49 protein-coding genes and 1 pseudogene (2 of these 50 cut by a window edge) are annotated in these 57479 nt (G+C 71.2%); 26 read left to right on the top strand and 24 right to left on the bottom strand.

Annotated elements, in window-relative coordinates; all coding sequences use genetic code 11:
* Positions 1-1260, bottom strand: the 5' portion of a protein-coding gene (locus tag E9934_RS06980; protein ID WP_136562166.1) for a glycosyltransferase family 2 protein. The gene continues 162 nt to the left of window position 1, outside the view; only the first 1260 of its 1422 coding nucleotides appear in the window; its start codon is at positions 1258-1260; its stop codon lies off the left edge, out of view.
* A 202-nt stretch (positions 1261-1462) separates the two neighbouring features.
* Between E9934_RS06980 and E9934_RS06975 the strand changes: the two genes are divergently transcribed.
* Positions 1463-3556 carry a putative bifunctional diguanylate cyclase/phosphodiesterase gene (locus E9934_RS06975; RefSeq protein WP_158294952.1) on the top strand — a complete coding sequence of 698 codons (2094 nt, stop codon included), beginning with the start codon at positions 1463-1465 and terminating at the stop codon, positions 3554-3556.
* A 6-nt stretch (positions 3557-3562) separates the two neighbouring features.
* On the opposite strand, the gene E9934_RS06970 is transcribed toward E9934_RS06975, so the two are convergent.
* Complete coding sequence (locus tag E9934_RS06970; protein ID WP_136562164.1) at positions 3563-4762, bottom strand: acyl-CoA dehydrogenase family protein; 1200 nt, start codon at positions 4760-4762, stop codon at positions 3563-3565.
* 41 nt (positions 4763-4803) lie between these two features.
* Positions 4804-5667: an oxygenase MpaB family protein gene (locus tag E9934_RS06965; protein ID WP_202977223.1), complete on the bottom strand. Its 864-nt coding sequence runs from the start codon at positions 5665-5667 to the stop codon at positions 4804-4806.
* 51 nt (positions 5668-5718) lie between these two features.
* On the opposite strand from E9934_RS06965, the gene E9934_RS06960 reads away from it, so the two are divergent.
* Genes E9934_RS06960 through E9934_RS06950 form a run of 3 tightly spaced genes read left to right on the top strand, consistent with a single transcriptional unit; the run spans position 5719 to position 9208 of the window.
* On the top strand, positions 5719-6339 hold the full coding sequence (locus E9934_RS06960; protein WP_136562163.1) for a TetR/AcrR family transcriptional regulator: 621 nt from the start codon (positions 5719-5721) through the stop codon (positions 6337-6339).
* Between the two features lie 55 nt (positions 6340-6394).
* The gene (locus tag E9934_RS06955) at positions 6395-8716 is read left to right on the top strand and encodes a molybdopterin cofactor-binding domain-containing protein (RefSeq protein WP_136562162.1); all 2322 of its coding nucleotides are present in this window, start codon (positions 6395-6397) and stop codon (positions 8714-8716) included.
* A 9-nt stretch (positions 8717-8725) separates the two neighbouring features.
* Positions 8726-9208 (top strand): (2Fe-2S)-binding protein, encoded by a 483-nt coding sequence (locus E9934_RS06950; RefSeq protein ID WP_136562161.1) that lies wholly within the window; start codon positions 8726-8728, stop codon positions 9206-9208.
* Between the two features lie 26 nt (positions 9209-9234).
* On the opposite strand, the gene E9934_RS06945 is transcribed toward E9934_RS06950, so the two are convergent.
* Positions 9235-10644, bottom strand: a complete 1410-nt coding sequence (locus E9934_RS06945; RefSeq protein ID WP_136562160.1) for a diguanylate cyclase — start codon at positions 10642-10644, stop codon at positions 9235-9237.
* A gap of 125 nt (positions 10645-10769) precedes the next feature.
* Between E9934_RS06945 and E9934_RS06940 the strand changes: the two genes are divergently transcribed.
* Positions 10770-12320 (top strand): SDR family NAD(P)-dependent oxidoreductase, encoded by a 1551-nt coding sequence (locus E9934_RS06940; protein ID WP_202977222.1) that lies wholly within the window; start codon positions 10770-10772, stop codon positions 12318-12320.
* Here the strand turns inward: E9934_RS06940 and E9934_RS06935 are convergent.
* From E9934_RS06935 to E9934_RS06925, 3 genes are all read right to left on the bottom strand, one after another.
* On the bottom strand, positions 12299-13207 hold the full coding sequence (locus E9934_RS06935) for a S1C family serine protease (RefSeq protein WP_136562159.1): 909 nt from the start codon (positions 13205-13207) through the stop codon (positions 12299-12301). The two genes, E9934_RS06940 and E9934_RS06935, sit on opposite strands and share 22 nt — an antisense overlap.
* Positions 13208-13287: 80 nt before the next feature.
* Positions 13288-14292, bottom strand: coding sequence for a 5'-3' exonuclease (locus E9934_RS06930; protein ID WP_136562158.1), 1005 nt, complete (start codon positions 14290-14292; stop codon positions 13288-13290).
* Entirely contained in the window at positions 14292-15218 is a 927-nt protein-coding gene (locus E9934_RS06925; protein ID WP_136562157.1) for a metallophosphoesterase, read from the bottom strand. The genes E9934_RS06930 and E9934_RS06925 overlap by 1 nt, the downstream gene beginning before the upstream one ends.
* Before the next feature lie 31 nt (positions 15219-15249).
* Between E9934_RS06925 and E9934_RS06920 the strand changes: the two genes are divergently transcribed.
* Positions 15250-15648 carry a hypothetical protein gene (locus tag E9934_RS06920; RefSeq protein ID WP_136562156.1) on the top strand — a complete coding sequence of 133 codons (399 nt, stop codon included), beginning with the start codon at positions 15250-15252 and terminating at the stop codon, positions 15646-15648.
* On the opposite strand, the gene E9934_RS06915 is transcribed toward E9934_RS06920, so the two are convergent.
* Positions 15632-16993, bottom strand: coding sequence for a hydroxysqualene dehydroxylase (locus E9934_RS06915; RefSeq protein WP_136562155.1), 1362 nt, complete (start codon positions 16991-16993; stop codon positions 15632-15634). The two genes, E9934_RS06920 and E9934_RS06915, sit on opposite strands and share 17 nt — an antisense overlap.
* Before the next feature lie 82 nt (positions 16994-17075).
* Between E9934_RS06915 and E9934_RS06910 the strand changes: the two genes are divergently transcribed.
* Both E9934_RS06910 and E9934_RS06905 read left to right on the top strand, forming a co-directional pair.
* Positions 17076-18878: an acyl-CoA dehydrogenase gene (locus tag E9934_RS06910; RefSeq protein ID WP_136562154.1), complete on the top strand. Its 1803-nt coding sequence runs from the start codon at positions 17076-17078 to the stop codon at positions 18876-18878.
* Positions 18879-18896: 18 nt separating this feature from the next.
* Positions 18897-19919, top strand: coding sequence for a beta-ketoacyl-ACP synthase III (locus E9934_RS06905; RefSeq protein ID WP_136562153.1), 1023 nt, complete (start codon positions 18897-18899; stop codon positions 19917-19919).
* Here E9934_RS06905 and E9934_RS06900 read toward each other — a convergent pair.
* The gene (locus tag E9934_RS06900; RefSeq protein ID WP_136562152.1) at positions 19912-20337 is read right to left on the bottom strand and encodes a hypothetical protein; all 426 of its coding nucleotides are present in this window, start codon (positions 20335-20337) and stop codon (positions 19912-19914) included. The two genes, E9934_RS06905 and E9934_RS06900, sit on opposite strands and share 8 nt — an antisense overlap.
* An 814-nt stretch (positions 20338-21151) precedes the next feature.
* Between E9934_RS06900 and E9934_RS06895 the strand changes: the two genes are divergently transcribed.
* Positions 21152-21442, top strand: coding sequence for a hypothetical protein (locus tag E9934_RS06895; RefSeq protein WP_136562151.1), 291 nt, complete (start codon positions 21152-21154; stop codon positions 21440-21442).
* 349 nt (positions 21443-21791) lie between these two features.
* The gene (locus E9934_RS06890) at positions 21792-21983 is read left to right on the top strand and encodes a hypothetical protein (protein ID WP_136562150.1); all 192 of its coding nucleotides are present in this window, start codon (positions 21792-21794) and stop codon (positions 21981-21983) included.
* A 111-nt stretch (positions 21984-22094) separates the two neighbouring features.
* Here the strand turns inward: E9934_RS06890 and E9934_RS06885 are convergent, their stop codons facing one another.
* A complete protein-coding gene (locus E9934_RS06885) occupies positions 22095-22682 on the bottom strand; it encodes a TetR/AcrR family transcriptional regulator (RefSeq protein ID WP_136562149.1) in 588 nt (195 codons plus the stop codon).
* A 64-nt stretch (positions 22683-22746) separates the two neighbouring features.
* Between E9934_RS06885 and E9934_RS06880 the strand changes: the two genes are divergently transcribed.
* Together E9934_RS06880 and E9934_RS06875 are read left to right on the top strand one after the other, a co-directional pair.
* Positions 22747-23388 carry an NAD(P)H-dependent oxidoreductase gene (locus E9934_RS06880; protein WP_136562148.1) on the top strand — a complete coding sequence of 214 codons (642 nt, stop codon included), beginning with the start codon at positions 22747-22749 and terminating at the stop codon, positions 23386-23388.
* Between the two features lie 60 nt (positions 23389-23448).
* Positions 23449-25179 (top strand): DEAD/DEAH box helicase, encoded by a 1731-nt coding sequence (locus tag E9934_RS06875; protein WP_136562147.1) that lies wholly within the window; start codon positions 23449-23451, stop codon positions 25177-25179.
* 10 nt (positions 25180-25189) lie between these two features.
* On the opposite strand, the gene E9934_RS06870 is transcribed toward E9934_RS06875, so the two are convergent.
* Both E9934_RS06870 and E9934_RS06865 read right to left on the bottom strand, forming a co-directional pair.
* Positions 25190-26173, bottom strand: coding sequence for a glutathione S-transferase family protein (locus E9934_RS06870; protein WP_136562146.1), 984 nt, complete (start codon positions 26171-26173; stop codon positions 25190-25192).
* Positions 26174-26212: 39 nt separating this feature from the next.
* Positions 26213-26914 carry an NUDIX hydrolase gene (locus tag E9934_RS06865; RefSeq protein WP_136562145.1) on the bottom strand — a complete coding sequence of 234 codons (702 nt, stop codon included), beginning with the start codon at positions 26912-26914 and terminating at the stop codon, positions 26213-26215.
* Positions 26915-26961: 47 nt separating this feature from the next.
* Between E9934_RS06865 and E9934_RS06860 the strand changes: the two genes are divergently transcribed.
* From E9934_RS06860 to E9934_RS06820, 9 genes and pseudogenes are all read left to right on the top strand, one after another.
* Entirely contained in the window at positions 26962-27987 is a 1026-nt protein-coding gene (locus E9934_RS06860; protein WP_158294951.1) for an ADP-ribosylglycohydrolase family protein, read from the top strand.
* A 9-nt stretch (positions 27988-27996) separates the two neighbouring features.
* Positions 27997-28209: a type II toxin-antitoxin system VapB family antitoxin gene (locus E9934_RS06855; protein WP_136562143.1), complete on the top strand. Its 213-nt coding sequence runs from the start codon at positions 27997-27999 to the stop codon at positions 28207-28209.
* On the top strand, positions 28206-28613 hold the full coding sequence (gene vapC / locus E9934_RS06850) for a type II toxin-antitoxin system VapC family toxin (RefSeq protein WP_136562142.1): 408 nt from the start codon (positions 28206-28208) through the stop codon (positions 28611-28613). Before E9934_RS06855 ends, vapC begins: the two co-directional genes overlap by 4 nt.
* 46 nt (positions 28614-28659) lie before the next feature.
* A pseudogene (locus E9934_RS06845) lies at positions 28660-30219 on the top strand (DUF3375 domain-containing protein).
* Complete coding sequence (locus E9934_RS06840; RefSeq protein WP_136562141.1) at positions 30216-30947, top strand: DUF4194 domain-containing protein; 732 nt, start codon at positions 30216-30218, stop codon at positions 30945-30947. The pseudogene E9934_RS06845 and the gene E9934_RS06840 overlap by 4 nt, the downstream one beginning before the upstream one ends.
* Positions 30944-34435, top strand: coding sequence for an ATP-binding protein (locus E9934_RS06835; RefSeq protein WP_238694810.1), 3492 nt, complete (start codon positions 30944-30946; stop codon positions 34433-34435). The genes E9934_RS06840 and E9934_RS06835 overlap by 4 nt, the downstream gene beginning before the upstream one ends.
* Positions 34432-35580: a DUF3322 and DUF2220 domain-containing protein gene (locus E9934_RS06830; protein ID WP_158294950.1), complete on the top strand. Its 1149-nt coding sequence runs from the start codon at positions 34432-34434 to the stop codon at positions 35578-35580. Before E9934_RS06835 ends, E9934_RS06830 begins: the two co-directional genes overlap by 4 nt.
* Before the next feature lie 31 nt (positions 35581-35611).
* Entirely contained in the window at positions 35612-35860 is a 249-nt protein-coding gene (locus E9934_RS06825) for a type II toxin-antitoxin system Phd/YefM family antitoxin (RefSeq protein WP_136562139.1), read from the top strand.
* A complete protein-coding gene (locus tag E9934_RS06820) occupies positions 35857-36246 on the top strand; it encodes a type II toxin-antitoxin system VapC family toxin (protein ID WP_136562138.1) in 390 nt (129 codons plus the stop codon). The genes E9934_RS06825 and E9934_RS06820 overlap by 4 nt, the downstream gene beginning before the upstream one ends.
* Here the strand turns inward: E9934_RS06820 and E9934_RS06815 are convergent.
* Complete coding sequence (locus tag E9934_RS06815; protein ID WP_136562137.1) at positions 36228-37742, bottom strand: acyl-CoA carboxylase subunit beta; 1515 nt, start codon at positions 37740-37742, stop codon at positions 36228-36230. The two genes, E9934_RS06820 and E9934_RS06815, sit on opposite strands and share 19 nt — an antisense overlap.
* 40 nt (positions 37743-37782) lie before the next feature.
* On the opposite strand from E9934_RS06815, the gene E9934_RS06810 reads away from it, so the two are divergent.
* Positions 37783-39525, top strand: coding sequence for a DUF429 domain-containing protein (locus tag E9934_RS06810; RefSeq protein WP_136562136.1), 1743 nt, complete (start codon positions 37783-37785; stop codon positions 39523-39525).
* Positions 39526-39614: 89 nt separating this feature from the next.
* Positions 39615-40037: an SRPBCC family protein gene (locus tag E9934_RS06805; protein ID WP_136562135.1), complete on the top strand. Its 423-nt coding sequence runs from the start codon at positions 39615-39617 to the stop codon at positions 40035-40037.
* A gap of 18 nt (positions 40038-40055) precedes the next feature.
* On the opposite strand, the gene E9934_RS06800 is transcribed toward E9934_RS06805, so the two are convergent.
* The 4 genes from E9934_RS06800 to E9934_RS06785 all read right to left on the bottom strand — a co-directional run bounded on the left by E9934_RS06800 (position 40056) and on the right by E9934_RS06785 (position 45983).
* Positions 40056-41852, bottom strand: a complete 1797-nt coding sequence (locus E9934_RS06800; RefSeq protein WP_158294949.1) for a fibronectin type III domain-containing protein — start codon at positions 41850-41852, stop codon at positions 40056-40058.
* A 121-nt stretch (positions 41853-41973) separates the two neighbouring features.
* Positions 41974-43308, bottom strand: coding sequence for an NAD(P)/FAD-dependent oxidoreductase (locus E9934_RS06795; RefSeq protein ID WP_136562133.1), 1335 nt, complete (start codon positions 43306-43308; stop codon positions 41974-41976).
* A gap of 10 nt (positions 43309-43318) precedes the next feature.
* Positions 43319-44539 carry a saccharopine dehydrogenase family protein gene (locus E9934_RS06790; protein ID WP_136562132.1) on the bottom strand — a complete coding sequence of 407 codons (1221 nt, stop codon included), beginning with the start codon at positions 44537-44539 and terminating at the stop codon, positions 43319-43321.
* Positions 44540-44543: 4 nt separating this feature from the next.
* A complete protein-coding gene (locus tag E9934_RS06785) occupies positions 44544-45983 on the bottom strand; it encodes a gamma-aminobutyraldehyde dehydrogenase (protein ID WP_136562131.1) in 1440 nt (479 codons plus the stop codon).
* Positions 45984-46105: 122 nt separating this feature from the next.
* On the opposite strand from E9934_RS06785, the gene E9934_RS06780 reads away from it, so the two are divergent.
* Positions 46106-47500 carry an aspartate aminotransferase family protein gene (locus E9934_RS06780; RefSeq protein ID WP_136562130.1) on the top strand — a complete coding sequence of 465 codons (1395 nt, stop codon included), beginning with the start codon at positions 46106-46108 and terminating at the stop codon, positions 47498-47500.
* 89 nt (positions 47501-47589) lie between these two features.
* Here the strand turns inward: E9934_RS06780 and E9934_RS06775 are convergent, their stop codons facing one another.
* From E9934_RS06775 to E9934_RS06760, 4 genes are read right to left on the bottom strand one after another with little or no spacing between them, the layout of a single operon-like run.
* Positions 47590-48402 carry an ABC transporter permease gene (locus E9934_RS06775; RefSeq protein ID WP_136562129.1) on the bottom strand — a complete coding sequence of 271 codons (813 nt, stop codon included), beginning with the start codon at positions 48400-48402 and terminating at the stop codon, positions 47590-47592.
* Positions 48399-49244 carry an ABC transporter permease gene (locus tag E9934_RS06770; RefSeq protein WP_136562128.1) on the bottom strand — a complete coding sequence of 282 codons (846 nt, stop codon included), beginning with the start codon at positions 49242-49244 and terminating at the stop codon, positions 48399-48401. The genes E9934_RS06775 and E9934_RS06770 overlap by 4 nt, the downstream gene beginning before the upstream one ends.
* 4 nt (positions 49245-49248) lie before the next feature.
* The gene (locus tag E9934_RS06765) at positions 49249-50382 is read right to left on the bottom strand and encodes an ABC transporter ATP-binding protein (RefSeq protein WP_136562127.1); all 1134 of its coding nucleotides are present in this window, start codon (positions 50380-50382) and stop codon (positions 49249-49251) included.
* Positions 50366-51529 carry a polyamine ABC transporter substrate-binding protein gene (locus E9934_RS06760; RefSeq protein ID WP_136562126.1) on the bottom strand — a complete coding sequence of 388 codons (1164 nt, stop codon included), beginning with the start codon at positions 51527-51529 and terminating at the stop codon, positions 50366-50368. The genes E9934_RS06765 and E9934_RS06760 overlap by 17 nt, the downstream gene beginning before the upstream one ends.
* Before the next feature lie 121 nt (positions 51530-51650).
* On the opposite strand from E9934_RS06760, the gene E9934_RS06755 reads away from it, so the two are divergent.
* Positions 51651-52115, top strand: coding sequence for an Lrp/AsnC family transcriptional regulator (locus E9934_RS06755; protein ID WP_193556877.1), 465 nt, complete (start codon positions 51651-51653; stop codon positions 52113-52115).
* Positions 52116-52121: 6 nt separating this feature from the next.
* Here the strand turns inward: E9934_RS06755 and E9934_RS06750 are convergent, their stop codons facing one another.
* Entirely contained in the window at positions 52122-54359 is a 2238-nt protein-coding gene (locus E9934_RS06750) for an outer membrane protein assembly factor BamB family protein (protein ID WP_158294948.1), read from the bottom strand.
* Between the two features lie 118 nt (positions 54360-54477).
* Here E9934_RS06750 and E9934_RS06745 point away from each other — a divergent pair, with 118 nt between their 5' ends.
* Positions 54478-55263 (top strand): enoyl-CoA hydratase, encoded by a 786-nt coding sequence (locus E9934_RS06745; RefSeq protein ID WP_202977219.1) that lies wholly within the window; start codon positions 54478-54480, stop codon positions 55261-55263.
* Positions 55264-55588: 325 nt separating this feature from the next.
* Here E9934_RS06745 and E9934_RS06740 read toward each other — a convergent pair whose 3' ends face one another.
* The gene (locus tag E9934_RS06740) at positions 55589-56797 is read right to left on the bottom strand and encodes a fatty acid desaturase family protein (RefSeq protein ID WP_136562122.1); all 1209 of its coding nucleotides are present in this window, start codon (positions 56795-56797) and stop codon (positions 55589-55591) included.
* A 44-nt stretch (positions 56798-56841) separates the two neighbouring features.
* On the bottom strand, positions 56842-57479 hold the 3' portion of the coding sequence (locus E9934_RS06735) for a ferredoxin reductase (protein WP_136562121.1). It continues 439 nt past the right edge of the window; 638 of the gene's 1077 nt are visible here — the last part of the coding sequence; its start codon lies beyond the right edge, outside the window; it ends in the stop codon at positions 56842-56844.

The following is a 57479-nucleotide window of genomic DNA, read 5'->3' as shown; positions in this document are numbered from 1 at the left end:
CCACCCACCTCGCCACACCGTGATGATCCGCTCGACCGTGAAGACGAGCCCGGTCCCGAGCCAGAACGGGAACCAGATCCAGGTGTCGAACGACACCATCATCAGCACCATCATCGTCAGGTAGCTGCCGAGCGCGATGACGCCGTAGCCGATGCCGAGCTGCTGGGCCCAGTAGCGGAAGGTGGCGGGTCGCATGCCGTACTCGCCGAGATTCTCCAGCGCGCCCCGCTGCCAGCGCAGCCGTTGGGCCCACAGCGCCCGCCACGTCGGCATCACCTCGGTGACGACTGTGCATTCCGAGGGCGAGACGATGAGGCCGCCCAGCACCTTCAGGGCGAGGGTGATCTCGTTGTCCTCGGTCAGGACCAGGGTGTCGTAGACATCGCCGGGGACGCCCGGGAGGCTGTGGCCCCGCTCGTCGGCCACCGTGCGCAGCGCTCGCGGCCGGAAGATGGTCGCGGTGCCCGTCAGGACGAAGACCCGGCCGCGCCGGCGTTGGAGGTCGCGGGCATAGCGGGTGTACTCGTTGCGCTGGAATTGGCCGATCAGGCCCTTGCCGTCCTCGCCGTAGAAGAGGCCGCCGATGGCCATCAGCGCGCGGTCGTCGCTCATCCGGCGTACGCCGGCCGCGAGGAAGCCGTCGTCGAGGACGGTGTCGGCGTCCATGACCATCACCAGGTCGTTCTCGCCCTGCGCCGGCAGGATCAGGCGCAGGGCCTGGTTGAGCGCCCCGGCCTTCTTGTGCACGTTGTCGACGCTCTCGATGACCTCCGCGCCGTGGTGGCGGGCGATGGCGACGGTGTCATCCGTGCAGTTGTCGGCCACCACGACGATCCGGTCGGGGGCCGCCGACTGTGCGCGCAGGGAGGTCAGGGTCGCGCCGATCGCCGCCGCCTCGTTGTGGGCGGGCACCAGCACGGTGACGGTCACGGCGCCGTGGAAGACGCCGCGGGTCTCGGCCATGATCCGCTTCGGTGACAGCGGCAGGCGGTCGCCGTCCTCGCTGCGGCGCGCGCGGTTGGCGATGCGCCGCTCCAGCAGCGCCACCCCGGCGGCGAACAGGAGGGCGAGCCCGACGGCCGCGGCCAGCGTCGCGGTGGTCGGCGCCTCGGTGTCGTAGAGGAGGTGCCACGCGCCGACGACGAGGCCGTCGGGGTCGTCGGAGCCGGCAGCGGTGTCGGACACCGACCACCACAGCAGTGCTGCGCCAGCCAGGGCGGTCCCGAAGATCAGGGCTCCGACGCCACGGTGCAGTCGCATGATGTTCCTCTCCAGGGACGTCGACGCGCCCCGCCCCGACGGTAGGGGTGTCGGAGCGGTCCGCGGGCCGGCATGGCGGCGGTCGGGACCGTTCGCCGCGAAACTCGGGACCAAGGTCCCGAACTGCTCCGAACGGTCGTCCGGGGGCCGAAGGAGCGTCAGGATGGGGCGACGGGGTGGCGCGCCCCGAGATGGAGGGGTCATGGAGTCCCGTGTCGAGGGGGCCGTGCTGGCCGAGGTGGTGGATCCCGACGATCGGCTGCGGTTGGTCATCGAGGCAGCACCCAGCGCGATGCTCCTCGTCGACGCCGCAGGACAGATCGTCCTGGCCAACGGGGAGGCCGAGCGGTCCTTCGGCTACGAGCGCGACGAGCTCCTCACCCTGCGGGTGGAGGACCTGATCCCGGCGCGCTTCCGCCATCACCACGACGTCGAGCGAGCCTCCTACGTCGCCCAGCCGGAGCGCCGCAGCATGGGCGTCGGTCGGGAGCTCTTCGGACTGCGCCGCGATGGCAGCGAGATGCCGGTCGAGATCGGCCTGAACCCGATCGTCATCGGGGGGCAGCGACACGTCCTGGCGTCGGTCATCGACATCACCGAACGGGTCCGCGGCCAGGAGGCGCTCACCCTCGCCCGCGAGGACCGCCTGCGCCGCTCGATCCTCGACGCGATGCCCTTCTCCGTCCTCGTCACCGACCACCATGGCCGCATCCTCACCGCGAATCCTGCCGCGGAGGAGCTCCTCGGCCACCGCCAGGCCGACCTGATCGGGCGCTGGCTCACCGACATCGACGGCGTCGAGCGACCGCGGTACGCCGACGGCGCCCCCGTGCTCGTCCGGGACTCGCCGGAGGAGGAGTGGGTCTATCGCCACCGCAGCGGCGCGATGATCCCGGTCAACGAGGCGATCGTGCCACTGGCCGGCGCGCACGAGGGCGAGGCCGGGCACGTCGTGGTCGCCTACGACATCGCGCACCGCATCGAGTCGCGCAACCGCGTCGAGCACCTCGCGACCCACGACGCCCTGACCAACCTGCCGAACCGGACCCTCCTGCTGCGCTACCTCGACCAGGCGGTCGAGACGTGCGACCGCACCGGCGGTCAGCTGGCGCTGCTGCTGCTCGACCTGGACCACTTCAAGCGGATCAACGACTCGCTGGGCCATCACATCGGCGACGAGCTGCTGGTGGTCGTCGCCGAGCGGCTGCTGGCGATGGTCCGCAGCACCGACGTCGTCGCCCGTCTGGGTGGGGACGAGTTCGTGCTGGTCCTGGACGACCTCGAGCCCGGCACCGACCTCGAGGGTCGGCTCGAGCGCCTGATGGCCGAGGTGCTGGCACCGGTGGTGGTCCACGGCTACGAGCTGGCCGTCACCGGCAGCATCGGCGGCACGCTCTATCCCACCGATGGCGGCGATCCTGTCACCCTCCTCAAGCACGGCGACATCGCGATGTACCAGGCCAAGGCGGCCGGCCGCAACACCGTGCGCTGGTTCGCGCCGGCGATGCTCGAGGACAACAACGACAAGCTCTCGCTGTCGGCTGCCCTGCGCCAGGCGATCGAGGCCGACGAGCTCTCGCTGGTCTATCAGCCGCAGGTCGATCTGGGCTCCGGTGAGGTCGTGGGTGTGGAGGCGCTGGCCCGCTGGACGAGCCCGAGCCTGGGCTCCGTGCCACCCGACCGGTTCATCCCGGTCGCCGAGGACGGCGGCATGATCGCCCAGCTGGGGGAGTGGGTGCTGCGCAACGCCTGCTCGGCGGTGGTGCGGATGCAGGAGGAGCTCGGCCGCCCCCTGCGGCTGGCCGTCAACGTCTCACCCCGCCAGCTGCGCGGCACGGCCTGGATCGCCGAGATCGCGGAGGCGATCGCGGTGACCGGCCTCGACCCCGGTCAGCTCGAGGTCGAGATCACCGAGGGCATCCTCATCGAGGACAGCGGCGACGTGGTCGCGACCCTCAACGCGTTGCGAGAGCTCGGGGTGTCGGTCGTCGTCGACGACTTCGGCCGTGGCTACAGCTCCCTGGCCTACCTGACCCGCTTCCCGATCGACAAGATCAAGATCGACCGGTCGTTCATCAGCGAGATCGCCGACATCGACTCCCAGGCGGCCATCGTCGACGCCATCATCGTGATGGCGCACGCGCTGGGCATGACGGTCGTCGCCGAGGGGGTGGAGACCGAGCTGCAGGAGCGCTACCTGCGCGAGCGCGGCTGCGACGAGGTGCAGGGCTATCACTACAGCCCCGGCATCCCGGCCGGTTCCGTGGTGATGGTCGCCCGCGCGCTCGGCGCCTGACGCGGCTCAGTAGGACTTGGGGAGCCCCAGCATCGCCGTGCCGATGTGGGCCAGCACGAGCTCCTCGGCGACGGGGATGTTCTTGGCGATCCGGGCGTCGCGGAAGATCCGCTCGACGGGGTACTCCTTGGAGTAGGCCATGCCTGCGAGCGTCTGGAACGCCTGGTTCGCCGCCTCCCAGCCGACCTGGGCGCCGGTCAGCTTCGCGACGTTGGCCTCGTTGCCGCACGGGCGGCCCTGGTCGAACAGCCACGCGGCCTGATAGGTCATCAGTCGCCCCAGCTCGGTCTTGGCCTTGAGCTGGGCCAGCGGGAACTGCAGTCCTTGGTTGGCGCCGATGGGACGGCCGAAGACCTCCCGCTCGCGGGCGTAGTCACAGGCGATCTTCAATGCGGCGTCCGCAGTGCCGATGCCGCCGGAGGCGGCGAGGATGCGCTCGGGGTTGAGCACGTCCCACAGCACGCCGAAACCGGCGTCGACCTCGCCGATGACGTTCTCGGCGGGGACGCGGACATCGTCGAAGAAGACCTGCGAGGAGTGCAGGATGTTGCTGCCCATCTTGGGGATGGGGTTGTAGGAGAGCGTTCCGTCGGCGAGCGCCTGCTTGACGTCGACCAGGAAGAGGGTGAAGCCCGCGGTGCGGGGCAGGCCCTGCGCCTTGGTCTCGGCCGCGGGGATGGTGCGGGTGACGGCGACCATCCAGTCGGCGTTCTCCACGTTGGAGATCCAGATCTTCTGGCCCTTGATCAGGAAGTCGTCGGTGTTGTCGGGGTCGCGTCGCGCCGACGTCTTGATCTCGATGGCGTTGGAGCCGGCATCGGGCTCGGTCAGCGCCAGGCAGAACTGCACCGTGCCGTCGGCCAGACCGGGGAGGATCCGCTGCTTCTGCTCCTCCGAGCCGTGCCGGGTCAGCGTCATCGCGCCGAACCCGGGGGTCGTCACGTAGAAGAACGTGCCCGCCACGCCTCCGGAGGCGCACAGCGTCATGTTGGCGACGGCGAGCTCGAGCAGCCCCTGGCCGCCACCGCCGTACTCCTCGGGAACGCAGAGACCGAACCAGCCGCCACGGCCGAGATCGTCGAAGATCTCCTGCGGGAACCGGTGCTCCTCCTCGCACTGCGACCAGTAGGCGTGGTCGTACTTCGCGGCGACGGCGGCGACGCCCTCGCGGACGGCGAGGGCGGATTCGGGCAGGTCGAAGTCCATCGGGGTGTCCTTGCTGGTGACGGGAGGGGAGGGACGTCCGGTCAGACGAGCGGCCTGCGGAAACGGCGACGCATCCGCATGTCCCACAGGTAGAGGTTGAACGGGAAGTTCTTGAGGAAGCGCGGGAGGGCCCGCTCGATCCGACCGGCGATGCGCAGGATCCGGTCGAAGCGCTTCTGCATGCGCCGGTTCCACGGCAGGCTCATCGCCTCGCGGATCTCGGGCGGGAGGAAGCCGGTGGTGATGAAGACCATCCCGCGGCCGAGGGTGTGGAAGGGCTTCGGGAAGTTCTTGAACTCGGTGAGCGTGAGCAGGAACTGGGCGATCGCCGGATCGATGCTGGCCTGCGCCAGACCGTCCTCCCAGTAGGCGTCGAAGGCGGCGCGGTCGGCGGGCCAGGCGTCGGCCGGCATCTGCAGCGTCGTGCCGAAGCGGGCGCAGTGCGCATAGAGCGCGTCGGCCTCGGCCTCGTCGGTGATCGGGCCGTGCATCTTCTCGATCATGTCGACGGTGCCGTAGTAGAGGCAGGCCGCGACCCAGGTCTGCAGGCCGGGATCCATGCCGCGGTACTGCACGGGCTCGCCCTCGCGGGAGACGACCTGCGCGTGCTGCCGGTTGACCTCCTTGCGGAAGGCGGCGCGCTCCTCGTCGGTGCCGAGCATCGCGACGGCGATGTAGGTGAACGTCGTGCGACCACGCTTGAAGGGCCGCTTCATCGCGGCGCCGTCGTGGACCCGGCTGTTCATCACGCCGTAGCCGACGGCCGGCCAGCTCAGCTGCAGGATGACGTTGGCGGGGCCGGCCAGGTGGGCGCCGATGCCCGACAGGTGGTCGCGCATGTCGAAGCCGGCGGGGACGGGGACGTCCCGGACCCGGGTCGGCGTGCGCTCGACGGAAGTGGTCACCCGATCAGCGTAGACTGTTGTTGGCAACCTGCCAATAGTAGGGTGCGGGACGTGACCACCTCCGACGTACGCCGCCGCCGGCTCTCGCCGGACGCCCGCCGCGAGCAGATCCTGCTCGCGGCCGAGCGGCTGTTCGCCGATCGTCCGTTTGCGGACGTGTCCACCACCGAGCTGGCCCGCGAGGCCGGCATCGCCCGTGGGTTGCTCAACCACTACTTCGGCGACAAGCGCGCCCTCTACCTCGAGGTCGTACGGCGAGCAGCGCTCCTGCCGACCATCGAGGACGTGCCGCTGCCGACCGGTCCGCTGACCGATCGCGTCGACGTGGCCGTGCGGTGGTTCCTGTCGTCCTGGACACCCGAACGGGCCTCCTACATCACCGTGCGTGCAGCCGAAGGGGTCGGGGAGGACCCCGAGGTGCTCGCGATCCTCGACGCGGGCGCCGATGTGGCGGCGGGCAGGGTGCTCGAGATGGTCGGCGGTGACCCGGAGGACGCCGCGTCCCGCGCCGTCATCCGGTCGTTCGGCGAGCTGGCTCGGGGGGCGATCAAGGAGTGGGTGCGGGAGGAGGCGCTGACCCGCGAGCAGGCGCACCTGCTGCTGAGGGAGGCGCTGCTCGCCCTCGTCGAGCGAGTCCTCCCGGAGCTGGACGGGGCGCGAGCCAACCGTTGACCAACGGCGGACCGGGATGGTGGAGTGACCACGATCACATCTCGGGGGGTCATTCATGGGGAATCACGACGGGCAGCCTCCTGCCCGGCTCAGCCGCCGGACGTTCGTCGGCTATGTCGTCGGCGGAGCGGGCGTGGCGGTGGCCGCGGACCTGACGCTCGGTGCGGCGCCGGCCAGCGCGCTGCCGATCCCGTCGCTGCCCCAGGTCGCCGAGCTCTACGACCTCAACGACTTCCTGACACACTGCGCGCTGCCGACCTCGAACCTCATCGGGATCCGCATCGACGACCAGGGTGACGCGCACTTCGCGCTGCCGCGGATGGAGGTCGGGCAGGGGATCACCACCGCCGTCGCGATGCTGATCGCCGACGAGCTGGACCTCCCGATCGAGCGGGTGCACGTCACCCTCGCGCCGGCGCGACCTGAGCTGCTCTTCAACCAGCTGACCGGCGGGTCCAACACGATCATCTCGATGTACACACCGGTCCGCGTGGCGGCAGCCGTCGCGCGCAAGGCGCTGCTCGAGGCGGCGGCGATCCAGCTGGGCGCGATCGTCTCGAGCCTCGTCGCCAAGGCCGGCGTGATCCAGGCGCCCGGTGGCGAGAGCCTGACCTATGGCGAGGCCGCTGCCTCGGCGGTGATCCCCGAGACGAAGCAGGTGCGGGTCCGGCTCAAGGACGACGCGTCCCTCGCGCTGGTCGGCAAGGGACACCGGCGCATCGACGCCGTCGACGCGGTGACCGGCCGCAAGGAATTCGCGATGGACCTCGACGTCCCCCACGCGCTGCCCACGATGGTGTGCCGGGCCCCCGACCTCAACGGGACGGCGCGGTCGGTGCGCAACCAGGGCGACGTGGAGGAGATGCCCGGCGTCACCCACGTCGCGATCATCCCGACCGGCGTCGCGGTTCGTGCGCGCACCTTCGGCCAGTGCATCGACGCCGTCCGGGCGCTCGACGTCGAGTGGAACCCCGGCACGGTGCCCGGCAAGGACGCCGCCGACGTGCTCACCGAGCTGCGCCGCGCGCAGCTGCCACTGGCGGTACCGAAGCTCGGCGCGGCCTCGGTCGAAGGTGAGTTCGTCTTCCACTTCCGCAGCGGCTCGGCACTCGAGCCCAACTGTGCCGTTGCCGACGTACGAGACGGGTCGGCGACGATCTGGGGCGGGCTGAAGTCGCCCATCGACGCGCAGTCCAAGGTCGCCAAGGCGCTCGGACTGTCGCAGGCGAAGGTCACGGTCAACGTGGTCCAGGGCGGCGGCTCGTTCGGGCGCAAGCTGTTCAGTGACGCCGCCATCGAGGCAGCCCACGCGTCGAAGGCCTTCGGTGCACCGGTCAAGCTGATGTGGCACCGCGCCGACGAGCCCCGGCAGGGTCGGGTCCACCCGATGGCGGTGTCGCGGATCCGGGCCACCGTCCTGGCCGGCAGCGTGCTGACCTTCGAGCAGCGTCACACCAGTGTCCCCGTCGACTGGAGGCACGGCCTGGGCGAGCGCCTCACGGCCGAGGTGGCGGCCCTCCCGACGGGGCTGGGCAACCTCGGGTTCTCCGAGACGGTGTTCCTGCTGACCCAGGAGCTGCCCTACAACTTCGGCGTCATCACCCAGCTGCTCAACGAGCCGCAGCCGGCGCCGACCCGCTTCAACACCGGCTCGGTGCGCAACATCTACTCGCCCGACGTCGCCACCGCCAACGAGCTGATGGTCGACCGGCTCGCCGCCCGGCTGGGCAAGGACCCGGTCGCCTTCCGGCGCAGCCACCTCAAGAGCAAGGTCGTCCGGCGGGTGCTCGATCGTGTCGCCGAGCTGGGGGAGTGGGGGCGCGCGATGCCCGCCGGGACGGCCCAGGGAATCGCGATCCACAAGGAATACAAGGGCGCGACCGCCGTCCTCGTCGAGATCGACTGCCGCCCGGAGACCGTCAACCGCAAGGTCCGCGACGCCGTCACCGGACCACGGGTCACCCGCGCCACCGTCGTCGTGGACGCCGGGCTCGTCATCAATCCCGACGGCGTGAAGGCGCAGATGATGGGCGGCTTCGCCGACGGCCTGGCGCAGGCCCTGACCTACTCCAACCACCTCGTCGACGGCCACTTCCTCGAGGCCAGCTGGGACAACTCGGCCTACACGCGGCAGTGGAACACGCCACTGGACTTCCGGTGCGAGGTGCTCGACTCGGACAGCACCGAACCGGGCGGGGTCGGGGAGGCCGGGGTCGCCGCGTCCATGGCGGCAGTCGCCTGCGCCTGGGCCCGGGCGACGGGTCGGATGCCGACGGAGTTCCCGATCAACTTCCACGATCCGCTGCACTTCGAGCCCAAGTCCTTCGTCCCGCCCGTCCCGCCGTCGCCGACCGACGGCCTGTCCTACACGTTCTGAGGAGGAGCGATGCCCCAGCACACCTTCCGCCTCAACGGGGAGACCGTGACGGTCGACGTCGAGGACGGTGTCCGCGTCCTGTGGGTCCTGCGCGACGTCCTGGGCGTCACCGGCCCCAAGTACGGCTGCGGGATCAACGTCTGCAAGGCCTGCACGTCGCACGTCAACGGCAAGGCGTTCAACCCCTGTGCGGTGCCGATCGACCAGATCGGCGAGGACGACGAGATCACCACGATCGAGGGTCTCGCCGACACGGTGGAGGGTGACGGCCTGCATCCGATGCAGGAGGCGTGGCTCGAGCACGACGTCTCCCAGTGCGGCTACTGCCAGCCCGGCCAGATCATGGCGGCCGTCGCGCTGGTCAACCGGGTGCGCGCCGAGGGACGGGCGATCACGGACGCCGACCTCGACGGGATCCGCAACGTCTGCCGCTGCGGCACCTATCCCCGGATCCGCCAGGCGATCCGGACCGGCGCGGAGTCCATGGGCTGACCCGGGGTCGATCCGGCCCTGACCGCCTACGCCCGCCGCAGGACGTACGACGACGGCAGGGTCCGGTTGCGACCGGACCGCTTCGCGTCATACATCGCCCGGTCGGCCTCGACCAGCAGCGACCGTGCCGTGCTCGACCGCCCGGCCAGCGCAGTGCCGATGCTGGCCGTGATCCGGTCGTAGGGAGCGTCCGCCGCCTCTCCGTAGGGCACGGCGATGCCGGCACGGACACGCTCGGCGGTCGTGTGCAGCCCGGCCTGGTCGGCGATGGTGAAGCAGGCGACGACGAACTCGTCCCCGCCGATCCGGGCCACGAGGTCGGCGTCGTCGACCATCGCCGAGATCCGCCCCGCCATCTCGCTCAGCACCAGGTCACCCTCGCGGTGTCCCCAGGCGTCGTTGATCTGCTTGAACCCGTCGAGGTCGATGTAGAGGATGCCGACCGTGGGCCGCTGCGAGCGGGGCCGCTGGAGCTCGCGCTCGATCCGCTCGATCAGCAGTGCGCGGTTGGCCAGTCCCGTCAGCGGATCGTGCTGCGCGAGGTGGCGGAGCTGGGTGATCAGGTCGGTGCGGGAGTCGCGATGGAGCGAGAGCGCCAGCACGGTCAGCATGGTCGTGCCGACCAGGCCCTGGGCCAGCAGCGCCTGCTCGACCGGCGCCAGCCCCGCATAGGGGCCGCGCTCCGCGATCGTCGTGACGGCCACCGCCGCCGCGGTCGCCACGATGAAGACCGCGCTCGACGGGATCGAGAAGCGCAACGCCACCCACAGGGCCGGGACCGACAGCAGGAAGGCCAGGGAGATGCCGGGCAGCGCCCACAGCGCTGCCAGCACACCGGCAGTCACCAGCAGGCAGCCGAGCCCCTCGAGCAGGTGCGCGCCGGACACCGGGCCGCCCGTCCGGCGGTGCTCGCGGAGCCGCAGCACGATCGCCACACCGCCGAGCGCAGCGACCCCGTTGCGCACCGTGAACAGGGCGAAGGTCTCCACGAGATGGCCCCGGCCGACGCTGGCGAACCACACGACGGCCAGGAGACCGGCGACCAGCGTGCCCGCGGCGACCGCCACGATCAGCCGACCGAGGTCGAGGGGGTCGCGCAGCCGGGGCCGGCGTCCGCCGTACGACAGGACACCGGAGGTGATCGCCGCGAGGGCGAGGTTGACGAGCACGAACCACAGCGACAGGTCCAGCCCGGCGCCGGTGCGCAGGTTGATCCCGAAGGTCAGCGCGGCGAGCACGCCCCACTGGAGTCCGGCGGACCGGGCGCCGAGGGTGCGCAGGTGTATCGCCCACAGGGTCGCGACGGCGGCAGCCGGCCACAGCAGCGAGACCTCGCTGTCGACCGCGCGGGTGGCGCGCCCGAGCTCGGTGGCGAGGGCGTAGGCCACCCCGAAGCCGAGTGCGGGCAGCGCTGCCCGGACGAGGCTTCCGGCCACGGTCGGCTCCAGTCGGTCGGCAGGCGGCGGGGACATGGTGCCCATCGGCCGGGCGAGCGCCGATCGGAGGAGTCCGGCGCAGCGCAGATGCGGTGACGACGCTTGTTGCTCCGTACGATTCGCCGGTGGACGTACGAACCGATGCCCCTGGCGAGCCCGCGCTCGACCGCATCGATCCCGATGAGCTCGCGATCGCGATCAAGGTGCTGCGGCAGATTCCGGAGCTGCACCCGGACCACGACGACGTCCGCACGATGAAGCGCGCGGCGTCGTACATGTACAAGCTGATCAAGAAGTCCCGGCGGGCCGAGATCCGCATGGAGCGGCAGCGCCACGACCAGGACATCATCGAGCGGACGGCGACGGGGTCGCCGATGCGGATCGACGACGAGACCGCCGGCATCCCGCTGGTCTCGACCGCGAAGGGCGCCTTCGCCGGGGAGCTGATCACCGCGCGCGGGTGCTACATCTGCAAGGAGGACTTCACCCTCGTCGACGCGTTCTATCACTGGTTGTGCCCGCGCTGCGCCGCGATGAGCCACGCCAAGCGTGACCAGCGCACCGACCTCACCGGCAAACGGGCGCTGCTGACCGGCGGCCGGGCCAAGATCGGGATGTACATCGCGCTGCGGCTGCTCCGCGACGGCGCCCACACCACGATCACGACCCGCTTCCCGAAGGACGCCGTACGCCGGTTCGCCGCGATGGAGGACTCCGCCGACTGGCTGCACCGTCTCAAGGTGGTCGGCATCGACCTGCGCGACCCCACGCAGGTCATCTCGCTGACCGACGACGTCGCGGCCGACGGGCCGCTCGACATCATCATCAACAACGCCTGCCAGACCGTACGACGCCTGCCCGGTGCCTACTCGCACCTGATCGACGGTGAGAGCACCGCCCTGCCCACGGCCGAGTCGCTGGGCGTGAAGGCGCTGCCGGAGATGGTGACCTTCGACCGGATCTCGGAGGCGCACCCCGCGGCCATCGCCGGCGCGCTCGACGCACACCCCGTAGCCCACCATGAAGACGGCTCCACTGCTGTGGTGGCACCCAACTCGACCATCGCCTCTCACAATGCGGCGTCCCTCACCGCGCTCTCGCTCAAGGCGGGCGGCGCCTCGCTCGAGGCCCATCTCGCCGGCACGGCCATCGACGCCGGCGGCCTGATCCCCGACATCCAGGACAACAACTCCTGGACCCAGGTGCTCGACGAGGTCGACCCGCTGGAGCTGCTCGAGGTGCAGTTCTGCAACTCGATCGCGCCCTTCCTGATCAACTCCCGGCTGCGGCCGGCGCTCCGGGCGGCCGTGCAGGGCGGTGCTCGCCGGGCCTACATCGTCAACGTCTCGGCGATGGAGGGCCAGTTCTCCCGCCGCTACAAGGGCGCCGGACACCCGCACACCAACATGGCCAAGGCCGCGCTCAACATGATGACCCGCACCTCCTCGGGGGAGATGTTCGAGACCGACCGCATCCTGATGACCGCGGTCGACACCGGCTGGATCACCGACGAGCGGCCGCACCACGAGAAGCTGCGGATCGCCGCCGAGGGGTGGCACGCTCCGCTCGACCTGGTGGACGGCGCGGCCCGCGTCTATGACCCGATCGTGCGCGGCGAGGCCGGCGAGGACGTCTACGGTGTTTTCGTGAAGGACTACCAGCCCTCGCCCTGGTGACGTCGGACCTGGTCGGCCACGGCCAGGACGGTGTCGAACGGGATGGCGTAGCCGACGGCGTTGCGGCTGTCGCTGGAGGCGGCGACGTTCATGCCGACCACCTCGCCGTCGCTGTCGAGCACGGCACCGCCGGAGTCGCCGGGCACCACGACGGCCTGCAGCTGGATCAGGTCCTGGAGGGTCGTGCTGGTGCCGTCCGTGTTGCTGACGGTGACGTCCTGGTCGACGGCGGTCACGGTCCCGGGGGATGCGGTCAGTGAGCCGCCGTCGCCGCCGGCGTCGCCCAGGGCCGTCACGGCGTCGCCGAGGCCGGCGTCGTCACTGCTGATGGCGGCGGGTGTCAGGCCGCTGGCGTCCTCGAGCTCGAGGACGGCGACGTCGGTGGCGGTCGAGCCGCCCACATAGCGGGCAGTGAAGGTCTCGCCGGTGCTGGCGATGGTGACCTCCAGGTCGGTGGCACCCTCCACGACATGGTGGTTCGTGACGACGGTGCCGTCGCTGGAGAGCAGGATCCCCGTCCCCGCGGCCGTCCCGTTGGTCAGGGTCGAGGAGATCAGCACGAGCCCGGCCGACTCCTCCGCCGTCGCGTCGGCGGAGGAGGACGTGCCCGTGCCCCCGTCCGCTGCGAAGGGGGCACGCCGTCCGTCGAGCGACGGCGGACCGGCGTACGACGGAGGGTCGGCGACGACCGACGGCGCCTCCTCGGCGGCGACGGAGGATGGGGGGACGTCGCGCTGCCAGTGCAGGCCGATGGCCGCGCCGGTCGCGAGGCTGCCGCCCGCGAGGAGCGTGGCGAGCGCTGCGCCGGCGAGCAGCCGGCGGGGACGGCGGAGGGGCTGCGCGGGAGCGGGAGGCGGGAAGGACGGTGGCGGCGGGATCGTGCTCATGGCTCGAGCGTGTCGCCGGAGGCTGTGCCCCTCCTGTGAGAACGGCGTCGATCTGCCACGAAGTCGGCGGACCCGGTGGGTCAGCCCCGCCCGTAGGACGCCGGCTCTCCGGTCAGCACTCGCACCGCGAGGTCGGTGGTCGACTGCTGTTGGAGGTGGGCGACGACCCGCTGGACCCGCTCGGCGTCGAGCGGCAGCAGCCCGGGGGATCCGGTGATGTCCGGGGTGAAGCCGAGGTCGAGGTCGGCCCGCACGGCCATCAGGCGCAGGTTGAACTCGAAGCGCTCGCGCGCCTCCGGGGCGCTGAGTCGCTTCACCACGCTCGCTCCCGTACGACGCCCGCCGCTCTCCGCGGCCAGTGCGTCGATCGCCGCGGCGACCGACCGACCGCCGTCGTGGTCGAGGTCGGCCCAGATCGCCGCCATCGAGCCGAGCTGGGCGAGGAGGAGGGCGGCGGTCTTCTCGCCGATGCCGGGGATGCCGGGGAGGTTGTCGCTGGTGTCGCCGCGGATGGCCGCGAACTCCAGGTAGCGGTCGGCGGGCACGCCGTACATCGACTGCAGGCGCGACGGGGTCAGCAGGGGTGATCCGGCGATGCCGCCGTCGATGAGCCGCAGGACGCGGGTGTGCTCGTCGATGAGGGCGAAGGCGTCGCGGTCGCTGGTGATCAGGATGCAGTCCCAGCCGTTGCTGCGCGCCCAGGTGGCGGCGGAGGCGTTGACGTCGTCGGCCTCCAGCCCGGGTGGGGTAAGGGTCGCCAGGCCGAGGGCGTCGAGGAGGGCTCCGGCGCGGTCGAGCTGGTCGACGAGATCGGGGTCCTTCTCGGCGCGCCCGGCCTTGTAGTCGGGGTAGGCGTCGCGGCGGAGGCTGGCGGTGCGGTCGTCGAGACCGAACAGCACGGCGTCGGGGGCGAAGGTGTCGATGGCCTCGAGGATCTGGCGCAGCATCCCGTGCAGCGCCCAGGCCGGCCGGCCCGAGCGGTCCAGGTGGCGGGTGTGGGCGCGGGCGTGGTGGTTGCGGTGCAGCAACGACGGCGCGTCGACGGTGAGCAGGAGCTTGCGCTCCCGCGGGGGGATCGCGTGCATCAGTCGATCGGCGGGAGGTTGAGGGGTGAGTCCTTGCGGGAGACCAGGTCGAAGCGCTCCTCGGGCGTCAGAGCCAGGAAGGCCTCGAGCAGCTCGGTGCCGCGGGCACTCACCTCGATCCCGTCGGTGGCCGGGACCACGGAGTGGACGACTCGGTCCTCGTAGAGGTGGAGCATCGTGAACGACTGGTGGCTGTCGACGCCGGCGACCATCCGATCGACCGGAGACAGCTCGGAGGTGTAGCAGGTCGCGGAGGTCACCGACACCGGCACTCCGGCGAAGGTGGACCACGACGTGAAGTGGAAGTGCCCGCCCAGGATCGCCCGGACGTCGCTCCCCGCGACGACCTCGGCCAGCCGGTGCTGGTCGTGCAGCTCGATCAGCTCGGCCAGGCGCAGCATCGGCACGGGGATCGGCGGGTGGTGCAGCGCGAGCAGGGTGCCGTGCGGAGCGGGATCGGCGAGGACGTCGGTCAACCAGGCGAGCTGGTCGTCGCCGACCTCGCCGTGGTGCCAGCCGGGGACGCTGGTGTCGAGGGAGACGATCCGCAGGCCGGCGACGTCATGGACCCGGTCCTGAGGGCGGGCCTCGCCGGCATCGGATGCGCCGTGCAGCTCGCGTGCGTAGGCCGCGCGGTCGTCGTGGTTGCCCATGACCCACACAACCTCGGCGCCCAGGTCGGCGGCGACCGGCTCGACGATCTCGCGCAACCGTCGGTAGGCCTCCGGCTCGCCCTCGTCGGCCAGGTCGCCGGTGAACACCAGCGCCTGCGGCGGCACGGGCAGCCGGGCCAGTCGCTCGAGGGCACGCTCGAGGTGTGCAGCAGTGTCGACGGCGCCGTACTGCAGGCGGTCGGCGAGGAGGTGCGGGTCGCTGAGGTGCGCCACCACGTGCGTCGGGTCGGGGTACTGGCCGAGGGGCTCCACGCACCGAGCCTAGGGCTGCTAGCCTTCGAACATGCGTTCGGCCAGCACTGGCGCCTCGGTGCAGGAGCAGCTGCCCCTCGGTGACCTGCCTGCCGCCGACGCCCGGGACCGGCCGGCGCGCGGTCGGGTCGAGCCGGAGCGTCCGCGCTATCGGTTGAGCAACGATGCCCTGGCCTCGCGCGGCTGGCCGGCCGGCACGGAGCTGGTGGTCGAGGAGGGGCGCCGCGCGGTGCGCGGGGACGTGGCGCTGGTGCGCGAGGGCGCTCGTCTGCGCATCGGTGTCCTCGACGTGCAGTTCGGGCGCGGGGTGCTCCGGACCGACCACGGCTCGGTGATCCTCGGCGCCGGCGCGCGGCACGTCGGCGTGGTCACGCAGGTCGTGGTCGGCGTACCCCTCGACGGGATGCCGGACCTCAGCGCGACGCGGTGACGACCTCGACCGCGCGGGCGGCGCTCTGGCAGGCGCCCTCCATCGTGGTGGTCCAGTCGGTCTCGGTCCAGTCGCCCGCGAGGGCCAGGCCGCGCACCGACGTCCGCTGCGGCGGACGCACGCCCGCGGTGCCGGGCCGCTGGGCGAAGGTCGAGCGCGGCATCTTGACGACGTGATGGTGCAGGACCTCGGCGTCGCGGGCGGAGGGGTAGTAGCGGGCGAGGAACGCCATCTGGGTCGCGACGATGTCGGCACCCGACTTCTCGATCAGCTCGTACGACGCCGACACGGTCGTGCTGTAGAGCCACCCGCGCTCGGTGGACCGGCCGTGCATCCGCTGGCGGTCCCACACCTGCTCCAGGACGCCCTCGCCGCCGTGAAGGATCTCGCCCCAGTCCGACATCTCCAGCGGACGGTCGAGGTAGAGGTTGACGCTGACGATGGGGACGGGGGTCAGGGCATCGCGGGCAGCCTCGATGGCGGTGCGCTCCGGCAGGTCGTCGAGCAGTCCGCCGAGGGTCCAGATCGGCACGGCGCACACGACGGCGTCGGCGGCCACGATCTCGCCGTCCCCCAGACGCACTCCGGTGGCGCGCCCGTCCTCGACGAGCACGCGCTCGGCGACGGCTCGGGTGCGCACGTCGACGCCGTGGTCGGCGAAGACCTTCTCGGCGCCGCGGACGAAGAGGGTGTCGAGGTCGACGGTGGGATAGCCGATCGAGATTGGCGTGCGCATCCGCAGGGCCTGGCGGACGCCTGTCGCGAGCAGCTCCGCGGGCACCCGGGCGGAGGAGATGGTGGTCTTGTCGCCGGTGAGGCCGATGACGATGCCGTCCCACAGGGCCAGCCGGGCGGAGTCGGGCATGCCGATGCGGCGGAACCACTCGTCGGCGGTGATGTCGTCGAGGCGGTCGCGGCGCAACGCGACGTCCAGCACGAGCCGGTTCTGCGCCCACCAGGTGCGGAGCCGGTCGCGGCCGGTGACGCCGGGAAGTCGACCGAGGGCGGCGCCGAGGCCCTGGCGGCCCCAGAACTTCGACACGAACGCCGCTCCTCCGGGCATCCGCGTCGTCATCTGGCCGGGGAAGGCCACGTGTTGGCGGGTGCCGACGCTCTCGAGGTAGCGGAAGAGGTTCTCGTAGCCGCTGGCGAACACGTGCTGACCGTTGTCCGGCACGTCGTCGACCTCGGGCTGCGGCATCGCGACAGTGCGGCCGCCGAGGGCGCCCCGGCGCTCCAGGAGCGTGACTCGCCAGCCGGCCTCGGTCAGCCAGACGGCGGAGGCCAGTCCGGACAGGCCGCCACCGACGACGACGCAGTGGCGGACGGGGGAGGTGCTGGCCATGTCGGACTCCGATGTGCACACGTGCGTGGACAGATAGGCGACCACGGTATTGGTTTCTGGGCTTCGCTGCCAGACTTCCAGCGTGGACCCGGACCTGCTGCTCAGCCGTCGTGACCTCGACTTCCTGCTCTTCGACTGGCTCGACGTCGCCGGGCTGGCCGCCCGTCCGCCGTACTCCGAGCACGGGCGGGAGACCTTCGACGCCTTCCTCGACGTCTCCGCCGAGCTCGCAGCGAGCCACTTCGCGCCGCACAACGCGGTCGGCGACGCCAACGAGCCGCAGTTCGACGGCGAGCGGGTCACCCTCATCCCGGAGATCGGGGTGGCGTTGCGGGCGTTCGCCGACGCGGGTCTGCTGTCGGCCGGTATGGCCGAGGAGCATGGCGGGGTGCAGCTCCCGGCGGTCGTGCAGCAGGCGTGCTTCGCCTGGTTCCAGGCGGCCAACGTGTCCACCTCGGGCTACTCGCTGCTCGCGATGGCCAACGCCAACCTGATGCTCGCCCACGGCACGCCGGAGCAGGTCACCCGCTTCGCCGTGCCGATCCTCGACGGTCGCTGGTTCGGCACGATGTGCCTCTCCGAGCCGCAGGCGGGCTCGTCGCTGGCCGACGTCGCGACCCGCGCGGTGCCGCAGGGCGACGGCACCTATCGGCTGTTCGGCAACAAGATGTGGATCTCCGGTGGCGAGCACGACCTCGGCGACAACATCGTCCACCTGGTCCTCGCCCGCGTCGAGGGAGCGCCGCCCGGAGTCAAGGGCCTCTCGCTGTTCGCGACCCCCAAGTTCGTCGTCGGGGAGGACGGCTCGGTGGGTGAGCGCAACGATGTCGTGCTGGCCGGCCTCAACCACAAGATGGGCTTCCGCGGCACCGTCAACACGGTCCTCAACTTCGGCGAGGGCACCCACCGACCCGGCGGCGCGCCGGGCGCGGTCGGCGAGCTGGTCGGCGAGGAGGGCAGCGGGCTGGCCGTGATGTTCCACATGATGAACGAGGCGCGCATCGGCGTCGGCGCGGGCGCGGTGGCGCTCGGCTACACCGGCTACCTGCGCTCGCTCGACTATGCGCGCGGACGTGTCCAGGGTCGGCCGCTGGACGCCAGGGACCCCGCCTCCGCGCCGGTTGCGATCGTCGAGCATGCCGACGTGCGGCGGATGCTCCTCGCGCAGAAGTCGTACGTCGAGGGCGGGCTCGCCCTCGTGCTGCGCGCCGCGTTGCTCGTCGACGACAAGCGCACCCACCCGGACACGGCCCACCGCGAGCGGGCCGGGGCACTGCTCGACGTCCTCACGCCGATCGTGAAGAGCTGGCCCTCGCAGTGGTGCCTGGCGGCCAACGACCTCGCGATCCAGGTGCACGGCGGCTACGGCTACACGCGCGAGTACGGCGTGGAGCAGCTCTATCGCGACAACCGGCTCAACCCGATCCACGAGGGCACCCACGGCATCCAGGCGCAGGACCTGCTGGGCCGCAAGCTGGTGCAGGCCCGCGGGTCCGGGCTCGACCTGCTGGGCGCGGTGATCGCGGAGACCTGCGAACGGGCCCGCGCGACCGGCGACCCGACCCTGGCGTCGTACGCCGACCAGGTCGGCGACGTCTCTGCGTCGTTCGCGACGGCGGTGGCGAGGGCGTGGGAGTCGGGGGAGCCGCGGCGGGCGCTCGTCAACGCGACGTCGGGGCTGGAAGCCGCCGGCCACCTTGTCCTGGCGTGGACCTGGCTCGACCTGCTGGTCGCTGCGCATGGCCGGGCGGGGGACTTCTTCGACGGCAAGCGCGCGGCCGGGCGCTATTTCCTGACCCATGAGCTGCCGAAGGTCGGCCCGATGCTGGACCTGCTCGCGGGTGGCGATCAGCTCTTCAACGAGGTCGACCCCGTCTGGTTGTGACCGTCGTAGTCTTCGATCATGGCGACGATCACCCAGCGCACTGGCCCGGCAGCGACGGCGATCCTCGGACTCGGGGTGCACCGCCCGGCCCGGTCGGTCACCAACGACGAGGTCTGCGAGGTGCTCGACTCGGACGACGAGTGGAGCCAGTCCCGCACCGGCATCAAGGCACGGCGCTTCGCGGGTGACGACGAGTCGCTGGTCGACATGGCCGCGTCGGCGGCGTCGAAGGCGCTCGAGGCTGCCGGAGTCACCGCGGAGGCGCTGGGGACGATCATCCTGGCCACCTCGACCCACGCCCAGCACACGCCGCACGCCGCCCCGCTGGTGGCGGAGCGGCTGGGCTCGAAGGCGGCGGCCTTCGACGTGGGCGCCGGCTGTGCCGGCTTCTGTCATGCCCTGTCGGTGGCCTCCGACCTGGTCCGCGGCGGCAACGCCGAGCACGTCCTGGTCATCGGCGTGGAGCAGCTCAGCCGCTTCATGGATCCCGCCGACCGGTCGACCGCGATGATCTTCGCCGACGGCGCCGGCGCGGTGATCGTCGGCGCGGCCGACACCGCCGGCATCGGCCCGGTGGCGTGGGGGTCGGAGGGCTCGAAGTCGCACGTCATCACCCAGTCGCACAGCTGCCGCGACCTCGGCTCCGGCGCCTCGCCGGTCGTGCAGATGGAGGGGACTGCGGTCTTCCGGTGGGCGCCGTTCGCGATGGCCGATGTCGCCCGGGCTGCGGTGGATGCGGCCGGACTGACGCTCGAGGATCTCGACGCCTTCATCCCGCACCAGGCGAACCTGCGGATCACCGAAACTCTCGCGCGCAACCTGAAGCTCCCTGAGGGCATCGCGATCGCCCGCGACATCGTCGACTCCGGCAACACCTCCGCTGCGTCCGTGCCGCTGGCCATGGAGCGGATGCTGCGCGACGGCGAGGCCGCGCCCGGCGACACGGCCCTGCTGATCGCCTTCGGCGCGGGTCTCAGCTTCGCCGGACAGGTGGTCACGCTGCCGCGGATCGCTCCGACGGCACCGGCGTCGGTCAGTTGAAGTCGATCTGGAGGTTGTAGGGGGTGTCGTAGAGCTCGCCGATGGTGGTGCCGTCGGTGGTCTTGAGGAGTTGGATGCGGCGGGTGCCCTGTCCGGTGACGATCCGGGCCAGTCCGTGGGGTGTTTCCCACCGGTAGGCGCCCAGGCCGAGCTGTTTGACCTGGTAACCGAGGTGGGTCTTGGCCCGGTGGTCGGTCCGGCCGACCGGTGCGTCGTTGTGGTCCCCGGTCTGTCCGGGCGGCCCGCCCTCGTCGGGCGGGACGTAGGGGACGGGATGGTCGTGATCCAGACGGCTGAGGCCGCCGTGGCGGGTGGAGTGGGGGGACACGTCACGGGTGGTCCGTAGCTCTGTGCGCTTCTTGACCGTGGTGGGGTGTTCGTAGCCGTTGACCGCACGCCCCACGTTGAGGTCGATCACCGGCTGCACCGTGACCTCACGTCCGCGGAGGAGGTCGGTGACCTGTTCGAGGAGCTGTGGGCCTATGGCCCCGACCCTGGTAACGCCGTCACACTGCCCGGCGAGGACCTCGGCGGCGATGTGGACCACGATCTCGGCGCGCTTGCGCCGCCACTTCGGCGGACTTGCTTCGGGTTCGGGCTGGGGGTCGGGTTCGGAGTCGGTGGTGGGGCCGTCGAGGAAGCGGGCTGCGGCGTGGGGGGTCTGCCATGAGCTCGACCGCGCGGGCGCGGAACTGGTCCATGGTCGGCACATCGCCCTCGTGAGCCGGGACGTGCTCCTCGGCCAGTCTGGTGGCGATGGCGGTGGTGGTCTCGTGGAACAGCTCCGACGCAGCGGTCGACAGGCGCGTCCCCACGCCCTGGACATCGGCACCGCGGGTGGCGCCGTCGACGGCGCCGAGGGCTTGGCCGGGACGGCGGCGGCGTAGCCACACCCCTTGCCGTGCTTCGTCGGCACCGCCCCCGGCGTCTCTTGCGGGTCGCTCGAGTGGAGGTCGCACCAGGCCAGCAACCGCTCCATGCCCTCTACATCCACACGACGTCGGGCCAGGACCCCGTCCTCCTCCGCGGCGAGGACCGCCGCCGGAGTCAGGTCGAGGAGAGAGGACATGACCACAGCATCGGACAAGGCTCCGACACAAACCCCGCACACCAGCGGCCTCCCAGACCCGCTGTGGACAGTAGTGAACGTGCCCGCTCATGCCGTGTGCGAGCGGTCCGGGGCTCACCCCGTCGCGCGTATGTGTGCAGCCCTGATCAGACATCATGTCCTCATGGGTGAGCCCGCCGATAGCGTCTATGAAGCGTCGCTGGTGCAGATTCGGTCGTGGCGTGACGCGCTGGCCGAAGGTCTGTTGGCGTTCATCTGCATGGCGCTCTGGTTGCCAAGCAAGGATCCCAAGTTCACAGTCGTCGTTCGCCGTCGCGACCAGACAGACGACGGAGTGGGAGTTCGCGACGCTCGACGACGACGCGAGGCTGAGGCGCAACTCCTAGAGATCAGGATTCTTCTCCGAGCCAGCAGCGCCGAGGAAGTCCGTGCAGCGCTACCACTTGAAGCCTAAGACTGGAGTTGTGGTGAGAACAGACCCAATCCGTCGGAGTCGCTAGCAAGCACATTGGAGGTCCGGCACCTGGGACATCGTCCGTAGCGCCGGACCACCGCGACGCGAGGCGCGCTACTCCGCCATGGGTGGACGGATGGGACAGTCGGTGCCTAGATCTCTGGACGATCGGGACAGTGCGCCCGACCTTGCCGCTCTGCGCGAGTTCTTTCGGCCGGACGAACGCGATCCCCAAGCGAGACCGCTCGCGTGGGGAGGGCGACCAGCATGAGCACCGCGTCGAGATCGTCCGCCCGGCCGGCGCGGCAGGGAGAGCAGTCGTCTGGCACAGGTCGGCTACGGTCTGGTCATGACCGCGTCACCTGAGGCCAAGTTCGCACCGATCGGCGCGTTGAGGGGCGGCGTGGTTCTCATGGTCCTCGGCGCTCTCATGGCCTGGGGACCCGTCGATTCGATCCCGACCTGGCTCTCGCTCGGGACGCTCGTCGCGGGTGGCTTTCTGTTGGCGATCGCCTTGGGCATTCGAATGCTTCGCACGTAGCCAGGCGTGTGACCGGCAGCGGGGGATCGGCGTGGCTGTCTGGCCGGAGGGAGTGGCGGGTGTCGCGACGGGCCGTGCTGCTCGGGCTGGCCTGCTTCGCGTCGGGGTGGCTCACCGACCCCGGTCGCCGACCAGGGCCTGCAGGGCGGGCATCACCTGATCGCGGGCCAGGTGTCCCTCGCTGACCAGGCCGGCCAGCCCGTGCACGGTGCCCCACAGCGCCGCCGCGAGCGAGGCCGCGTCCGTCAGCGCCTCGCCGCGTCCCTCCAGCCACGCGACCACGCACTCGGCCAGTAGCTCCTCGTTGCGGGCGATCAGGGGCGCGCGCTCGGGGCTCGCGTCGCCCGGCGGGCAGAGCTCGGGATCGAAGATCAGAGCGAAGGCATGCGGACGGTCGGCCGCATAGGCGACGTAGGCCTCACCTAGTGCGACCAGGCGGGCGGCGGGGTCGTTCTCGGCGGCGACAGCCGATTCCTGACGGTCCAGGAAGTCCCGCATGCACTCGTCCCCGACGGCCTTGAGCAGGTCGCCGCGGTCGCCGAAGTGGTGGTACGGCGCGGCGTGGCTCACGCCCGCCTCACGGGCGACCTCGCGCAGGCTGATCCGCCCGGGCGGCTGCTCGTCGAGCAGTGTGACTCCTGCGGCGACGAGCGCTCGACGCAGGTCGCCGTGGTGGTAGCCGGAGGCAGATCTTGACACGCGAAAGATGGTAGCGCAGGCTGGGCGCCAGTGATCTTTACGCTGTCAAGAAGGAGAGCCGACCATGGCCCGCACCCTCGTGATCGACGCCCATCCCGACGCCACCTCGTTGTGCGCCGCACTCGTCGACCGCTACGCCGCCGGCGCTCGCGAAGCAGGCGCCGAGGTCGAGGTCATCGTGCTGCGCGACCTCGCGTTCGACGTCCACCTGCGCCGCGGCCTGCGCGCCGACCAGCCGCTCGAGCCCGACCTGGTCCGGGCGCAGGGGGCGCTGATCGCTGCCGACCACGTCGTCGTCGTCGCCCCGGTGTGGTGGGGCTCCGTCCCGGCTCTGCTGAAGGGGTTCCTGGACCGCACCCTGGAGCGCGGCTGGGCCTACCGCTACCGGTCCAACGGCCTCCCGCAGGGCCTGCTCGCCGGCCGCTCCGCACGCGTCATCGTCACCACCGACTCGCCGGGCTGGTGGCTGCGCGGGCTGATGGGCGACTCCGCCGTGCGCCAGCTGACCCGCAGCACACTGCGGTTCTGCGGCCTGAAGCCAGTGCGGGCCACCCGGATCGGCGTCGTGCACGGCAGCACGCCCGAGCGCCGCGAGTCATGGCTGCGCAAGGTCAGTGACCTCGGTCGGAGTGACGCACGACGTACGCCTGACGCGGGCAAAGCGATGCCCGCGCCGCGGGAGATCGCCAGCGACGCTGCGGTCTGACCGGCGACGGCTCCGGCGGGCCGCCACCGCCGACCGCCCTCGGCTCGATAGCGTCGGCAGGTGGCCAGCAGTCGTCGTACCAGCGCTCGCCGGCGGAGCCCGGCGCGTCGGAGCGGCACCCGCTCGGCGCCGCGGCCGCTGCCGTTCGTCGGCCCGGGGGAGCGGCTGTGGGTGCTCGATGTCCCCTATGGGACCCAGGTCGACGGCGCGACCTGGCATCCGGCTGTCAAGACCCATCTCCACGTCGGCCGCGCGCTTCCGGACCATCTGGCGCCCTATGCGCCGGCGCCGCACACGCTCGGCCGGTTCATCGAGAACGAGCTCAACCCCGACAGCCCGGCGTCCCGCCCCGCGGCGACCGAGGGTCTCGAGCCCCGGCGGCTCCAGTTCGAGGCGGCTGACGCCATCGCGGCTCACGCCGAGGCCGGCGGTCGGTTGTTCCTGCTGGCTGACGAGCCGGGGGTCGGCAAGACGATCTCGGCGGTGCTCGGGGCGATCGCGGTGGGCGACCTGCGCGGCGCGCGACGGGTGCTCGTCGTCGCCGATCGGCCCGCCGCGATCACGATCGGCCACTGGTGCCGCACGATCACCGCGCTCGGCGACGGTGGTCTCGAGTGGGTCGTCATCACCTGGGACCGGCTGGACAAGGTCACCGGGCACAGCTGGGACGTGATCATCGCCGACGAGGCGCACGCACTGCGTCGTACGACGACGAAGCGGTGGAAGCTCTGGGCCCGCATCTCCGGGCACGGCAAGCCCCACGACAAGGCGCCGTTCGTCATCGCGACGACGGCCACGCCGGGCCACACTCCGCTCGAGCTGCCCTATCTCGCGCCGGCCTACGCGCAGGCGCTCGGCGAGCCGATGAAGGAGTGGGCCTCGGCCACCCAGCCCGGCGCGGCGTTCGCCGGCGCGCTCGAGCGTCACGGCGTCGCGGTCGAGCAGGGCAGGTACGGCGCCACCTGGACCACCGACGCTGCGCGCCGCGCCGCCGACCTCAAGCTCGTGCGCGGCTGGCTGGCCGACGAGCGCCCTGCGGCGATGCTGCACCGCGCCGCGCCCTGGGGTCCGGTGCCGATCTCCGGGATGCCCGTGGCGCTCACGCCGGCCGAGCGGGCGGCGTACGAGGCCGAATGGGGCGAGTTCTGCCGCGAGATGGACATCGCCCGTCGCGGTCGCAATGTCGCCAAGGGCAGAGCCGCGCTGCTGCGCTTCCGGCAGAAGGCCGGGCTGATCCGCGTCGACTCCACCGTCGACTGGATCGCCCAGCAGGTCCAGGCGGAGCGGCAGGTGGCCTGCTCGGTGGAGTTCGTCGGGACCGCGGCGGACCCGATCGCCGACCGGCTGCGCGACTCCGGCATCGAGGTCGCCACCATCTATGGGCGCGACCGCTTCGACGCCGAGGCCGAGCGGCTGCGCTTCCAGACCGGGCAGGCGAAGGTCTGCGTCTTCACCACGGTCGCCTCGATCAGCCTGCACGCCGGCGAGACTCTCGCCGACGGCCGGCAGGCGAGCACCGAGCCGCGGGTCGGCGTCTTCCACCAGGCCCGCTTCTCCGGCATCGCCGGGCGCCAGGTCACGGGCCGCACCCACCGCGACCACCAGGTCTCGCCGTGGCACATCGCCTATGCCGAGGGCACCGTCGAGGAGCAGGTCGGCAAGGTGATGGTCGAGCGGATCGCGGCAGCCTCCGACACCGTCGGCAGTGACACCACCGGCCTCGCCGACCTCGCGGAGCTCCTCGGCGCCGACTGGCTGCCGTCCGCCACCCTCACCGACGACGGGGCGTGAGGCTCGGCGGTCAGAGGCGCTCGCGCCCGTGCGGGCTGTGCCAGCTCTCCAGCTCCGGCCCCTTCGGCACGATGCCGGTCGGGTTGATGTCCTCGTGGACGACGTAGTAGTGCCGCTTGATCTGGTCGAAGTCGGTGTTCTCGCCGAAGCCCGGAGTCTGGAAGAGGTCGCGGGCATAGCCCCACAGCGCCGGCATCTCGGTGAGCTTGTTGCGGTTGCACTTGAAGTGGCCGTGATAGACGGGGTCGAAGCGGGCGAGGGTGGTGAAGAGGCGTACGTCGGCCTCGGTGATCGCGTCGCCCATCAGGTAGCGGCGGTCGGTGAGTCGCTCCTCGAGCCAGTCGAGCGCCGTCCACAGCCGGTCGTAGGCGTCCTCGTAGGCCTCCTGGGAGCCGGCGAAGCCGCAGCGGTACACACCGTTGTTGACCTCGGTGAAGATCCGCTTCATCACCGCCTCCATCTCCTCCCGGACGTCGTCGGGCCACAGGTCGGGAGCGTCGGGGCGGTGGTGGTCGCGCCACTCGAAGAAGAAGTCGTGGGTGATCCAGGGGAAGTCGTTGGTGACGACGGCCTTGGTCGGCTCGTCGACCATCGCCGGCACGGTGATGCCGCGCGGGTAGTCGGCGTAGCGGGCGAAGTAGGCCTGCTGCAGCCGCTCGTAGCCGAGGACCGGGTCGACGCCGCCCGGGTCGAGGTCGAAGGTCCAGCTGTTGACGTCGTGGGTGGGACCGGCCAGGCCCATCGAGATGACGTCCTCGAGGCCGAGCAGGTCGCGGACGATGATCGCCCGGTTGGCCCACGGGCAGGCCTTCGCGGCGACGAGGCGGTAGCGGCCGGGCTCGACCGGCCAGGTGGGCGCCTCGAGCTCACCGCCGGAGGTCGAGCCTGTCGAGACCCAGCCGTCCTGGCTGCGGCCCGGCTCGCGGGTGATCCGATCCGGGATGTAGTTCATGTCCCGGCTGAATTCCTTGCCCTGCTCGGTGTAGGTCGGCATGGACCGAGCCTAGGGCGGCCCCGGTGGGCGTGGCGGCGCTCAGTCGTTGCGGCGCCGGTAGAGGGTCGCCGGCCGACCGCGGAGGTTCGTCGCGCGCACCGGCTCGCCGTCGCGGACGAGCGGCTCGAGGAAGGGCTTCATCCGGCGGTTGAAGTTGTCCTTGTGGAGCTCCGCGCCGACCACGGCCTCGTGCACCTTGCGCAGCTGGTGGAGCGTGAACGGCTCGGGCAGGAAGCCGTCGGGGTCGGGGAGGACGTCGACGTAGCGGTAGCGGAACTCGTAGCGCTCGCGCAGCTGCTCCACGGCGGTCGACACGATCTCGTCGTGATCGAAGAGCAGGGGGCGCTCGTCGGCGAGGCGCCCACCGTCGGTCACGGCGACCAGGTCGCCGGTGGCGCCCGCGAGGTCGGCCTCGCGGAGCGAGAGCGAGTGCGCGATTGAGATCGCCCACGTCCGGTCGTCGCGCGCTGGGTCGTCGAAGACCCGCAGGAGTCTCGGCTCGACCCCGGGCGGGGGAGTGACGCCGACCTTCCGCTCCACGACGTCCGCGGTGGTCCGCGCGATCGTCCAGTGCTCGCGCACGAAGCCGCCCGGCAGTCCCCGCCCGTCGGGGTCGTGCCGGTCCTGCACGAGAAGACGCAGTCCGGGGTTTGTGTCGGACGGTCCTGAGACGGTGAGGATCGCGAGGTCGACGGTCACGCCGGGGCGGGGAAAGGACTCCAGCTCACGAGGTCGGGCCACTCGCCGAGATTAGCGCGACCGACGTGTTAATGTATAGCGACAACGACATGCTAAAGAGGTGGATGATGGACCTGAGCACCGCACAGACCGACCGCGCCTGCGGCGTTCTCCTCGCCAGCGCCGCAGGTGACGCCCTCGGTGCGGGCTACGAGTTCCGCACCGACCTCGCCGACGTCGTCCCCGCCATGATCGGCGGCGGCCTCGGCGACTTCGCGCCGGGGGAGTGGACCGACGACACGGCGCAGGCAGCGGCGATCGCCGTCGTCGCCGCCGACGGACTGGACCTCCGCAGCCCCGAGGCCCTGGACCGGATCGCCGCCGGGTTCGCCGACTGGTACGCCGGTGGCCCGGCCGACGTCGGCGTGCAGACCAGCTCGGTGCTGGCCCGGGCGGGCGCCAGCCCGACCGGCGCCGGGATGGCGGAGGCGGCGAAGGTCGTCCACGACCACAACGGCGGCCGCAGTGCCGGCAACGGCTCACTGATGCGCACCGGCCCGGTCGCGCTCGCCCACCTCGACGACCCCGCGGCGCTGGTGGAGGCCGCGATGGCGGTCAGCGCCCTCACTCACCACCAGGACATCGCCGGCGAGGCCTGCGCCGTCTGGTGCCTGATGATCCGCCACGCGGTCCTCACCGGCGATCTCCCCACGTGGGACGACATCGCCCCCTGGGTGCCCTCGCCCGAGAGGTGGCGCGACCTGCTCGCCGAGGCGGAGCGTCGCGAGCCGTCGTACTTCGTGCAGAACGGGTGGGCCGTCGGTGCGTTGCAGGCGGCGTGGTCGGCGATCACCCACACGCCCGTGCCCTCCGACGTCCCGTGCGGTCACCTGCAGGACGGCCTCGCGACCGCGATCCGCATCGGTCACGACACCGACACGGTCGCCGCGATCGCCGGGGCCCTGCTCGGTGCGCGTTGGGGGATGACGGCGGTCCCGGGAGAGTGGCGGCGGATCCTGCACGGCTGGCCGGGCATCACGGGCAAGGGCCTGGAGAAGCTCGCCTATCTCACCGTCAACGGCGGCGAGGTGGGTGCCTACGGCTGGCCGAAGGTGGACCGGATCGCAGAGGTGTAAAGTAGGTGTATGGCTCGCATGCGTACCAACATCGAGATCGAGGACGACTACGTCGCCGCGATCAAGGAGAGGTACGGCGTGCGCACCAAGACCGAGGCCGTCGACTTGGCCCTGCGGCATCTGGCCGGTGACCCGATGACGCGGGAGGAGGCGCTCGCGATGCGCGGAGCGGGTGCGGTCGGGGAGCTTCCCGACGACCAGCCGCCCGTCGACGTCGCGTGATCCTCGTCGACTCCTCGGCCTGGGTGGAGTTCGACCGCGCGAGTGGCAGCGCGGTCGATGTGAGCCTGGCCGGGCTCATCGCGGAGGAAGCGCCCCTGGTCGTCACCGAGCCGGTGGTGATGGAGGTCTGCGCCGGCGCGAAGTCGCCCCGTCGGGAGCGAGACCTGCGCCGACTGCTCGGCCGGTTCGGCCTCGCCCGCTTCGATCCCGCAGCCGACTTCAACGGTGCCCTGACGCTCTATCGCACCTGCCGCTCGTGTGGCGTGACTCCGCGGGGACTGATCGATTGCATGATCGCTGCGGTGGCGTTGCGTCACGACGCAGAGGTGTTGTCGCACGACCGGGACTTCGCCCGCATGGCCGAGGCGACCGGTCTTCGGCTGCACGTCGACTCGCTGCGTTGAATCGCGGCCTCCGGGGCTGTTGCAGGTTGCATCGGCACCCTCTGGAATGCTGGCCCCTTCCCGGGAAGTCGGTGCCGCAGGAGGCGAGGGAGGTGGGGTGGCAGTGAGTGAGATCGCCGGCGAGCTGGCGCGCGTCAAGGGCGCCTTCGCGCAGCCCACGCTCACCCTGCTCCATCAGCGTCAGGCAGCCGTGGTCATCACGATCTTCCGGGCTGCGTTCGGGCGCTCCAACAAGCCGATCCCGACCGCGCGGCTGCACTCCCAGGTCGAGGAGTACCTCGCCGAGGTCCGCCTCGCGGGGGAGTCGGAGGTGCCGAGTGGCAGCGGGCGTGACGTGTGCTAGCGGTGGATGCGCGGCCAGTGGCTGGTGCGCTCCCTCGACGAGCGCGGCGACGAGGTCTATGCGCTGACATCGCACGCCCAGCAGGCCCTCGAGCTGGTCAAGAACCTCGCCCGCGACCGGGCCACCCTCAGCGAGCACCGGATCGCGACGATCCTCGGCACCGTGCGGCGCTTCAACTCTGAGGCCAACCCCGACCGGGGTGCTCGGGTGACCCTCCTCAACGACGAGATCGCGCGACTCCAGCTCGAGCGCGACCGCCTCGTCGACGGAGCCGACATGGTCAGCGCGACCGAGGACTACATGGCCGAGGGCTTCACCGAGCTGCTCTCGCTCATCAGCGCGCTCCCGAGTGACTTCGCCCGTGTCGAGGAGCGCTTCGCGACCATCCGTGGCGAGATCCTGGGTGCCTTCCGGGCCGAGGAGCAGGCGGCCGGTCAGGTGATCGACGACTATCTCGCCCGCGCCGACGCACTCATGACCGCCACCCACGAGGGCCGAGCCTTCGAGGGTGCCTTCGCGCTGTTGCGCGACGACGCGCTCGTCACCCAGCTCCGCGAGGACCTCACCGCCCTGCTCGACCACCCGTTGTCCGACGGCATCCTCGGCGACGTCGATCGCGCCGAGCTCCGCGGCACGGTGCGCCTGGTCCGCGACGGCCTCGACCGGGTCCTCGCCCAGCGCAGCCGGGTCACCGCGACGCTCAAGGAATACATCGTCTCCCACGACGCCGCCCGGGACCGCGAGCTCGAGCAGACCCTGCGCCAGGTCGAGTCCGAGCTGATGACCTGGATGGCCGAGACCGGGCCCCGCGCCACCCACGACGTCTCGCTCCTGCCGAGCCGGGTCAGCATCGACCACCTGCGCGAGCGGTTCCACGACCCGGCCGACGACGTCCTGCCCGACCGGATCGCCGCTGCCGACCCCGCCGACGCGCCGGGCCTGTCGCCCGCCGAGCTGATGGCCCAGGGCGGGCCGCAGCTCGGCTCGCTGCGCCAGCGCCTCGACGACGCCCTGCGTGACCTGCTCCCCGCCGGCTCCCTCGGCGAGCTCTTCGACTCCCTCGAGCCCTCGCTGCGTCGCCCGGTCGAGATCTTCGGCCTCCTCCTCCTCGCCGCCAACCGGCAGCTCGCGCCCGACGACGCGCTCGAGGCCTTCGCCGCCGTACGCCCGGACGGGAGCGAGCGCACCTTCGCCGTGCCGCGCACCCCGCTGCCGGACCCCGACCTGACCCCCGGCCTCGACCGTGAGGAGACCCGCGCATGAGCCTCGACACCGACCTCGACACCGACCTCGACGTGGACGCCGACCTGGACGCCGACCTGGACTACGTCGAGGAGCTCGACGACTCCGTCTCCCTGTTCGAGGGGGACGAGGGCGGCCTCGACTACGGCCAGCGGCAGGCCCTCGTCGCTCTGCTCAAGCAGAGGTTCATCAGCGCCCGCACCCACCCCCGTGACTGGCAGGTCCTGATGGACGACGAGCGGGTCTTCCGCTCCCGCCTCAACGACCTCTTCCTCGACCTCCAGGGCGATCGCGAGCGCGAGGTCGCGTGGAAGCGGCAGGCGCAGTCCGAGGGCGGCGGTCGCTTCCCGACCCTGCTCCACGACACCGCCTGGTCGCGTGAGGAGACCCTCGTGCTGGTGCACCTGCGCGACCGGCTGCGCGCCGGTCTCGCCGGCGGCGACGTGCGGGTCTACGTCGACCGGGACGACCTGCTCGACTACGTCGCCAGCTACCGTCCCGGCCACGCCACCGATGAGTCCGGTGACGAGAAGCGCGCCCGCAACGCCGTCGCCAGCGTCGCCAAGGCCGGGCTGCTCATCGCGACGGCCGCCGAGGAGCGCTTCGAGATCAGCGAGGCCGTCGAGCCCCTGCTGCCGCTCGAGCTGCTGCAGGAGCTCCTGGAGGCGCTGCGCGAGGCCAACGGCACCACCTCGGCGTCCGCCGACGCGGTCGACGAGGCAGACCTGTTCGAGGAGGACGGCGAGTGAGCATCGACGAGGGTCTCGAGACGGCCGCGGGCGGCCTCCTCGACCACCGGGTGGACGGCCTGTTCGAGGAGCAGACGGTCGCAGCGCCGGTCGACGACACCGTCCAGTGGCGCGCGTCGCTGCTGCAGCTGGTCAACTGGGGCGGCTTCGGTGGGCTCACCACGGTGCCCCTCGATGGCGACGCCACGATGCTGTCCGGCGCCTCCGGCGTCGGGAAGTCGACCATCCTCGACGCCTACACGGCGCTGATGATGACCTCCGACACCAAGTTCAACGGCGCCTCCAACGACGCCGTCGCGGGCCGGGCCCGCAGCATCGGCCAGCGCAACCTGCTGTCCTACCTGCGCGGAGCGGTCGACGTCGTCGACGACCCGCGGACGGGGCGGCCGGTCGAGGTGCTGCTGCGCGGCAAGGGCGCCGACACGTGGGGCGCGGTCGCGATGACCTTCGTGTCCGACCAGGGTGGTCGGTTCACGGCGCTGCGCACCTACTACGTCCCGCGCCGGGCCAGCCGGTCCAGCGACGTCCAGATGCAGATGTGGACCCACGAGGGCGCGCTGCCGCTCGACAAGCTCGAGGCCGCCGTCCCCGACAAGTTCCACGCCAACGCCCTCAAGAAGCTCTTCCCCGGCGTCCGCGTCCACCGGACGTACGCCGAGTTCTCCGCCGTCCTGCACGCCCGACTCGGCATCGGCGCCAATGGCGACGGCGCCAAGGCGCTGAGGCTGCTCGCCCGCATCCAGGCCGGCAACCAGGTCCGCAGCGTCGACGAGCTCTACAAGGACATGGTGCTCGAGCGGCCCGCCACCTATGCCGCCGCCGACCGCGCCATCGAGCACTTCGACGACCTCGATGCCGCCCACGTGGCGATGCGCACCGAGCAGCAGAAGCTGGAGCTGCTCGAGCCGATCACCGAGATGCACGAGCGTCGCGAAGCGGCAGCGAAGCGCCTCGCCGAGCTCGACTCCTACGGTCTGACCCTCTCCGGCGACGAGACGCCGCTGCGCTACTGGCTGCTGCGCACCCACCTGCGCCTCATCGAGGGCGCCGTCGCCGCCAACCGCGAGGCGCGCACCGCGACCGTGCAGGCCCTCGCCTCCGCGCAGGCCGCCGAGCTGCAGCTCGCCGGCGACCTCGACGCCGCCAAGGAGGCGCACCGTGACGCGGGTGGCGGTGACCTCCAGCGGCTGGCCGCGCTCGCGGACGCGGAGCGCAACCTGCGGGTGGAGCGCGGCAACCGCCTCGCCGAGCTCGAGGAGCGGGTCTATCCGCTGATCGGCCTTCCCGACATCGACCCACCCGACCTCGAGTCGGCGTTGGAGGATGCCGGAGCCTTCACCGTCCTGCAGGAGCAGGCCCGCGAGCGGGTCGTCGCAGGGGAGAAGGAGCAGAAGCGCCTGCAGGCCGAACGCGAGACCGTGCTGCGCGAGCAGCAGTTCCCGCTCACGCAGGAGCAGTCAGTCCTCAAGCAGGAGCGGGCCTCGCTGGAGAGCCGGGCTGGCCGCGTGCCGTCCTACCTCCACGACCTGCGCACCGCGGTGGCTCGCGCGAGCGGCCTGTCCGTCGACGAGCTGCCGTTCGTCGCCGAGCTGATCGACGTCGCGCCGGAGGAGGCGCGCTGGCGGACGGCGGTCGAGACCGTCCTGGGCGGCAGCGCCCGGATGATGCTGGTCCCACTCCACCGTCTGCAGGACTTCTCCTCCGCGATCGACGAGCTGCGGCTGCCGGCCCGACTGACCTTCCAGGGCGTCGAGATCGACCTGCCCGGGACCGGTCCCTCCGACCCTGAGCGGATCGCCGGCAAGCTGCTGTTCAAGGATTCGCCGTTCGCCGGCTGGGTGCAGCAGCACGTCGAGGAGCCGTCGCGCAACGCGCTCTGCGTCGCGAACGCCGCCGACCTCGACGGCTCCGGCTTCCGGGTGACCCTCGCCGGACAGACCCGCAACGGACGCCGTGGCGCCCACGGCCGCAACGACGTCCGCAACATCATCGGCTTCTCCAGCGAGGATGCGATCGCCGAGATCGATGCACAGCTCGAGGACGTCGAGCGTCGGCTGGCGGAGATCGACGAGCGGCTGGCCGAGCTGGGACGTGTGTCCGGCCTGATCGACCTGCAGCGCAAGGCCTACGAAGCGATCGTGATGGTGCGCTTCGACGACGTCGACGTCGCCGGCAGTGACAAGCGGATCGCCGACCTGGAGGAGCGGCGGGCAGCGATCCTTGCCTCGGACGACCGGCTCCAGGTGCTCCAGGCGCAGATCGACCAGCTGGAGGCCGACCTCGGTCAGGCGCGCAAGGAGCGCTTCTCGCTCGAGCAGCGCAAGGACCGGCTCCAGGACGACCAGCGAGACCTCTACGACGCCGAGGACACCATCAAGGACCGGGTGTTCGCGATCGAGGAGTCCGGTGCGGTCGTCCTCGACGAGCAGCAGGAAGCAGCGCTGGAGCGGGACTTCGCCGCGGCGGCAGCGCCGGACGACCCCGAGGACCTGGACCGCTTCAACAACAACTCCCAGCGACTCGGCGAGCGGCTGCGCACCGCCCTCGCGGACGCCGAGGCGGAGATCCGTCGGTGCGACGAGGACCTCGCCCACATCTTCCGCAGCTACAAGTTCGCCTGGGACTCGCCCAACCTCGGCGCGGCGGTCGAGTCCTACCCCGACTACGCCCGCATCCTCGACGACATCCGCGGCAAGGGCCTTGCCGACCGGCACGCCGAGTGGCGGCGCCGCCTCACCGAGTGGAGCGGACAGGACCTCGTGCCACTGCTGGGCGCCATGTCCTCCAGTGTCGAGGAGATCGAGGACCGGCTCGAGCCGATCAACGCGATCCTGCGCCGCCTCGAGTTCGGCGCCGGCGGCGACCGCCTCCGGATCCGGCTGCGGCGCCTCGCGCCCGCGCAGGTCCAGGTGTTCATGAAGGACCTGCGCCGGCTCTCCGCCGGCACGACGACCGAGGTCAAGGACGAGGATCTCGAGAAGCGGTTCGCCGAGCTCAGCCGCTTCATGAAGCAGCTGCGTCGCGCTGACCACGCCGGCGACGTCAGCGCCTCCGGTGACCGTGACCGGCTGCTCGACGTCCGTCGTCACGTGGAGATCAGCGCCGAGCGCTATGACCACCTGACCGGTGAGGTGAAGGCGACCTACCGCACCCTCGGGGAGAAGTCCGGTGGCGAGAGCCAGGAGCTGGTCGCGTTCATCGTCGGCTCCGCGCTGCGGTTCCGTCTCGGCGACGAGATGCGTTCGCGGCCGCGGTTCGCGCCGGTCTTCCTCGACGAGGGCTTCGTCAAGGCCGACTCCGAGTTCGCCGGCCGTGCCGTGCAGGCGTGGAAGGGTCTCGGTTTCCAGCTGATCATCGGCGTCCCGCTCGACAAGGTCACCGGCCTCGAGCCGCACATGGACGAGCTGCTCGCGATCACCAAGAACGCCCGGACCCACCAGGCGTGGATCACGCCGATCCGCGACGCGGTCGAGACCGCCCCGGAGTGAAGGCTCCGGCCGACGCGCTCGCCGAGCTGGCCCGGCGTCTGGAGAAGACGTGGAGCCAGGTCGTCACGGGCGCGGCGTGGGCGACCGACATCCGACTCGGCTCGTCCGGGCTGACCGGGCAGCGACTCGCCGAGGTCTGGGACCAGGTGCACCCGGTCAGGACGGCGTGGCTGCACTGGGCGGAGTCGTCAGGGCCAGGCGTCGACCTGGAGTGGCGTGACGCACGGCTGCACCGCAGCGAGCAGCCGCTGCCCTCCGTGTTGAGGGTGGCCGACATCGACACCGCGGCACGCCTGCTGCAGGACGGTTGGCCGGCGCGACTGGCGCAGGGACGTTCACGCGCGACGCGGCTGGCCGACGACTTCCCGCACCACCCGGATCCGGCGGGCATCCTGCGCGCCACCCGCGAGCTCTCCGACGTGAACTTCGACCTGGTCGTCCGTGCCGCCCGGTGGTTCGCCGATCCGCACCCGGCCGGACTGACCGCTCGCCAGGTGCCGGTCGAGGGCATGGGCACCAAGTGGCTCGGCCACCACGGCGGCGTCGTACGACGCCTCGCCGGTCCGGCGTCCCTCGACCTCGAGCCGGGCCGGCCCTCGCGGGTGCACCTCACCTACCTCGACCCGACCCATCTCGACTCCGGCGGGCGGCGCCACGACGTCGCCACGATGGGCGACGTGGACGTCGTCGCCTACCAGCCCCGCCTCGTGCTCATCTCGGAGAACCGCGACACCGCGCAGCAGTTCCCGCGGGTCCCCGGGGGCATCGCGATCGAGGGCGACGGCAACGGGCCGGGAGCGATCCCCTCGCTGGGGTGGGTGCGCGCCTGCCCCGACGTCGTCTACTGGGGTGACATGGACGCCAAGGGGCTCGAGATCCTGGCATCGTTCCGGGCGGCGGGCCTCCCCGTCCGCTCGATGTTCATGGACATGACCGCCTACCGACGCTGGCAGCGCTTCGGCGTCGACCACAACCACAACGACACGCCGCTCGGGCCACGGCCGGCCCGCGCGATCGACCTCGAACCGGGGGAGCGTGAGCTCTATGAAGCCCTCTGCTCGCCCGAGTGGCCCGGACACCGGCGCATCGAGCAGGAGCGGATCCCGCTGGACGTGGCCGGTCAGGCGCTGGACGTACGGGATTGAACATCCCGTACGTACGTCATACGGTAGAGGCATGAGCGATCCCGTGTCCCCGTCGCAGCTCCGGCAGGATCTCTATCGGCTCCTCGACGGCGTGCTGGAGACCGGTCGTCCACTCGAGATCCTGCGCAAGGGCCGGCTGCTGCGCGTCGTTCCCGATCAGCCGGTCAGCCGTCTCGACCAGATCCGGACCGATGCCTCGGTGATCGTCGGGGATCCGGAGGACCTCGTCAGCGTCGACTGGTCGTCGGAGTGGGATCCCGCGCGGGCGCTGCATCCATGACCGCACCGCTGCACCTGGACACGCATGTGGTGATCTGGCTCTTCGCCGATCAGCGGCACCTCGTTGCGGGACCGGTGCTGGATCGTCTGGAGACCGACGACCTGCGCATCTCGCCCATGGTCCGCCTCGAGCTCACCTATCTCCACGAAGTCGGCCGGATCGCCGTACCCGCTGCCCGGATCCTCGACGAGCTCGAGCGATCGATCGGACTGACCGACGACACGACACCGTTCGCGCTGGTGACGCGAACCGCGGCCGAGCAACGATGGACCCGCGATCCCTTCGACCGGGTCATCGCGGCGCAGGCCCTGGCTGGATTCGGCGTCCTGGCCACGAAGGACGCCATGATTCGCGAGGCACTGCGCGGCTATGCCCTCTGGGGCTGACGAGCCGCCCGCAGTGTCGCCGCGATGACGGTCGGGGTCTCGGCGGGGTCGACGACGTCGTCGATCTCGAAGACCCGGGCGACGTTGAGCGCGCTGGCCTGACGGCGCAGGAGGGCGGTGTTCTCGGCCACCACGCGCTCCCGCTCCTCCGCGTCGAGTGCCGCGAGCTCGTGCGCCATCGCCAGGCGTACGGCGCCCTCCAGCCCCATCGCGCCGAGGTGGGCGTCCGGCCACGCGATCGTCAGGTGTGGCCGGTGCGTGCTGCCGCCGAGCATCGCCTGGGCGCCCAGACCATAGCCGCGGCGCAGCACGACCCCGACCAGCGGGACGGTGAGACGCGCGCCTGCGGTGACCATCCGGGAGGCCTCGCGCACCAGTCCGGTCTCCTCGGCGTCCGGGCCGACCATGAAGCCCGGGGTGTCGACCAGCGACACGACGGGCAGACGCCAGCGCTCGCAGAGGTCGAGGAAGTCGGCGGCCTTGGTCGAGGCGCCGGTGGTCAGCGCCCCGCCCATGTGGGTGGACTGGTTGGCGAGGACACCGACAGGCAGGCCGTGGATCCGCGCGAAGGCGGTGACCAGCTCCGGCGCGAAGGCCTCGCGCAGCCACAGCACGGTGTCCGGGTCGGCCAGCGCCTCGACGACCGGGCGGACGTCGAAGGCCTCCCGCTCGTTGGCCGGCATCAGGTCGCGCAGCGCGGCCGGGTCAGTGGGGCCCGTCGAGTCGACCGGCCCGTCGAGCAGCCCCAGCACCTCCCGGGCCACGGCCACGGCGGCCGCCTCGTCGTCGACGACGACGTCGAGCACGCCGTTGGCCGACTGGACCTCGACCGGCCCGATCTCCTCGGGGGCGAACTGGCCGAGCCCGCCGCCGGCGATCATCGCCGGTCCCGCCATGCCGAGGTTGGCGTCCGGTGTCGCGATCCGCAGGTCCGCACAACCGGCGATCACGGCGTTGCCGGCGAAGCAGCGCCCCGACACGATCGCGATCCTCGGGGCGACGCCCTGCAGCTCGCCCCACAGCGCGAACGACCCGACGTCGAGCGCCGAGACGAGCGGGATGTCGGTGTCGCCGGGGCGTCCGCCACCGCCCTCGGTGAAGAAGACCGTCGGCAGTCCCATCCGTCCGGCCAGCTCGATGAGGCGGTCCGACTTGCGGTGACCGCGCATGCCCTGGGTGCCAGCCATCACCAGGTAGTCGTAGGACAGCACCGCCACCGGGCGGCCGGCCACGGTCGCCGTACCGCCGATGATGCCGTCGGCCGGGGTCTCGACGACCAGGTCGGCCAGGTCGCGCCGCGACTCCTGGGCGGCGGTGACGAAGCGGCCGTATTCGACCAGCGAGCCCGGGTCGACGAGGTCGGCGATGTTCTCCCGCGCCGTGCGCCGGCCCTTCGCGTGCCAGCGGTCGACCTTGTCCGGCCGGGCGGCGTCGGTGGTGAGGTGGCGGCGGGCGAGCAGCTCCAGCAGGCCCTCGGCGGGCGCGTCGTCGGTCACCCGGCCATCATGGCCGACTCGTCGCACTAGGGTCGCCTGCATGCACTACGTCGGGGTGGACCTCGCCTGGGGTGAGCGCCGACCCACCGGGCTCGCCGTCGTCGACGCCGCGGGCCGGCTGGTGGCGGTCAGCGCCGTGCAGACCGACGACGAGATCGAGGCGACCCTGGCGCCCTACGTCGAAGGTCCGTGCCTGGTCGCGATCGACGCCCCGTTGATCGTGCGCAACGCCACCGGCAACCGGCCGGCGGAGAAGGCGCTCAACAAGGACTTCCACCGCTTCGACGCGGGCGCGCATCCCTCCAACACCGGCAAGCGGGAGTTCAGCGACCAGCCGCGCGGCGCCCGCCTCGCCGCGCGCCTCGGGCTCGACATCAACCCGCGCTCGGGCCGCGCCCGTCGCGGCATCGAGGTCTATCCCCACCCCGCGACCGTCGCGCTGTTCCGGCTGGGCCGGACCTTGAAGTACAAGGACAAGCCCGGTCGTGACCTCGACCGGCTCCGCGCCGAGCTGCTCGTGCTGATGCGCCTGGTGGAGGGCCTCGCCAGCGCCGACCCGGCGCTGCACGTCGACGGCCCGGCCTGGCGCGGCCTCACCTCGGCCGTCGTGGAGGCGGCTCGCAAGAGCGAGCTGCGGGTCGTCGAGGACCAGGTCGACGCCGTCGTGTGCGCCTACATCGCCCTCTTCGCCGACCGTCGGCAGGCCGACACGGTCGTCTACGGCGACCTCGAGACCGGTTACATCGTCACGCCGCGCCTGCCGACCGACCTGGTGCCCACGCCTCGCGGCGCCCGGGCCGGCGATCCGGTGGCGGCGGCCCCGGTCGCGCCCGACATCGGCGCCGCCGTCCGGGAGTACGCCGACAGCTGGCCCGTCGTGCGGGCGGCGACCGACGACTACGTCCAGCTCGTCACCGGCATCCTCGACGAGGCCGGCATCAACTACCTGACGGTGAGCGGGCGAGCCAAGTCGCTGTCCTCCTTCGCGGCGAAGGCGGCCCGCACCGCCGGGGGCCATCCCGTCTATGTCGACCCGCTCCGCGAGATCACCGACCAGGTGGGGGTGCGGGTCATCGCCTACGTGCACAGCGACGTGCAGGCGGTGGTCGAGCTGCTGGCCGACCAGGCCGAGGTGCTGGACGACCGCGACCTGGGCCGCGAGACCGCGAGCGAGGGGCGTTTCGGCTACGCCAGCCGACACCTGCTGATCCGCGGCCCCGGCCGCGACCGGGTCGCGCAGATCCAGATCCGGACCGTCCTGCAGCATGCGTGGGCGGAGTTCGAGCACGACATCCGCTACAAGGGCACGATCCCGGTCGAGCACGTCCCCGACTTCGACCGGCGCTTCACGCTCGCCGCCGGTCTGCTCGAGCTCGCCGACCGCGAGTTCTCGAGCATCCGTGAGCGGATCCAGGAGGGGATGTCCGGCGCCGACGCGCGTGACGAGGACGGCGATCCACGGATCGACCCCCGGGAGCTGGCCGCCTTCCTCGCCGGCCAGTATGCCGATGCCGGCTGGTCGCGAACGGACCACTACCGCTGGATGTCGGAGCTGGTGCTCGAGCTGGGGGTGACGTCGCTGGCCGAGCTCGCCGACGCGCTCCGGGCCATGGATGCCGACCTGCTCCGTGAGCGGATGGGCTACCGCTATCCGCCCGGTGCCGTGCGGCGTCTCGACGACGCGCTGCTCTGGATCCACGGCGAGGACTACGTGGGCCTGCGGGCCAACGCCGACCGGGTGCCGGCCCTGCGCGCGCGGCTCGCGCGCATGCGTGGCGCCTGACACATCCGCGGTCGCGGCCGCTGGTGGTGTGGGAGGGTGGCGCCGACCCGCGCCCGCAGGGGCGCTGCCGCCGAACGAAAGGTCCGCCCGTGCGCGCCACCGCCACTGCCACCGTCACCGCTCCCGTCAGCCAGGTCTGGGCGGCGCTCGCCGACCACGAGGCGATGGCGTCCTGGGGGCCCGGCATGAAGGTGACGATGGCCAAGCTGGGCGCCGACGAGCCCAACGGGGTCGGTGCCGTGCGCTCGATCAAGGCGCCCGGTCCGGCGCCGGCGATCGTGGAGGAGATCGTGCGCTTCGAGCCCGACCACGCGCTCGGCTACCGCGCGCTCAGCGGCGTGCCCTTCCGCGACTACAGCGGCGAGGTCGTCCTGACCGCGGTCGGCGGCGGCACGCGGATCGAGTGGACGCTCAACGCCGACCAGCGGATCCCGCTGGTCGAGGCCGTCGCGCTCAAGACCGTCTCGGTGACGCTGCTGCAGCTCTTCGTCCGGGCCGTCAAGCGCGGCTGACCGCCCCGGTCCGCCGGGTCAGGGCGCGACCACCTCGGTGACGGTCACCGCGACGTCGACCGAGAGGCCGCCGACCGTGGCGGTGACGATCGCGATGTCGTCGTCGACGTTGTCGTCGGTCAGCCCCTGCACGGTCACGCTCGCCGTGGTCTGACCTGCCGGGATCGTCACGGTGCCCAGCGTCGTGACCGCCGCGGTCGGGTCGGAGCTGGACAGGGCCACCTCGACCGCTGTCGTCGACGCCACCGCGAGCACGAGGTCGAAGGTCGTCTCCCCGCCCTCGGACACCGAGAGCAGGACGGGGTCGGCCGTCAGGTCCTGCGCCGCGCCGGTCGAGGCCAGTGGTGCGCCCGACGGGCGACCGCTGCCGCCGGTGCCGACGGCGACCACCCGGTAGTGGTAGTCCGTCTCGGGCGCGACGGTCGTGTCGACGTACGACAGGTCGGTGACGACGGCGACCTGGCTGAAGGGCCCGTCGTCGCTGCGCCTCTCGATGCGGTACGACGCCACGGCGGCGCCGTTGGTCGGGGCGCTCCAGGTGAGCGCGACCTGCCACTGGAGGCCGACCATCGTAGGGGTGACCGTGGGGGCGGACGGCTGTCCGGGGAGGGCAGCGGCGCTCGCCCAGGAGCTGCACTGGCCGAGGGTGTTGCAGGCCCGGACGAACTGGTCGGTGAGCCCGTCGACGGCGGCGAGGCTGGTCTGCCCGGCCGGCAGCTCGTTCCCGGGGGCGAGCGGGTCGGTGGTGACCTCGTAGTGGTCGAGCGGGGCGCCGCCGGTGATGGTGGGCGCGGACCAGGTGAGCACGTACTGGCCGTCCCCCTCGTCCCAGGCCAGGGCCGCACCCGCGGGCGCGGCAGGCGTGCCGACCGGCGGGCTCGTGGTGATGGCGGTCGCGGGCCCGTAGCCGATGTTGGCGATGCCCGGCCGGGCGCTGACGCGGAAGTCGTAGCTCTCGCCGTTGACCAGTCCGGGGACGGTGAGTGCCGTCGTCGGCGCCGTCGTCGTGGTGACCTCACTCCAGGTGGCCCGGTCGTCGTCGCTGCGCTCGACCAGGTAGGTGGTGGCGGCGGGCCGGCCAACCGCGGCGTCGGCGATGGGGGCATCCCAGTCGAGGACCGCCTCGCCGTTGCCGCTGGTCACGGTGAGCGCCTGGACGGCGTTGGGCACGGTGTAGGCGCGGTAGGGGCCGGCGCCTCCGTAGGGGCCGTAGCCCGCGGCGTTGTGGGCGCGCACGCGGAGCCAGTAGCGGCTGCCGGGGGTCAGGCCGGCGAAGGCGGCGGAGAGCGTGGTGACCTTCCTGGTGGCCGACCAGGTCGCGCCGTCGGTGGAGATCTGCGCGGCGTAGTGGTCGATGGCGGCGCCGTTGGCGGCGGCATTGCCCCAGCGTGCGCGCAGCTCGGAGTCCCAGGTGTCGGCCTCCAGACCGGGTACACCGCCGGGCGTGGCGCGAGGCGTGGCCGCCACCTGACGGCTGGCCGGGCTCCAGCCCACGCGGTTGTGGGCCAGGACGCGGTAGTAGTAGGTGGTGCCGTTGAGGAGACCGGTGTTGGTCCAGGCGAGCGTGCGGGCTCCGAGGGTGCGGACGGTGCCCCACTTCTGGGTGTTGGGGTTCCACCGCTGGACGACGTAGCGGTCGATCGACGCGCCACCGGTGCGTGACGGCCTGAGCCAGGCGACCTTGACGGCATGGTTGAGCGCGGTGGCCGTCGCCGCCCGCGGGGCCGTCGGACGGGTGGCCGCCTCGGCGGGCGACCCGACCAGCAGCACTGCGGCGACCATCGCGACGGCGACCAGTCGAGCGACGATCTTCATCAGTTCCCCCTGCACACGACGCAACGACGCAAGCGACGCTAGTCGACGCAGGCCGAGAGCGCTGGCGAAGGCAACCATCGGATGCGCGGGAGGATCGTCCAGGGTCGGTCTGGATCCGGGATCAGGAGTCGAAGCCCAGGCCCAGGCGGTCCAGGGTGCGCAACCACAGGTTGCGCCGGCCGGTGGCGTCGGCCCGGGCGGCAGCCCAGCGGGTGAGCTGTATCCCCGTCCAGGCGAGCGGCTCCGGCGGGAACGGCAGCGGGCGCTCGCGGACCATCTGCAGCTCGGTGCGCGGCGTGGGCCGGCCGCCCAGCAGGTCCAGCATCACGTCGGCGGCGAACCGCGAAGCGCCGACGCCGAGGCCGGTGAACCCGGCGGCGTGGGCCACCTGGCCGTCGTACTCCAGGCCGAAGAAGGCGCAGAAGCGGGTGCAGGTGTCGATGACCCCACCCCAGCGGTGACTGAAGGCCAGGCCCTCCAGCTGGGGGAAGGTCTCGCGGAAGTGCTCGGCGAGCAGGAGATGGGTGGCATCGCGCTGCTCGTGGGCAGGGGCGATCGACCGGCCGAAGTGATAGACGGCGTCGTAGCCGCCCCACAGGATCCGCCGGTCGGCCGTCAGCCGGTAGTAGTGGAAGAGGTTGCCGGCATCGGCCACGCCGCAGCGTGTGTCCCACCCGATCGACGCCAGCTGCGCGTCGGACAGCGGCTCGGTCGCCAGGACGTGGTCATAGACCGGCACCACCCGGCGCCGGACCCGGCGCGAGAGGTCCGTGAACGCGTTGGTGGCGAGCGCCACCTGCCGGGCCCGGATCGTCCCAGAGCCGGTGCGGACGACGACGCCGTCGCGCTCGCGGTCGAGGCCGGTCACCCGCGTCCGCTCGAGGATCCGCACGCCGAGCGACTCGGCCGTGTCGGCGAGCCCCCAGGCCAGGCGCGCCGGATCGATCATCGCGCAGCCCTCGGCGTCCAGGCGCCCGGCGAGATAGGTGGGGGAGTCGACCATCGCGCGCACGGCGTCGCGGTCGAGGAAGCCCGGCTGCTCCGGCGCCAGGTCGGCGACCTCGTGCCGGCGGGTGGCGACGGTCAGCTGCCCGGTGCGCTCCCAGCCGCAGTCGATCCCGTGCCGCGCGACGGTGGCGCCGATGGCGTCGAGGTTCTCGAGGCCGAGTCGGTCGAGCTCGTCGTACTCCTGCGGCCAGCGGTCGCGTCCGTTGGCCTCCCCGTGGGTGAGGCTCGCCTCGCAGAAGCCACCATTGCGCCCGGTCGCGTGCTCGGCGATCCGGTCGCCCTCGACGAGCAGCACGGAGCGACCGGGATCGCGCTCGACCGCCCGCACCGCCGTCCACAGTCCGGTGAAGCCGCCGCCGACCACGACCAGGTCGACGGCTCCCTCGACCCCACCCGTGCGCGGAGCGGGCCGGTCGGGGGTGTCGAGCCAGAGGACCGCCGGTTTCATCGCTGTCCCATCAGGACGGGTCGAGCTCCTGGATGCCCCACGGCGAGCCGTAGGCGGTGAGCAGGTCGAGGAAGGGCACCGCGTCGAACGCCTCCGGCCCGAGCACCCCGGCGCCGTGCCACACCCGGGTCGCCAGCAGCTCCAGCGCGATCACCGGGTTGATGGCGGTCTGCCAGACCACGCACTGGTGGCCGTACTCGGCCATCGACCACTCGTTGTCCACGACGTGGTGGAGGTACGTCGAGCGCGGCTCGCCGTCCGTGCCGCGACCCGTGACCCACAGGCCGGCGCAGGTCTTGCCCGTCATCCGTGGGCCGATCGTCGCGGGGTCGGGCAGCACGGCCGCCACGACGTCACGGGGGCTGACCTCCACGCCCTTGACCCTCACCTTCTCGGTGCTGTCCAGGCCGAGGGTGTGGAGCGCCTTGAGGATCGTGATGAACTCCTCGCCGAGGCCGTACTTGAAGGTCGCACGCCGGCAGTCGACCCAGCGCGGCATGAGGAGGACCTCCTCGTGCTCGACGTTGACGCACTCGACCGGTCCGATGCCCTCGGGGAAGTCGAAGACCTCCGGCTCGGAGAATGGGGGAGTCGTGAACCAGCCGCGCTCCCGCTCCCAGATCACCGGTGGGTTCAGGCACTCCTCGATGGTCGTCCACATCGAGAAGGACGGCGCGAAGATCTCGTTGCCGTCGTCGTCGGTGACGACGAGGTTGGCGCCGTCGCGGGTGCCGAGCTCGTCGATCTCGGAGAAGAGGTGGTCGGCGGCATAGCGGGCGAAGACGTCGGAGAGTCCGGGCTCGACGCCCATCCCGACCAGCGCGAGCCGCCCGGCCTCCTCCCACCGCGACTCCTGCGCGAACTGCAGGTCGCCGAGCTTGACGCCGGTGGTCGTGTGGGGCGTCTCCGGGTGCGGCGTCGAGAGCGACATCGCCATGTCGACGTAGTCGGCGCCCGCGGCGAACGCGCCCTCGAAGACGGGCATGTTGAAGACGGGGTCGACGGCGTTCATCACGTGGGTGATCCCGTGCTCGTGGCACAGGGCGGTCACCGACGCCGCGGACGACGCGTCGATCCGCGCGGCGACGTAGCGGCTGTCCTGGGCCGCTGCCCGCTCCGCCCGCCCGAGGTCGTAGTCGGCGACCACGATCTCCTCGAAGAAGTCCCGGCGCGCCGCGATCGCCGCGAACGCGCCGCCCACACCGCCGGCGCCGACGAGAAGGATCCTCACGACGTCACTCTCCCGTGTAGGACATCACGTGCTTGATGCGCGTGTAGTCCTCGAGGCCGTACATCGACAGGTCCTTGCCGTAGCCGGAGCTCTTGAAGCCGCCGTGCGGCATCTCGGACACGAACGGGATGTGGGTGTTGATCCACACGACACCGAAGTCGAGCTTGTTGGACATCCGCAGCGCGCGGGCGTGGTCGGTGGTCCACACGCTGGAGGACAGGCCGTACTGCACGCCATTGGCCGATCGCAGGGCCTCGGCCTCGTCGGCGAAGCGCTGCACGGTGATGACCGGGCCGAAGACCTCGGTCTGGCTGATCTCGTCGTCCTGGCGCAGGCCCGAGACGACGGTCGGCTCGAAGAAGTAGCCGCCCTCGCCACCGGCCACGGACGCTCGCCCACCACCGGCCTCGATCGTGGCGTGGTCGGGTAGGCGGTCCACCATCCCGGCCACGCGGGCCAGCTGGTCGGGGTTGTTGAGCGCGCCGTAGAGGACGTCGGGGTCGTCGGGCATCCCGGTCCGCGTCGACCGGGCCTGCTCGGCGAGCGCGGCGACGAGGTCGTCGTACGCCCCCTCGGCGACGAGGACCCGGGTGGCGGCCGTGCAGTCCTGACCGGCGTTGAAGTAGCCGGCCGTCGCGATCGCCTCGGCGGCGCTGGCGATGTCGGCATCGTCGAACACCACGACCGGCGCCTTGCCGCCGAGCTCGAGGTGGACCCGTTTGAGACCCGCGGCCGCGGTCCCGGCGACCTCGGTGCCGGCGCGGACCGAGCCGGTGATGGCGACCAGCTGGGGCGTCGGGTGCTCGATCAGCGCCCGGCCGGTGTCGCGGTCGCCGCACACGACGTTGAGGACGCCGGGGGGCAGGAACTCCGCGGCGAGCTCGGCGAGCAGCACCGTGCTGGCGGGGGTGGTGTCGCTCGGCTTGAGGACGATCGTGTTGCCGGCCGCGAGGGCGGGCGCGACCTTCCAGATCGCCATCATCAGCGGGTAGTTCCACGGCGTGACCTGGGCGACCACGCCGATCGGCTCGCGCCGGATCCACGACGTGTGGTCGGCGAGGTACTCACCCGCGCTGCGTCCCTCCAGCACCCGGGCCGCTCCGGCGAAGAACCGCAGCTCGTCGACCGCCGGCGGCAGCTCCTCCTCCGCGGTCAGCCCGATCGGCTTGCCGGTGTTGTCGCACTCGGCGCGGACGAATTCCTCGGCCCGGTCCTCCAGCGCCTGCGCGATCCGCAGCAACGCCTCCTGGCGCTCCTTGGGGGTCGTGGACCCCCAGGTCTCGAACGCCGAGGCGGCCGCGGTCATCGCCCGGTCGACGTCCTCCGGCCCGCTCGCGGGGGAGGTGGCGTACGCCGCCCCCGTGGCCGGGTTGACGACCGGGAGGGTGGCGCCGGAGGCCGCGTCCACCGACGCGCCGCCGATGAAGTTGCGCAACGTCTGCATGGCCCGAGGTTAGTCAGCATCCCGTGGGGACGGAAGCCTCCCCGCAACGAAATCCGTCGCGACAGGCGCTTGTGGCAACGAAATGACTTGCTGATTCGCGGTGCGGGAGTCAGGATGGTGCAGTGCAGCACGAGCCCGATTCCCCCGCACTCCAGGCGGCCGCCCGCGACCACCTCTGGATGCACTTCACCCGGATGTCCTCCTACGACACCGCCGACGTCCCGGTCATCGTCCGCGGTGACGGCGCCTACGTCTGGGACTCGACGGGCAAGCGCTACCTCGACGCCCTCGGCGGGCTCTTCGTCAGCCAGCTCGGCCACGGCCGCACGGAGCTGGCCGAGGCGGCCGCCAAGCAGGCCGCCGAGCTCGCCTACTTCCCGCTGTGGTCCTACGCCCACCCGAGTGCCATCGAGCTGGCGGAGAAGGTGGCGTCGTACGCCCCGGGCGACCTCAACCGGGTCTTCTTCACCACCGGCGGCGGCGAGGCGGTCGAGTCCGCGTGGAAGCTCGCCAAGAACTACTTCAAGCTCGTCGGCAAGCCCCTCAAGCACAAGGTGATCAGCCGCGCCATCGCCTACCACGGCACCACGCAGGGCGCCCTCTCGATCACCGGCCTGCCGGGGCTGAAGCAGATGTTCGAGCCGCTGGTGCCGTCGACCTTCCGGGTCCCCAACACCAACATCTATCGCGCGCCCGCGTTCCTGGCCGACGGGGACGGTGTCGTCGACCCCGAGACGTTCGGCCGCTGGGCCGCCGACCAGATCGCCGTCGCGATCGAGAACGAGGGCCCCGAGACGGTCGCCGCGGTCTTCCTGGAGCCGGTGCAGAACGCCGGCGGCTGCTTCCCGCCGCCGCCAGGCTACTTCGAGCGGGTCCGCGAGATCTGCGACGAGTACGACGTCCTGCTGGTCTCCGACGAGGTGATCTGTGCCTTCGGCCGACTGGGCCACATGTTCGGTGCCGAGCGCTACGGCTACCAGCCCGACATCATCACGTGCGCCAAGGGGATCACCTCCGGCTACGCGCCGCTCGGCGCGATGATCGCGAGCGACCGGCTCTACGAGCCCTTCGCCCACGGCACCGAGACCTTCCTCCACGGCTACACCTTCGGCGGCCACCCGGTCTCCACCGCGGTGGCACTGCGCAACCTCGAGATCTTCGAGGCCGAGGGCATCAACGAGGGCGTGCGCGCCAACGAGGGCGCCTTCCGCGCCACCCTCGAGAAGCTCCTCGACCTGCCGATCGTCGGCGACGTCCGGGGCGACGGCTACTTCTACGGGATCGAGCTGGTCAAGGACCGCCAGACCAAGGAGAGCTTCAACGAGGACGAGTCCGAGCGGCTGCTGCGTGGCTTCCTGTCGCGCGCCCTCTTCGACGCAGGCCTCTACTGCCGGGCCGACGACCGCGGCGACCCGGTCATCCAGCTCTCGCCGCCGCTGATCTGCGGCCAGGAGCACTTCGACGAGATGGAGCAGACGCTCCGCGCGGTCCTCACCGAGGCGACGACGCTGCTGTAAGCACGGGGACCAGAGCAGCGCCGTCGGTGCGTGGCGGCGGTTCGGCAAGTGGGGCCGAGCCGCCGCCGTCGCAATTCCGGCACCCGGCGTCAGGCAGGCCGCTTCCTCGTCGCGATCATGTTGCCGATCACGAGGAACATCGCGATGAGGAACATCACCGTGCCGATGACGTTGACCTGCATCGGCACGCCGCGCTGGGCGACGCCCCAGACGTACATCGGGAAGGTGACGGTCTGGCCGGCGTTGAGGTTGGTGATGATGAAATCGTCGAAGGAGAGCGAGAAGCTGAGCAGCGCCGCGGCGGCGACTCCCGGGAAGACGAGCGGGAAGGTGACCTTCCGGAAGGTCGTGAGCTCGCTGGCATAGAGGTCCATCGCGGCCTGCTCGAGGTTCTCGTCCAGGCCGGTGAGCCGCGCCTTCACGGTCACGATGACGAAGGACAGGCAGAACATCACGTGGGCGATGAAGATCGTCCAGAAGCCGAGGTGACCACCGAAGCCCGAGGCGACGAAGAGCGCCAGCAGCGAGGAGCCCATCACGATCTCGGGGGAGGCCATCGGCAGGAAGATGATGGTGTTCATCGCGGCGCGACCGCGGAAGCGGTGCCGGACGAGCGCGAACGCGGCGAGGGTCCCCAGCAGGGTGGCGAGCAGGGTCGCGAGCAGCCCGATCTGCACACTGCGCACGACCGAGTCGCAGAGGCCGTCGGGACCGCAGGCGTTGACCCAGTTGTCCCAGGTGAAGCCGCGGAAGGCGTAGACGTTGCGCGACTCGCTGTTGTCGTTGAAGCTCATCAGCATGACGACGGCGATCGGGACGAACATGTAGACGAGGACGAGGAGCCCGAGCGCCAGCACGAGGTGCTCGCCGATCCAGCGACCAGTGCGCTGCAAGGTCGTCATACGAGCTCCTCGGTGCCGGCCTTGCGGATGTAGACCATCACCAGCGCCACGATGATCACCATGAGGATCACGGACAGCGCACCGGCGGCCGCGTAGTCGCCGGTGGAGGTGAAGAGCTCCTGGATGACGTTGCCGACCATCCGCTGGTTGGGGCTCCCGAGCAGCTCGGCGTTGATGTAGTCGCCGGCTGCCGGGATGAAGGTCAGCAGCGTGCCGCCGACGACGCCCGGCATCGACAGCGGCAGGGTGACCTTCCAGAAGCCGCGTGACGGGGAGGCGTAGAGGTCGCTCGAGGCCTCGATCAGCCGGTGGTCGATCTTCTCGAGACTGGCATAGAGGGGGAGCACCATGAACGGCAGGAAGTTGTAGACGAGCCCGGCGATGACCGCCACGGGCGTGGCGAGTAGCCGGTCGTCGTCGCCCATCAGGTGCACGGTCTGGAGGGCGTCGACGATGAAGCCGTCGTCCGCAAGGATCAGCTTCCAGGACAGGGTGCGGATCAGGAAGCTGGTGAAGAACGGTGCGACGACGAGCACGAGCAGCAAGGTCCGCCAACGCCCGGCCTTGAAGGCGATCGCGTAGGCCAGCACGTAGCCGAGTACCAGGCAGATCACGGTCGCCACCCCGGCGTACCAGAGCGAGCGGAGGAGGGGACGCCAGAACTCCTCGATCGCGTCGACGAAGTTGGCGACGTGGTAGGTGACGTCGTAGCCGGTGAGGACCGAGCCCTCGGGGTCATAGAGGCTGGTCGCGAGCAGTGAGTAGAACGGGATGACGAAGAAGACGCCGAGCCACAGCGCTGCCGGGAGGATCAGCCAGTAGCCCGTCCAGCGCCCGCGCATCGCGTCAGGCCTCCGCGATGACGCCGGCGTTGACGTCCTGGGTCGCCGGAAGCAGGAAGGCGAACTCAGGGCGCCAGGAGACGTCGACGGCAGTGCCCCGTGGCAGTACGTCGCGCCGGCCGGTGTTCTGCTCGAAGGACATCAGCTCCTGGCCCCACGGCATCCGGACCAGGTACTGCGTGCTGACGCCGACGAAGGACACGTCGGTGATCACGGCACCCGTCATGTGGTTGCCGGGGGCGTCGATGCGCTCGCCGACCGGCGCGATCAGCACCTTCTCGGGACGGATGCCGACCCAGCCGCTGCCCTCCCGGACGTGGGCCCGGTCGATCGGGATGGAGACCTGGGTGCCGTGCATGTCGACCTTGACCACGTCGCCGGTCACGGCGGCGATCGAGCCGGGGATGAGGTTGGACTGGCCGAGGAAGTTCGCGACGAAGGTGGTGCGGGGGTTCTCGTAGAGGTCGGCGGGGGAGCCCATCTGCTCGATGACGCCGGCGTTCATGACGGCGATCGTGTCGGCCATCGTCATCGCCTCCTCCTGGTCGTGCGTGACGTGCACGAAGGTGAGGCCGACCTCGGTCTGGATGCGCTTGATCTCGATCTGCATCGAGCGGCGCAGCTTGAGGTCGAGTGCGCCGAGGGGCTCGTCGAGGAGCAGGACCTCGGGACGGTTGATCAGTGCCCGGGCCAGCGCGACCCGCTGCTGCTGGCCGCCGGAGAGCTGGGGTGGCTTCTTCCTCGCCTGCGCCTCGAGCTCGACCAGCTCGAGCATCTCGCGGACGAGCCGGTCGACCTCGGACACCTTGCGGCGCCGCAGTCCGAAGGCGACGTTCTCGTGGATGTCGAGGTGGGGGAAGAGGGCGTAGTTCTGGAAGACCGTGTTGACCGGGCGGCGATAGGGCTTGTGCCAGGTGATCTCGTCCTCGCCGAGCAGGATCCTCCCGGAGGTGGGCGTGTCGAGTCCGGCGACCATCCGCAGGGTCGTGGTCTTGCCGCAGCCCGAGGGCCCCAGGAGGGCGAAGAAGCTGCCCGCGGGGATCTCGAGGTCGAGCGACCGGACGGCCGTGAAGGTGGCGAACTCCTTCGTCAACGCCTCGAGCCGGAGGTTCCGGCCGCTCTCAACCGCCAGTGACATCGGCGAAGTCTCCTTCGTAGGCGCGGATCTGGAACTCCTCGAGCGCCATGAACGAGTGCGTCGTGGCGAGGGACTCCGTGGTCGGGAAGATGAGCGGGTTCTCGACCAGCGACGGGTCGACCTTCTCCATCGCTTCCTGGGCGCCCTTGACGGGGCAGATGTACCAGACGTAGGCGGCGAGCTTCGCTGCCACCTCCGGGTCGTAGTAGTAGTTGATCCACTCCTCGGCGTTGGCCTGGTGCTCGGCGAGGTTGGGGATCAGCATGTTGTCGGACCAGATCATCTGGCCCTCCTCGGGTGCGACGAAGACGAGGTTCTCGTCCTCGGCCGCGGCCACGTCACCGGACCAGGCCTCGCAGGCGAGGACGTTGCCGGCCGCCAGGTCCTGGATGTACTCGTTGCCCGTGAACGCCCTGATCTGGCCGTCGTTGCGCGCCTTGCGCAGGCGGTCGAGCGCGTTGTCCCAGTCGTCCTCGTCGAAGTCGGCCGGGTCCGCGCCCTGGCTGAGCATGATGAGGCCCATCGTGTCGCGCATCTCGGTGAGCAGGGAGACGCGCCCCTTGAGGTCCGGACGCGACAGCAGCTCCTCGAAGGAGCGCACCTCGCCGACCTTCGACTTGTTGTAGGCGATCCCGGTGAGGCCGCTCTGCCACGGCGCGGAGTACGTCCTGTCGGGGTCCCAGCCGATGCCCCGGAGCGAGTCGATCAGGTTGGCGTGCAGGTTCGGCACCTTGGCCGCATCGAGCGGCTGGATCCAGCCGACCTGGATCATCCGCGCCGCCATCCAGTCGGTGAGCATGAAGAGGTCGCGCTTCGACGACTGGCACGAGCCGAGCTGGTTGACGACCTTGGCGAAGAACTCGAGGTTGTCGTTGACGTCGGCGGTGTAGCTGACGTCGATCCCGGTGCGCTTCTGGAAGTCGGTGAGCGTCGAGACGTAGCCGTCGTCGTCCTCGTCGATGTAGCCGGGCCAGTTCGACACGACCAGGCGGGCCTGTCGCTCGGAGAGGTCGGGCGTGGTGCAGGTGGCCGGGTCCTGCTGGCGGTCGGGCGTCCCGAAGAGGGGCAGCACACCGAGGCTGGCCGCGCCGAGCGCGATCCCGGCACCACCGGTCAATGCCGTCCTGCGGCTGATCCGGCCTGTCATTGGCGCATCGTGACACGGTCGGCGGGGAGTGACAAGGGATTCCGAAGCAAGTTGACGAGAACGCAACGAAATCCGAACACCCGCGTTGCGTGCGTGCGCAGGTTGCTGTGAGGATCAGGGCGTGACCAAGCCCAGGCCCACACCTCTCGACGATGTCTCGAAGGCGATCATCGCCGAGCTCCAGGACGACGGTCGCCGGTCCTACGCCGCCATCGGGAAGGCCGTCGGCCTGTCCGAGGCGGCGGTGCGGCAGCGGGTGCAACGGCTGGTCGACAGCGGCGTCATGCAGGTCGTGGCCGTCACCGACCCGCTCGAGCTCGGCTTCGCGCGGCAGGCCATGATCGGGATCAAGGCCTCGGGGGAGCTCGAGCCCATCGCCGACGCCCTCGCCGAGATCACCGAGGTCGACTACGTCGTCATCACCGCCGGCTCCTACGACCTGCTGGTGGAGGTCGTCTGCGAGAGCGACGAGCACCTGCTCGAGATCATCTCGCGTCGCATCCGCACCATCGACGGTGTCATCTCGACCGAGACGATGGTCTATCTCAAGCTCCGCAAGCAGACCTACTCGTGGGGCGTGCGCTGAGTCCCCTCAGCCGCGTAGCGCTGCCCGGGCGACCCGCTCGACCAGACGCAGCTCGGCCTCGTCGCTGAGCTGGTCGTCGGACCACCACGAGTCGACGTACGAGACCGTGACGACCAGGTTGTCGCGGCGCGCGACGAGCTGGGTCGTGTCCCCGTCGGGTCGTGCGAGACGGGCATCGTCACCGACCCCCGGGTGCGGATCCCCGGCGGAGGACTCCACCATGACGGTCGCCTCCTCCAGCCCGCTGCTGCCGCCCACGGGCGCGGCGCCGACTGCCTCCACGGCGACCTGCAGCTCGCGGGGCTCGTCCACCCAGACGCACGCGGCAGCGGCCCCGTCGCCGGAGGTCAGCCGGGCATCCGCCGGAGGCAGCACCCTGGCCGCGACCGCCGCCACTCGCCGGCACACGGGCCCCGTCGCCTCGAGGGTCCCGGGTTCGCCGGCGGCTGGGGCGTCGGTCGGTCGCCCCAGTTCGGCGAGCACGTCGCGCACTGCGGACACGACGCCCGCGCGGACGTCGGACGGCGCTGCCGCGGGCGCACCAGTGCGCGTCGAGGTCACGTCGGCGGATGCCTCGAGCACGATGTTGTCCTGGCGCACGATGAGACCGTAGGACGACGTCAGTCCGCCCTGGGCCGGCGAGGACACGAAGGTCCAGGACGCGGTGGCCGGGCCTCCCCAGGCCAGCGCCTCCTGGCCGAGGCCATGGACCGGTCGGGTGTCGAACTGGTCGCCGAGGTCCGACAGTCGCTCCGCCGCGACGTCGGCACCGCTGCGGTCCGCGGTGGGTTCGGTGAGGCTCAACTCGATCCGGAGGCTGGTCTCCTGCGCTCCGCCGCTGCGCCAGCTGCAGTCGGCGGGAGCGGGGGCCTCCGGGTCCAGCCCGAGCAGCCGGAGCGACTCGTCGCTGACCCGGGTGCAGGCCCGGATCGCGGCTCCGTCGCTGACCTCGGCGTCGCTCCACGGCACGTCGGAGTCCGGTCCCGCGAGGTGCGAGCGCGGCACGGTGAGGATCTCGTCGGGCGCGTCCTCCGGCACCTCGTCCAGTGACCATGCCGTGAGCCGGCTCCCTCCGGTGATCAGCAGCCCTCCACTCACGGTCCACAGGTCGGAGGTGCTGAGGTACGACGATCGCCGCACGGCGCCGAGCGTGCGGCCGGCGTCGGGGTCCCGGAGGCTGCTGACGGAGACCCACATGTCGTCATGGGGGTAGTTCTCCTCTTCCTCCAGCGAGTTGACGCCCTGTCCCCAGACCAACTGGGAGTCATGTACGCCGAGGAGGCGACGGCCGCTGGTGAAGCGATCGCTGTCGCGTGCCCACAACAGCTCTCCGGTGTCGAGGTCGAACGCCTCGATGATCTCGGCGTCGTCGTAGGTGCCGACGAGGGTGTGCTCGTCGTGGGCGATCGGGCGGAAGCCCCGGGTGTACCCGAGCTCGTAGCCGATCGCGGGGCCAGGCCGGCCCTCGTCGTACCGTCGCAGGAGGCGAGAGCCGCCCTCCTCCACCTCGAGGACCAGTGGATCGGCGGAGACGATGTCGGCCGTCTGGATCGCTCGCCGGGTCTGCCAGATCGGTGTGCCGGAGTCGGTGAGGAGAGCCGTGCCCCGGGCCGTGCGGCGGGTCATCACGCCGTCGCCGAACCCTCCCTTGCCGCACTGGTCGAGGATCGCGTCGCGGCTCTCACGCAGGCCGGTCGAGGCCGGGAGCGCCGAGCCGTCGCCGAGGTCGAAGCGGAGCACCTGGCCGCAGTTGCCCGAGGTGATGACGACCTCGCCCACGCTGACGCGCGGCTGGTCGAGCCGATCGCCGGGGATGGCCAGGTCGACGCTCCACCGCACCTCGCCGGTCGTGCTGTCGATCGCCACGAGCCGGTCGCAGGACAGTGCCGTGCCCGAGGACCGGAGGCGGATCGCCACGGTGCCGTCGGGGCCGACCTCGTCCGAGCTGGTGCACCACCCGCCCGGGACGACCGCGGACCAGCGGGTCGTGCCGTTCGCACGGTCGAGCCCGCGCAGCATGGTGCGGGCACCCCGCAGGTCCGAGGAGAGCACGATCAGCGAGTCGTCGGTGGACCAGACCGCCGGCTTCGACCAGTAGGTGTCGCCGAAGGAGATGTCGCCGCCGTCGACCTCCCACGCCGCCGCGAGAGAGGGGACATCCGGCAGCTCCTCGGAGCTGTCGCTGCACGCCGCGACCAGCGCCATGACAACGGTGAGGGTGACGAGGCCCAGGAGGCAACTCAACAGACGACGGTGCACGGAGGTCCTTTCGATCGTCGTCTGCGATGCCCGTTCCGGGAGTCGGGCAAACCGAGGCCCTCGGCGCGATGACGGCCTGATGAGGGGTACTAGGGTGCCAGCCGTGACTGACACCGCCGATCTGGTCCTGCTCGACATCGCCGATCGCATCGCGACGATCACGCTCAACCGGCCGGAGGCGCGCAACGCCATCAACGGCGACCTGTTCGAGCAGCTCGTCGCCGCAGTCGCCCGGGCGGAGGCCGATGACGCGGTCGACGTACTGGTCCTGACGGGCAACGGGCCGGCCTTCTGCGCGGGCCTCGACCTCAAGTCACTCGGATCCGGGGACACCCGGCTCACCGACACGGCGCCCACCACGGAGACACCGGTCCGGGACCGCGGACCGTTCACCTCGATCTCCAAGCCGCTGATCGGGGCGATCAACGGGTTCGCGATCACCGGGGGCTTCGAGCTCGCGCTCGCCTGCGACTTCCTCGTCGCCTCCGAGCAGGCGCGCTTCGCCGACACCCATGCCCGCGTCGGCCTCCAGCCCTGGTGGGGGCTCAGTGTCCTGCTTCCCCAGGCGATCGGCGTACGGCGGGCGCGGGAGATGAGCCTCACCGGCAACTTCATCGACGCTTCCACCGCGCTGGACTGGGGCCTGGTCAACCACGTCGTGCCGCACGACGAGCTGCTGGGCTTCACCCGGCAGCTGGCCTCGGACATCGTCTCGGGCGACCAGCGGGCGATCCGCCGGTTGCTCGCGACCTACGAGGAGGGCGAGTTCCTCACGGGCGGCGAGGCGTGGCTGCTCGAGGCCGAGGTCGCCGGCGCCTGGACCACCGATGCCGGTGAGGTCGAGGCCCGACGTGACGCGGTGATGGCGCGCGGCCGCAGCCAGTCCTGACGCTGCCTCAGCCCAGGTCAGGCCAGCACGGAGTTCGGCACGAAACGGGGGAGCGGATCCGCGTCCTCGCGCCCGGGCCGCACGTACTCGAAGCCTGCGGTCCGGACCTCGACGCAGTCCCCACCCAGCAGTTCCCGGACGGGGCCCGCGCACCTCTCGTGCAGAGGCGGCGAGTGGAACTCGTTGCGGTGCTGCTCTCGAGAGGTGCCGAGGAACACGATCGGACGGCCCAGGGGTTGCTCGCACGCGCCGCAGATGCGCGCCAACGCGCATCGGGTGACCCGCCGGCGATCGAGGACTCCGTCGGGCCACGCGAACAGCGCGCTCATGACGTGCGGGACCAGCCGCCCACCTCGGTCCGTCGTACCTGCCGGTCCTGTGCGGCGGGTCGGCCGTGCTCGACGGTGGGGTGGGCGTCGGTCGGGGGCTTGTCGTCGCGGGTCATCCTGTTGGGCAGCGACAGCTTCATGATGGTGCGCAAGGTCTGGCCGTACTGCCGGTGCAGGGGTCCGGTCGTGTAGGGGATGTCGTACTTGGCGCACAGAGCGCGGATCCGGCCGGAGATCTCGGCATAGCGGTTGCTCGGCAGGTCCGGGTAGAGGTGGTGCTCGATCTGGTAGCCGAGGTTGCCGCTCATGATGTGCAGCAGCCGCCCGCCCTCGAAGTTGGCCGTGCCGTAGATCTGGCGCAGGTACCACTCCGCGCGTGTCTCGTCGTCGAGCTCTTCCTCCGTGAAGTGGAGGGCACCGTCGGGGAAGTGGCCGCAGAAGATGATCGCGTAGGACCACACATTGCGCATCAGGTTGGCCGTGGCGTTGGCCCGCATGGTGTCGCGCCAGTGCCGCCCCGACAGGGCGGGGTAGAGGAGGTAGTCCTTGGCGATCTGCCGCCGGCCCTTGCGCAGGATCTGCCCGAGCTGGCGCTTCATCTCCTTCGGGTCCTTCTCGCGCTTGCGGATCGCCTCGATGTCGAGGTCGTGCAGGGCGACGCCCCACTGGAAGAGCGTCGCGAGCAGCGCGTTGTAGACCGGCTGGCCGAGGTTCACCGGGTGCCACTTCTGCTCGCGGGCCATCCGCAGGACGCCGTACCCGATGTCATTGTCATAGCCGAGCACGTTGGTGAACTGGTGGTGGATGTAGTTGTGGCTGTGCTTCCACTGCTCGGCCGGCTGGCCGGTGTCCCACTCCCAGTTGGAGGAGTGGATCTCCGGGTCATTCATCCAGTCCCACTGGCCGTGCATGACGTTGTGCCCGATCTCCATGTTCTCGAGGATCTTGGCGAGCCCGAGGGCCACGGCGCTGGCGGCGACCACGGGACGTCGGACGCGGGCATCGAGCGGAGAGCTGACGATCATCCCGATCCGGGCCGCGGCCGCCAGCACCCGCTGGGTGCGGATCACGCGGTTGATGTACGCCGCGTCGCGGGCACCGCGCGACTCCTCGATCTCGACGCGGATCTCGTCGAGCTCCCGTCCGATCGCCTCCACGTCCTCGGAGGAGAGGTGGGCGTAGGCTGCGACGTCGGAGATGGCCATGGAGGACTCCCTGGGTGGTGGTGGACGGTTCGCTGGTCGACTGGTCAGATGTTGAGGACACAGGGCCCGACGGGCACCGTGACGCAGGTCTGGACCTGCTCGTTCGGCTGGTCGTAGTCCTCCCCGTTGCGCAGGTCGCGCACGGTGCCGGAGATCTTGGTGAGGGTGCAGGTGTGGCAGATGCCGACGCGGCACCCGTAGGGCATGCCGACCCCCGCCTGCTCGCCAGCCTCGAGCACGGTGGTCGCGCCGTCGACGTCGACCTCCTTGCCGGAGTTCTGGAACGTGATCAGTCCGCCCTCGCCCTCCGCGTCGCCGAGGCTCAGCGAGAACCGTTCGAGGTGCAGGGCGTCGTCGAGCCCGGCCTCGTCCCAGTGCTGCTCGACGGCGTCGAGCATCGGTGCCGGTCCGCAGGCCCACGTCTCGCGCTGCCGCCAGTCAGGGACGAGCTGGTCGAGGCTCGCCAGCTCGAGGATCCCCTCGAGGTCGGTGTGGCGCTCGTGCACCACGAGCGTGGGATGGCGCTCGTGGAGCTCGCGTAGCTCGTCGCGGAAGATCATCCGGTCCGGAGTGGTGGAGGAGTAGTGGAGCACGACGTCGCTCATCGTGCCGCGGCGATCCAGGGTCCGCAGCATCGACATCACCGGGGTGATCCCGCTGCCGCCGACCAGGAACAGGGCTC

Source organism: Nocardioides caeni, assembly GCF_004912195.1.
Taxonomy (GTDB): Bacteria; Actinomycetota; Actinomycetes; order Propionibacteriales; family Nocardioidaceae; genus Nocardioides; species Nocardioides caeni.
Note: the sequence above shows the minus strand (reverse complement) of the source record. Positions and strands in the feature narration are given on the sequence as shown.

Bases quoted from the DNA above. Each gene is read 5' to 3' on its own strand.
- E9934_RS06975 (WP_158294952.1), top strand. From the start codon at position 1,463: ATGGAGTCCCGTGTCGAGGGGGCCGTGCTGGCCGAGGTGGTGGATCCC.
- E9934_RS06970 (WP_136562164.1), bottom strand. From the start codon at position 4,762: ATGGACTTCGACCTGCCCGAATCCGCCCTCGCCGTCCGCGAGGGCGTC.
- E9934_RS06955 (WP_136562162.1), top strand. From the start codon at position 6,395: ATGGGGAATCACGACGGGCAGCCTCCTGCCCGGCTCAGCCGCCGGACG.
- E9934_RS06950 (WP_136562161.1), top strand. From the start codon at position 8,726: ATGCCCCAGCACACCTTCCGCCTCAACGGGGAGACCGTGACGGTCGAC.
- E9934_RS06935 (WP_136562159.1), bottom strand. From the start codon at position 13,207: ATGAGCACGATCCCGCCGCCACCGTCCTTCCCGCCTCCCGCTCCCGCG.
- E9934_RS06930 (WP_136562158.1), bottom strand. From the start codon at position 14,292: ATGCACGCGATCCCCCCGCGGGAGCGCAAGCTCCTGCTCACCGTCGAC.
- E9934_RS06920 (WP_136562156.1), top strand. From the start codon at position 15,250: ATGCGTTCGGCCAGCACTGGCGCCTCGGTGCAGGAGCAGCTGCCCCTC.
- E9934_RS06915 (WP_136562155.1), bottom strand. From the start codon at position 16,993: ATGGCCAGCACCTCCCCCGTCCGCCACTGCGTCGTCGTCGGTGGCGGC.
- E9934_RS06905 (WP_136562153.1), top strand. From the start codon at position 18,897: ATGGCGACGATCACCCAGCGCACTGGCCCGGCAGCGACGGCGATCCTC.
- E9934_RS06895 (WP_136562151.1), top strand. From the start codon at position 21,152: ATGGGTGAGCCCGCCGATAGCGTCTATGAAGCGTCGCTGGTGCAGATT.
- E9934_RS06890 (WP_136562150.1), top strand. From the start codon at position 21,792: ATGACCGCGTCACCTGAGGCCAAGTTCGCACCGATCGGCGCGTTGAGG.
- E9934_RS06880 (WP_136562148.1), top strand. From the start codon at position 22,747: ATGGCCCGCACCCTCGTGATCGACGCCCATCCCGACGCCACCTCGTTG.
- E9934_RS06870 (WP_136562146.1), bottom strand. From the start codon at position 26,173: ATGCCGACCTACACCGAGCAGGGCAAGGAATTCAGCCGGGACATGAAC.
- E9934_RS06860 (WP_158294951.1), top strand. From the start codon at position 26,962: ATGCTAAAGAGGTGGATGATGGACCTGAGCACCGCACAGACCGACCGC.
- E9934_RS06855 (WP_136562143.1), top strand. From the start codon at position 27,997: ATGGCTCGCATGCGTACCAACATCGAGATCGAGGACGACTACGTCGCC.
- E9934_RS06840 (WP_136562141.1), top strand. From the start codon at position 30,216: ATGAGCCTCGACACCGACCTCGACACCGACCTCGACGTGGACGCCGAC.
- E9934_RS06825 (WP_136562139.1), top strand. From the start codon at position 35,612: ATGAGCGATCCCGTGTCCCCGTCGCAGCTCCGGCAGGATCTCTATCGG.
- E9934_RS06820 (WP_136562138.1), top strand. From the start codon at position 35,857: ATGACCGCACCGCTGCACCTGGACACGCATGTGGTGATCTGGCTCTTC.
- E9934_RS06810 (WP_136562136.1), top strand. From the start codon at position 37,783: ATGCACTACGTCGGGGTGGACCTCGCCTGGGGTGAGCGCCGACCCACC.
- E9934_RS06800 (WP_158294949.1), bottom strand. From the start codon at position 41,852: ATGAAGATCGTCGCTCGACTGGTCGCCGTCGCGATGGTCGCCGCAGTG.
- E9934_RS06795 (WP_136562133.1), bottom strand. From the start codon at position 43,308: ATGAAACCGGCGGTCCTCTGGCTCGACACCCCCGACCGGCCCGCTCCG.
- E9934_RS06785 (WP_136562131.1), bottom strand. From the start codon at position 45,983: ATGCAGACGTTGCGCAACTTCATCGGCGGCGCGTCGGTGGACGCGGCC.
- E9934_RS06775 (WP_136562129.1), bottom strand. From the start codon at position 48,402: ATGACGACCTTGCAGCGCACTGGTCGCTGGATCGGCGAGCACCTCGTG.
- E9934_RS06770 (WP_136562128.1), bottom strand. From the start codon at position 49,244: ATGCGCGGGCGCTGGACGGGCTACTGGCTGATCCTCCCGGCAGCGCTG.
- E9934_RS06765 (WP_136562127.1), bottom strand. From the start codon at position 50,382: ATGTCACTGGCGGTTGAGAGCGGCCGGAACCTCCGGCTCGAGGCGTTG.
- E9934_RS06760 (WP_136562126.1), bottom strand. From the start codon at position 51,529: ATGACAGGCCGGATCAGCCGCAGGACGGCATTGACCGGTGGTGCCGGG.
- E9934_RS06740 (WP_136562122.1), bottom strand. From the start codon at position 56,797: ATGGCCATCTCCGACGTCGCAGCCTACGCCCACCTCTCCTCCGAGGAC.